Annotated in this window: 50 protein-coding genes and 1 tRNA gene (1 of these 51 only partly in view); 21 read left to right on the forward strand and 30 right to left on the reverse strand. The window is 61.0% G+C overall.

Going from position 1 to position 57,671, the window contains the following annotated elements:
- Window positions 1-1,723, reverse strand: the 5' portion of a protein-coding gene (gene oadA, locus JH15_RS16335) for a sodium-extruding oxaloacetate decarboxylase subunit alpha (RefSeq protein WP_043532263.1). 86 nt of this gene lie to the left of the window's left edge; only the first 1,723 of its 1,809 coding nucleotides appear in the window; it begins with the start codon at window positions 1,721-1,723; the stop codon falls past the left edge of the window.
- A 51-nt stretch (window positions 1,724-1,774) separates the two neighbouring features.
- Window positions 1,775-3,190: an acetyl-CoA carboxylase biotin carboxylase subunit gene (locus tag JH15_RS16340; RefSeq protein ID WP_043532265.1), complete on the reverse strand. Its 1,416-nt coding sequence runs from the start codon at window positions 3,188-3,190 to the stop codon at window positions 1,775-1,777.
- A gap of 77 nt (window positions 3,191-3,267) precedes the next feature.
- Here JH15_RS16340 and JH15_RS16345 point away from each other — a divergent pair, with 77 nt between their 5' ends.
- Both JH15_RS16345 and lipA read left to right on the forward strand, forming a co-directional pair.
- Window positions 3,268-4,263: a LysR family transcriptional regulator gene (locus JH15_RS16345; protein WP_043532267.1), complete on the forward strand. Its 996-nt coding sequence runs from the start codon at window positions 3,268-3,270 to the stop codon at window positions 4,261-4,263.
- A gap of 103 nt (window positions 4,264-4,366) precedes the next feature.
- Entirely contained in the window at window positions 4,367-5,428 is a 1,062-nt protein-coding gene (lipA, locus tag JH15_RS16350) for a lipoyl synthase (RefSeq protein ID WP_043532268.1), read from the forward strand.
- Here lipA and lipB read toward each other — a convergent pair.
- The 11 genes from lipB to JH15_RS16405 all read right to left on the reverse strand — a co-directional run bounded on the left by lipB (window position 5,415) and on the right by JH15_RS16405 (window position 15,820).
- Window positions 5,415-6,095, reverse strand: coding sequence for a lipoyl(octanoyl) transferase LipB (gene lipB, locus JH15_RS16355; protein WP_052384191.1), 681 nt, complete (start codon window positions 6,093-6,095; stop codon window positions 5,415-5,417). The genes lipA and lipB overlap by 14 nt on opposite strands.
- A 12-nt stretch (window positions 6,096-6,107) precedes the next feature.
- On the reverse strand, window positions 6,108-6,383 hold the full coding sequence (locus JH15_RS16360; protein ID WP_043532270.1) for an HP0495 family protein: 276 nt from the start codon (window positions 6,381-6,383) through the stop codon (window positions 6,108-6,110).
- Window positions 6,384-6,449: 66 nt separating this feature from the next.
- The gene (locus tag JH15_RS16365; protein ID WP_081949087.1) at window positions 6,450-7,652 is read right to left on the reverse strand and encodes a D-alanyl-D-alanine carboxypeptidase family protein; all 1,203 of its coding nucleotides are present in this window, start codon (window positions 7,650-7,652) and stop codon (window positions 6,450-6,452) included.
- A 68-nt stretch (window positions 7,653-7,720) separates the two neighbouring features.
- The gene (locus JH15_RS16370; RefSeq protein WP_043532272.1) at window positions 7,721-8,722 is read right to left on the reverse strand and encodes a septal ring lytic transglycosylase RlpA family protein; all 1,002 of its coding nucleotides are present in this window, start codon (window positions 8,720-8,722) and stop codon (window positions 7,721-7,723) included.
- On the reverse strand, window positions 8,719-9,750 hold the full coding sequence (gene mltB / locus JH15_RS16375; protein WP_043532274.1) for a lytic murein transglycosylase B: 1,032 nt from the start codon (window positions 9,748-9,750) through the stop codon (window positions 8,719-8,721). Before mltB ends, JH15_RS16370 begins: the two co-directional genes overlap by 4 nt.
- Window positions 9,751-9,775: 25 nt before the next feature.
- On the reverse strand, window positions 9,776-10,936 hold the full coding sequence (gene rodA, locus JH15_RS16380) for a rod shape-determining protein RodA (RefSeq protein WP_043532276.1): 1,161 nt from the start codon (window positions 10,934-10,936) through the stop codon (window positions 9,776-9,778).
- Between the two features lie 3 nt (window positions 10,937-10,939).
- The gene (mrdA, locus tag JH15_RS16385) at window positions 10,940-12,826 is read right to left on the reverse strand and encodes a penicillin-binding protein 2 (protein WP_043532278.1); all 1,887 of its coding nucleotides are present in this window, start codon (window positions 12,824-12,826) and stop codon (window positions 10,940-10,942) included.
- A 55-nt stretch (window positions 12,827-12,881) separates the two neighbouring features.
- Entirely contained in the window at window positions 12,882-13,349 is a 468-nt protein-coding gene (rlmH, locus tag JH15_RS16390) for a 23S rRNA (pseudouridine(1915)-N(3))-methyltransferase RlmH (protein ID WP_043532280.1), read from the reverse strand.
- On the reverse strand, window positions 13,346-13,711 hold the full coding sequence (rsfS, locus tag JH15_RS16395) for a ribosome silencing factor (RefSeq protein ID WP_043532282.1): 366 nt from the start codon (window positions 13,709-13,711) through the stop codon (window positions 13,346-13,348). Before rsfS ends, rlmH begins: the two co-directional genes overlap by 4 nt.
- 125 nt (window positions 13,712-13,836) lie before the next feature.
- Window positions 13,837-14,517, reverse strand: coding sequence for a nicotinate-nucleotide adenylyltransferase (gene nadD / locus JH15_RS16400; RefSeq protein ID WP_043532284.1), 681 nt, complete (start codon window positions 14,515-14,517; stop codon window positions 13,837-13,839).
- A complete protein-coding gene (locus JH15_RS16405; protein ID WP_043532286.1) occupies window positions 14,504-15,820 on the reverse strand; it encodes a glutamate-5-semialdehyde dehydrogenase in 1,317 nt (438 codons plus the stop codon). Before JH15_RS16405 ends, nadD begins: the two co-directional genes overlap by 14 nt.
- 73 nt (window positions 15,821-15,893) lie before the next feature.
- On the opposite strand from JH15_RS16405, the gene JH15_RS16410 reads away from it, so the two are divergent.
- From JH15_RS16410 to JH15_RS16420, 3 genes are read left to right on the forward strand one after another with little or no spacing between them, the layout of a single operon-like run.
- Complete coding sequence (locus tag JH15_RS16410; protein ID WP_043532288.1) at window positions 15,894-16,766, forward strand: hypothetical protein; 873 nt, start codon at window positions 15,894-15,896, stop codon at window positions 16,764-16,766.
- A complete protein-coding gene (locus JH15_RS16415; protein WP_043532290.1) occupies window positions 16,759-17,700 on the forward strand; it encodes a diguanylate cyclase domain-containing protein in 942 nt (313 codons plus the stop codon). Before JH15_RS16410 ends, JH15_RS16415 begins: the two co-directional genes overlap by 8 nt.
- A complete protein-coding gene (locus JH15_RS16420) occupies window positions 17,697-19,103 on the forward strand; it encodes a bifunctional DedA family/phosphatase PAP2 family protein (RefSeq protein WP_043532292.1) in 1,407 nt (468 codons plus the stop codon). Before JH15_RS16415 ends, JH15_RS16420 begins: the two co-directional genes overlap by 4 nt.
- Before the next feature lie 14 nt (window positions 19,104-19,117).
- Here JH15_RS16420 and JH15_RS16425 read toward each other — a convergent pair whose 3' ends face one another.
- The 3 genes from JH15_RS16425 to mpl are packed head-to-tail and all read right to left on the reverse strand — an operon-like array spanning window position 19,118 to window position 21,748.
- A complete protein-coding gene (locus JH15_RS16425) occupies window positions 19,118-19,741 on the reverse strand; it encodes a LysE family translocator (protein ID WP_197053352.1) in 624 nt (207 codons plus the stop codon).
- Window positions 19,738-20,376 carry a flavin prenyltransferase UbiX gene (locus JH15_RS16430; RefSeq protein WP_043532294.1) on the reverse strand — a complete coding sequence of 213 codons (639 nt, stop codon included), beginning with the start codon at window positions 20,374-20,376 and terminating at the stop codon, window positions 19,738-19,740. Before JH15_RS16430 ends, JH15_RS16425 begins: the two co-directional genes overlap by 4 nt.
- Window positions 20,363-21,748, reverse strand: coding sequence for a UDP-N-acetylmuramate:L-alanyl-gamma-D-glutamyl-meso-diaminopimelate ligase (mpl, locus tag JH15_RS16435; RefSeq protein WP_043532296.1), 1,386 nt, complete (start codon window positions 21,746-21,748; stop codon window positions 20,363-20,365). The genes JH15_RS16430 and mpl overlap by 14 nt, the downstream gene beginning before the upstream one ends.
- A gap of 246 nt (window positions 21,749-21,994) precedes the next feature.
- Between mpl and JH15_RS16440 the strand changes: the two genes are divergently transcribed.
- The gene (locus JH15_RS16440) at window positions 21,995-23,254 is read left to right on the forward strand and encodes a 6-phosphofructokinase (protein ID WP_043532298.1); all 1,260 of its coding nucleotides are present in this window, start codon (window positions 21,995-21,997) and stop codon (window positions 23,252-23,254) included.
- 95 nt (window positions 23,255-23,349) lie between these two features.
- Here the strand turns inward: JH15_RS16440 and JH15_RS16445 are convergent, their stop codons facing one another.
- The gene (locus tag JH15_RS16445; RefSeq protein ID WP_043532606.1) at window positions 23,350-25,071 is read right to left on the reverse strand and encodes a bifunctional protein-serine/threonine kinase/phosphatase; all 1,722 of its coding nucleotides are present in this window, start codon (window positions 25,069-25,071) and stop codon (window positions 23,350-23,352) included.
- A gap of 216 nt (window positions 25,072-25,287) precedes the next feature.
- On the opposite strand from JH15_RS16445, the gene ppa reads away from it, so the two are divergent.
- Window positions 25,288-25,818 carry an inorganic diphosphatase gene (gene ppa / locus JH15_RS16450; protein ID WP_043532300.1) on the forward strand — a complete coding sequence of 177 codons (531 nt, stop codon included), beginning with the start codon at window positions 25,288-25,290 and terminating at the stop codon, window positions 25,816-25,818.
- Window positions 25,819-25,922: 104 nt separating this feature from the next.
- Here ppa and JH15_RS16455 read toward each other — a convergent pair whose 3' ends face one another.
- A complete protein-coding gene (locus JH15_RS16455) occupies window positions 25,923-27,152 on the reverse strand; it encodes a DUF2333 family protein (RefSeq protein WP_081949088.1) in 1,230 nt (409 codons plus the stop codon).
- A 145-nt stretch (window positions 27,153-27,297) separates the two neighbouring features.
- On the opposite strand from JH15_RS16455, the gene dsbD reads away from it, so the two are divergent.
- The 7 genes from dsbD (at window position 27,298) to purH (ending at window position 35,465) form a co-directional block, all read left to right on the forward strand.
- Entirely contained in the window at window positions 27,298-29,232 is a 1,935-nt protein-coding gene (gene dsbD, locus JH15_RS16460; RefSeq protein WP_081949104.1) for a protein-disulfide reductase DsbD, read from the forward strand.
- Window positions 29,233-29,441: 209 nt separating this feature from the next.
- The gene (gene accB, locus JH15_RS16465) at window positions 29,442-29,930 is read left to right on the forward strand and encodes an acetyl-CoA carboxylase biotin carboxyl carrier protein (RefSeq protein WP_043532302.1); all 489 of its coding nucleotides are present in this window, start codon (window positions 29,442-29,444) and stop codon (window positions 29,928-29,930) included.
- A 25-nt stretch (window positions 29,931-29,955) separates the two neighbouring features.
- Window positions 29,956-31,296 (forward strand): acetyl-CoA carboxylase biotin carboxylase subunit, encoded by a 1,341-nt coding sequence (gene accC / locus JH15_RS16470; RefSeq protein WP_043532612.1) that lies wholly within the window; start codon window positions 29,956-29,958, stop codon window positions 31,294-31,296.
- A gap of 83 nt (window positions 31,297-31,379) precedes the next feature.
- The gene (prmA, locus tag JH15_RS16475; protein WP_043532303.1) at window positions 31,380-32,294 is read left to right on the forward strand and encodes a 50S ribosomal protein L11 methyltransferase; all 915 of its coding nucleotides are present in this window, start codon (window positions 31,380-31,382) and stop codon (window positions 32,292-32,294) included.
- Window positions 32,295-32,395: 101 nt separating this feature from the next.
- A complete protein-coding gene (dusB, locus tag JH15_RS16480; RefSeq protein WP_043532305.1) occupies window positions 32,396-33,445 on the forward strand; it encodes a tRNA dihydrouridine synthase DusB in 1,050 nt (349 codons plus the stop codon).
- Window positions 33,442-33,783 carry a DNA-binding transcriptional regulator Fis gene (gene fis / locus JH15_RS16485; protein ID WP_081949089.1) on the forward strand — a complete coding sequence of 114 codons (342 nt, stop codon included), beginning with the start codon at window positions 33,442-33,444 and terminating at the stop codon, window positions 33,781-33,783. Before dusB ends, fis begins: the two co-directional genes overlap by 4 nt.
- Window positions 33,784-33,872: 89 nt before the next feature.
- Window positions 33,873-35,465: a bifunctional phosphoribosylaminoimidazolecarboxamide formyltransferase/IMP cyclohydrolase gene (gene purH, locus JH15_RS16490; protein ID WP_043532307.1), complete on the forward strand. Its 1,593-nt coding sequence runs from the start codon at window positions 33,873-33,875 to the stop codon at window positions 35,463-35,465.
- A 10-nt stretch (window positions 35,466-35,475) separates the two neighbouring features.
- Here the strand turns inward: purH and JH15_RS16495 are convergent, their stop codons facing one another.
- The 5 genes from JH15_RS16495 to folE all read right to left on the reverse strand — a co-directional run bounded on the left by JH15_RS16495 (window position 35,476) and on the right by folE (window position 41,788).
- A complete protein-coding gene (locus JH15_RS16495; RefSeq protein ID WP_043532309.1) occupies window positions 35,476-37,377 on the reverse strand; it encodes an ABC transporter ATP-binding protein in 1,902 nt (633 codons plus the stop codon).
- A 92-nt stretch (window positions 37,378-37,469) separates the two neighbouring features.
- On the reverse strand, window positions 37,470-39,113 hold the full coding sequence (locus tag JH15_RS17635; protein WP_052384192.1) for a sensor domain-containing diguanylate cyclase: 1,644 nt from the start codon (window positions 39,111-39,113) through the stop codon (window positions 37,470-37,472).
- 124 nt (window positions 39,114-39,237) lie between these two features.
- The gene (locus JH15_RS16505; protein WP_043532311.1) at window positions 39,238-40,701 is read right to left on the reverse strand and encodes an NAD-dependent succinate-semialdehyde dehydrogenase; all 1,464 of its coding nucleotides are present in this window, start codon (window positions 40,699-40,701) and stop codon (window positions 39,238-39,240) included.
- A gap of 96 nt (window positions 40,702-40,797) precedes the next feature.
- A complete protein-coding gene (folX, locus tag JH15_RS16510; protein WP_043532313.1) occupies window positions 40,798-41,202 on the reverse strand; it encodes a dihydroneopterin triphosphate 2'-epimerase in 405 nt (134 codons plus the stop codon).
- 28 nt (window positions 41,203-41,230) lie between these two features.
- The gene (gene folE / locus JH15_RS16515; RefSeq protein ID WP_043532315.1) at window positions 41,231-41,788 is read right to left on the reverse strand and encodes a GTP cyclohydrolase I FolE; all 558 of its coding nucleotides are present in this window, start codon (window positions 41,786-41,788) and stop codon (window positions 41,231-41,233) included.
- A 211-nt stretch (window positions 41,789-41,999) separates the two neighbouring features.
- Between folE and JH15_RS16520 the strand changes: the two genes are divergently transcribed.
- Entirely contained in the window at window positions 42,000-42,566 is a 567-nt protein-coding gene (locus JH15_RS16520) for a TraB/TrbI/VirB10 family type IV secretion system protein (protein WP_156105353.1), read from the forward strand.
- A 76-nt stretch (window positions 42,567-42,642) separates the two neighbouring features.
- Here the strand turns inward: JH15_RS16520 and JH15_RS16525 are convergent, their stop codons facing one another.
- Window positions 42,643-43,647, reverse strand: a complete 1,005-nt coding sequence (locus JH15_RS16525; protein ID WP_043532320.1) for a serine/threonine protein kinase — start codon at window positions 43,645-43,647, stop codon at window positions 42,643-42,645.
- A gap of 43 nt (window positions 43,648-43,690) precedes the next feature.
- Window positions 43,691-44,416, reverse strand: coding sequence for a ComF family protein (locus JH15_RS16530; RefSeq protein ID WP_043532322.1), 726 nt, complete (start codon window positions 44,414-44,416; stop codon window positions 43,691-43,693).
- 119 nt (window positions 44,417-44,535) lie between these two features.
- Here JH15_RS16530 and JH15_RS16535 point away from each other — a divergent pair.
- A tRNA-Leu gene (locus tag JH15_RS16535) sits at window positions 44,536-44,620 on the forward strand.
- A 501-nt stretch (window positions 44,621-45,121) separates the two neighbouring features.
- On the opposite strand, the gene JH15_RS16540 is transcribed toward JH15_RS16535, so the two are convergent.
- A complete protein-coding gene (locus JH15_RS16540) occupies window positions 45,122-46,867 on the reverse strand; it encodes a methyl-accepting chemotaxis protein (RefSeq protein ID WP_231566461.1) in 1,746 nt (581 codons plus the stop codon).
- Window positions 46,868-47,373: 506 nt separating this feature from the next.
- Here JH15_RS16540 and JH15_RS16545 point away from each other — a divergent pair.
- Together JH15_RS16545 and JH15_RS16550 are read left to right on the forward strand one after the other, a co-directional pair.
- Complete coding sequence (locus JH15_RS16545) at window positions 47,374-47,700, forward strand: hypothetical protein (RefSeq protein WP_043532326.1); 327 nt, start codon at window positions 47,374-47,376, stop codon at window positions 47,698-47,700.
- A 79-nt stretch (window positions 47,701-47,779) separates the two neighbouring features.
- Complete coding sequence (locus tag JH15_RS16550) at window positions 47,780-47,965, forward strand: hypothetical protein (RefSeq protein WP_043532328.1); 186 nt, start codon at window positions 47,780-47,782, stop codon at window positions 47,963-47,965.
- 12 nt (window positions 47,966-47,977) lie between these two features.
- Here JH15_RS16550 and JH15_RS16555 read toward each other — a convergent pair whose 3' ends face one another.
- From JH15_RS16555 to JH15_RS16565, 3 genes are all read right to left on the reverse strand, one after another.
- Entirely contained in the window at window positions 47,978-48,790 is an 813-nt protein-coding gene (locus JH15_RS16555) for a DUF1206 domain-containing protein (RefSeq protein WP_052384193.1), read from the reverse strand.
- Window positions 48,791-48,961: 171 nt separating this feature from the next.
- Window positions 48,962-49,504 (reverse strand): hypothetical protein, encoded by a 543-nt coding sequence (locus tag JH15_RS16560; RefSeq protein ID WP_043532330.1) that lies wholly within the window; start codon window positions 49,502-49,504, stop codon window positions 48,962-48,964.
- 249 nt (window positions 49,505-49,753) lie between these two features.
- Complete coding sequence (locus JH15_RS16565) at window positions 49,754-50,890, reverse strand: hypothetical protein (protein WP_043532332.1); 1,137 nt, start codon at window positions 50,888-50,890, stop codon at window positions 49,754-49,756.
- A 232-nt stretch (window positions 50,891-51,122) separates the two neighbouring features.
- On the opposite strand from JH15_RS16565, the gene JH15_RS16570 reads away from it, so the two are divergent.
- The 3 genes from JH15_RS16570 to JH15_RS18265 all read left to right on the forward strand — a co-directional run bounded on the left by JH15_RS16570 (window position 51,123) and on the right by JH15_RS18265 (window position 54,976).
- Complete coding sequence (locus tag JH15_RS16570; RefSeq protein ID WP_052384194.1) at window positions 51,123-54,368, forward strand: EAL domain-containing protein; 3,246 nt, start codon at window positions 51,123-51,125, stop codon at window positions 54,366-54,368.
- A 139-nt stretch (window positions 54,369-54,507) separates the two neighbouring features.
- Entirely contained in the window at window positions 54,508-54,663 is a 156-nt protein-coding gene (locus JH15_RS18260; protein ID WP_197053353.1) for a hypothetical protein, read from the forward strand.
- Window positions 54,620-54,976, forward strand: coding sequence for a GGDEF domain-containing protein (locus JH15_RS18265; RefSeq protein ID WP_197053354.1), 357 nt, complete (start codon window positions 54,620-54,622; stop codon window positions 54,974-54,976). Before JH15_RS18260 ends, JH15_RS18265 begins: the two co-directional genes overlap by 44 nt.
- A gap of 42 nt (window positions 54,977-55,018) precedes the next feature.
- On the opposite strand, the gene JH15_RS16575 is transcribed toward JH15_RS18265, so the two are convergent.
- Window positions 55,019-57,487 (reverse strand): bifunctional diguanylate cyclase/phosphodiesterase, encoded by a 2,469-nt coding sequence (locus tag JH15_RS16575; protein WP_043532334.1) that lies wholly within the window; start codon window positions 57,485-57,487, stop codon window positions 55,019-55,021.
- Window positions 57,488-57,671: the final 184 nt, after the last annotated feature.

Raw genomic sequence — 57,671 nt, forward strand, 5'->3', positions numbered from 1 at the left:
CATGCAATTCGGTTTCCATCTTCATGGCTTCTGTGATCAATATGGGCTGTCCTGCCTCGACCGAGTCCCCCTCACCGACCAGCACGTCAACGATGGTGCCTGGCATGGCCGTCGTGACATGCCCCGCCAGCGTGGCCCGGGCACGCCCGGGGAGCGGAGGGGCCAGGTAGGCGTCGCGAGGTTCGAAGACCACCGCCTCGGGAATCCCATCCAGAGTGAGATAGACCTGCCGCTTGCCGCCGGTATCCCGCCCGACCCCCGTAATCTGGACCTCGTAGGACTCGCCATGAACGTCGATGACGAACTCGGTGGGCGTGCCTTCGCTGGCGGGCCGGTCGGTGTCCTGCTTAACGTCCAAGGGCTCGGGTACTAACGTGCCGTCACGACGCCCTTCGAGGAATTCCCGACCGATATCCGGGAACATGGCATAGGTCAGCACATCATTCTCATTGTCGGCCAGTGCACCGATTTCTTCAGTGTAGCGGGCCATTTCGGGGGCCAGATGATCGGCGGGACGGTCTTCGTTGACAGGCTGGTCGCCGATGGCCAGGCGCCGGACCGCTTCATCGACAGGCGCAGGCGGCTGGCCATAGCCCCCCAATAGGTAGCGCTTGACCTCGTTGGTGACCGCTCGATACCGCTCGCCGGTAAGCACGTTCATCACTGCCTGGGTGCCAATGATCTGCGAGGTCGGCGTGACCAGCGGCGGATAGCCGAGTTCGCCACGTACCCGTGTGATCTCGTCGAAGACGTCGTGAATGCGCCCCAGGGCATTCTGCTCTTTCAACTGATTGGCCAGGTTGGACATCATGCCGCCCGGAATCTGGCTGATCTGGACGCCGATGTCTTCCCGCGTGAACTCGCTTTCGAACGCCACATAGCGGCGCCGCACCTCCCGCAGGCGATCGCCGACCGCCTTGATGGCTTCCAGGTCCAGGCCGCTATCGTATGGCGTGCCCTGGAAGGCAGCGACCATCACCTCGCTGGCAGGATGGCTGGTGCCCCCCGCGAAGGCCGAATTGCAGGTATCGATATGACGACAACCCGCTTCGACTGCCTTGAGGTGGCATTGCCCGGCCAGCCCCGAGGTGGCATGCGTATGCAGATGAACGGGTACGTCCACTGCCTCCACCAGCGCCGAGACCAGGGTGTGCGTGGTATATGGCGTGAGTAATCCCGCCATGTCCTTGATGGCGATGGAATCGGCGCCCATGTCGACCAGGCGACGCGCATCGTTCACAAACATGTCGTGGGTATGCACGGGGCTCACCGTGTAGCAAAGTGCCGCCTGGGCGTGCTTGCCGCTGGCCTTGACGGCGGCAATGGCCGCCTTGAGGTTACGCAGGTCGTTGAGTGCATCGAAGACGCGAAAGATATCGATGCCCTCTTGAGCGGCGCGCTCAACGAAGCGAGTGACGACATCGTCGGCGTAATGACGATAGCCAACCAGGTTCTGCCCCCGTAGGAGCATCATCAGCGGCGTGCGCGGCAGCGCCTTGCGCAGCGCCGTCAGGCGTGCCCAGGGATCCTCCTTGAGAAAGCGCACGCAAGCATCGAAGGTCGCCCCGCCCCAGACTTCCAGGGCGTGAAAACCGATGGCATCGAGCGCCTCGCAGACCGGCAGCATGTCTTCGGTGCGCAAGCGGGTCGCGATCAATGACTGGTGCCCATCCCGGAGCACCACATCGGTCAGGTGGACGCGGGATGGCGAAATGTCGGGCATAATAAGCAATTCCTTGTTCGGCTACACCTTGCAGGATGATCCCATGAACCCCTACAGGCCGGCATGCGCCGCGATGGCCGCAGCAATGACCAAGGCCACTTCCTCGGGGTGACGCTTTACCGAATAGTTCATCAGCTCGGGGTGGGTGGCGATGAAGCTGGTATCGAAGATGCCGCTACGAAACGAGGGCTGGGCGAGTATCGCCTCGAACAGTCCGGCATTGGTCTTGACGCCTTGCAGGCGCATGTCGTTCAGAGACCGCGTGCCTCGATTGAGGGCTTCCTCCCATGTCATGCCCCAGACGATCAACTTGAGGCACAACACCCCGAAATGCGGCGGAAACCGATAGCCGGTATAGATGGCGGTATCGGTGCGCACCCCCGGGCCGCCCGGCGCATAGTAGCGAGTGATACGACCGAAGGAAGGCAGGAAGTCGTTGCGCGGGTCTTCGGCATTGATGCGAAACTGGATAGCGTAACCATGGTGGCGGATGTCCTCCTGGCGAAACGCCAACTTGAGCCCGGCGGCGATACGGATCTGCTCGCGAACGATATCCACCCCCGTGATCGCTTCGCTGACGGTATGCTCGACCTGAATCCGCGGGTTCATTTCCATAAAATAGATTTCGTTGTCGCGGATCAGGAACTCCACGGTTCCAGCGTTCTCGTAGCCCACCACCTGGGCCGCTCGCACCGCCAGGCGGCCCAGGTAGGCCCGTTGTTCCGGCGTCAGGTGCGGGCACGGTGCCACCTCGAGCAATTTGCGGTTATGGCGCTGGATCGAGCAATCGCGCTCGAAGAGATGGATAGTTCCCGCATGGCTATCGGCCAGAATCTGCACTTCGACATGTTGGGCGCAATGGATGCAGCGCTCGAGGTAGACCTTGGCCGACCCGAAGCGCGTCGAGGCCTCATTGACGACACGCTCCCAGGCGGCCTGCAGCTGTTCAGGCGACTCGCAACGACGGATGCCGCGACCACCGGCACCGTTGGCTGCCTTGAGCATGACCGGGTAGCCAAGCTGCTCGGCCTGCTGCAATGCGGCTTCACAGTTATCGATATCGCTCGAAACGCCGGGAATCACAGGTATCCCCGCCTCGCGCATGCGTCGCCGAGTGCCGGGCTTGTTATTGAGTTGCTCGATGACCCGCGCATGCGGCCCGATGAAGGCAATGCCGGCATCCGCGCACAGGTCAGCGAAGGTGGCGTTCTCGGCGATGAAACCGTAGCCGGGATGGATGGCATCGCAGCCCGTTTCGCGGGCCAGGTCGACCAGCCGCCGGGCATCCAGGTAGCCGTCGAGGGGGTCGTCGCCAATGAAGTAGGCTTCATCGGCACGCTTGACGTGCAGCGCGAAGCGATCCGGCTCGGTGTATACGGCGACCGAACGAATCCCCATTTCGGCGCACGCCCGCTCGATGCGCACGGCAATCTCGCCTCGATTGGCAATCAGCAGCTTGCGAAACACAGGGCGCCTCCGGTCATAGTCAAAACGTCGCTTTTTTGCCAAGCTATAAGGCCGAACTTATACCTAGCGGAAACTCGATGTCGCGCCCCAGCCTGCTCAATCGCTTGACCTTTCGTCAGCTCCAGGTCTTTCAGGCCGTGCATCGCCAGCAATCCTATTCGCGGGCGGCGGAACAGCTCGGCCTGACCCAGCCGGCCGTCAGCGCTCAAATCCGCCAGCTCGAACAGGCGCTCGAGCAACCGCTGTTCAAGTATGCCGGAAAGATGCTGCACGTGCTGCCTGCCGCGGATGCGCTGGCCGCTTCGGTCCAATCGATCTTCGGTCAGGTCTCCAGCCTGCAGATGGAGCTCTCGGAGCTTGCCGGCACCATCCGTGGCGAGCTCAACCTGGCTGCGGTCTCTACCGCCCAATACGTGGTGCCGCATATCCTGGCCCGGTTCCGCGCTCGCTATCCCGAGGTTCAGATACGCCTGCGGGTATGCAACCGCAGCCAGGCGCTGGAACGCCTTGCCGAGCGGCGCGACGACCTGGTGATCATGGGCATGGTGCCCGAGGATGCCAACCTTTCGTTCATGCCGATTCTCGACAACGAGATGATCCCCGTAGTGTGGCCCGGCCATCCGCTTCTGACCGCGCAGGCCCCGACGCTCGAGGATTTCGCTCGCCATTACGTGCTGATGCGCGAGCCCGGGTCGGGCACGCGCACCGCCTTCGAAGAGTTCGTCTCCCGCGAGCGGGTCTCGCTGCTGCATACTATCGAAATGGGCACCAATGAAGCCATAAAGCAGGGAGTGATGGCCCATCTTGGCGTCGCGGTCCTGCCCCGCCTGGCGGTGCAGCTGGAACTCGCCTCGGGGCTGCTCGCCTCACCCAGCCTGCCCGGCTTTCCGTTACGACGCTCGTGGTGCACCGTGCATCCCCTCGATCGCCACCCTTCGCCCGTGACCGAGTTATTCCTGCGCTTCGTGCGCGAACTGCTGCCCGAGCTCAATGCGCATTTCCGCTCGCCGCTGGAACCGATGCCGGGACATGGGGTCGTCTGCCTGCCCCTGTCGACCCCTCACGACGGCTGAACGCAAGGCAAGGTTGTGGTAGATTGGAAGTATCGCTGCGCCGAGCATGCCAATCACGGCGCATCACGCCGAATGAGGCCGATCGAGAGAGCCACGAGACGATATGAGCAATAAGTCCTCGCAGTCCGTTTCAAGCGGAGAAAAATACCGCAACGAACACGGCATGACCGTAATCAAGGACGGCATGAAGCAGCGCAGGCAGGCCGAACAGGCTGAAGCGAGTGCCGCCACCGGCCGCAAGCCACCCTGGCTGCGCATTCAGGTTGCCGGTGGCGAGCGCTTCGATGCCGTCAGGCGCAACGTCAACGAGCATCGCCTGAGCACCGTCTGCGCCGAATCCCACTGCCCCAACATGGGCGAATGCTGGAGTAATGGTACCGCCACCATCATGCTGATGGGCTCGGTGTGTACCCGCGCGTGTCGTTTTTGCGCCGTGGATACCGGCAATCCCCGGGGATGGCTCGATCTCGAGGAGCCCGAGAATACTGCCAAGTCGGTCGAGCTCATGGGACTGCGCTACATCGTCCTTACCTCGGTCGACCGGGACGACCTGGACGATGGCGGGGCCGGCCACTACGCCGCCTGCATTCGAGCCATCAAGGCACGCACGCCCGAGGTGGTGGTTGAAGCCCTGACCCCGGATTTCGATGGCCGTGAGCATGACGTCGAAGCCGTGGTCGACTCCGGGCTGGAAGTGTTCGCCCAGAATGTCGAAACCGTGGAACGACTCACCTCGCGCGTTCGGGACCCCCGGGCCGGCTATCGCAAGACCTTGGATGTACTGGCCCATGCCAAGCAGCACCGTCCCGGCGTGCTGACCAAGACCAGCCTGATGCTGGGGCTCGGTGAAACCGAGGAAGAGATTCTCGCCACGTTCGACGACTTGCGGGCCATCGGAGTGGATATCGTGACCTTGGGACAATACCTGCGCCCCACCAAGAATCATCTGGCTGTCGAGCGCTGGGTCACGCCGGTGGAGTTCGAGAAATACCGTCAGTGGGGTCTCGAAAAAGGCTTCATGGAGGTGGCATCGGGACCCCTCGTGCGCTCTAGCTACCGGGCCGACAGGGTCTTCGAAAAGAATAACCTGGGCTTGGCCGCCCCCGCTGCCATCCCGGGCCAGGAACCCGACCCGGACATCATTCCCGCCATCAACGTGGGCTGAGCGTGATGCCCTGCTCCCGGCAGGGCATCGGTAGCCCTTCCTGCCTCTCGATATCCCGCGACAGTAACCCAGCCAGACGTGCCACGAGCCGATCGGCCGTGGCATCGAGGCTCGTATCTTCAGCGACCCAATCGCTGAGCCGAGTCATCGACATACCGGCATAGCCACAGGGATTGATCCGGTCGAATGGGGCGAGATCGGCGTCGATATTGAGCGCCACCCCATGAAAACTGCCGCCACGGCGAATCCGCAGCCCCAACGAGGCAATCTTGGCCTCGCCGACGTAGACCCCCGGCGCATCGGGGCGTGCATGGGCCTCGACATCGTGTTCGGCCAGAACCCCGATCACTGCCTGCTCCAGTGCAGTAACCAGTTCACGCACCCCCCACTTGCCGCGTTTGACGTCAAGAAGCGGATAGAGCACCAGTTGCCCTGGGCCGTGGTAGGTCACCTGACCGCCACGATCGGTCTGGATGACCGGAATATCCCCCGGCATCAGGATATGCTCCGCCTTGCCCGCCTGGCCCTGGGTGAACACCGGCTCGTGCTCGACGACCCAGAATTGATCGGGGGTATCGGCATCGCGGCTATCGGTAAGCGAACGCATCGCCTGCCAGACCGGCTGATAGGGCTGGCGACCAAGATGGTAGACCTGGATCGGTGACATCGATTCTCTCTTCTAGAGCACCATGTGCACGCGACCCGTGGCCTTCAGCGAGGTGAACAGCGCACTGAGTTGCGACTCACCGGTGGCAGTGATGGTGATGCGTATCGATTGGAAGCGCCCGTTACGGCTATCGACGACTTTTACATGGCGCCGATCGACACCAGGGGCATGGGTTTCGACGACGTCGATCACCACATCACGAAAGTCGTCGGCGGCGTCGCCGACGACTTTCAGTGAATAATCGCAGGGGAATTCGATCTTGGGGGCGTCGGTCGGTGTCTGAGTCATGACGTTACTCGGCAATAGGCGTTTTCGTCATTTTACGCGACACCGCCCGCCGCCACCAAACGGGGCTCAGTCAAACAGCCCCATGAAGAACTGGCGGATAGTATCGAACAGGCGCTTGAAGATACCGCCCTCCTCGACGTTTTCCAGCGCGACCAACGGGAACTCACCCAGCGTCTCGTCATCGATACGAACCTCCAGGGTCCCGACCCGCTCGCCCGCCTGGATCGGCGCTTCGATGGAGTTCTGAAGATTGAGTCGTGCCGTCAGCTCTTCGCTGCGCCCACGGGGCACGGTCATGTGCACGTTGCGATCCACCCCGACACGCAGTTGGTCCTTCTCGCCCTTCCAGATCCGTGGCGTATTGAGCACGGCGCCCTGATCGTAAAGCTTGAGCGTTTCGAAATAGCGGAAGCCATAGCTAAGCAGCTTCTGGGTTTCCTGGACGCGGGCTTCCTCGGAGGACGTGCCCATGACGACCGAGATCAACCGCATGTCATCACGCTTGGCTGATGCAACCAGGCAATAACCCGCCGCCTCGGTATGGCCGGTCTTCAGGCCGTCGACACTGGGGTCGCGCCACAACAGGTTGTTGCGGTTGGGCTGGCGAATGCCGTTGTAGGTGAAGTAACGCTCGGCGTAGATGGCGTAGTGCTCGGGATATTCGTTGATGATGTTTTGCGACAGAATCGCCAGATCGTGGGCCGACGAGTAGTGTTCACTATCGGGCAGCCCGGTCGCATTGACGAAATTGGTGTTGTTCATGCCCAGGCGTGACGCATGTTGATTCATCAGGTCGGCAAAGGGGCGCTCTCCCCCCGCGAGATGCTCGGCGACTGCGACACTGGCGTCATTGCCTGACTGGATGATGATGCCGTACAGCAGATCCTGAATCGAAACCTGCGTCCCCACCTCGACGAACATCTTCGAGCCACCGGTGCGCCAGGCCTTTTCGCTGATATTGACCATATCGCCCATGGCGATGTTGCCCTGGTTGAGCTCGCGCTCGACCAGATAGGCCGTCATCAACTTGGTCAAGCTGGCCGGCGGCAGCCGCTCCTGGGAGTTATGCTCGACCAACACCTCACCGGTGTCAGCATCCATCAGTATCCATGACGAGGCCGCCAACTGCGGAGGAGAAGGGATCATCGTCTGCGGGATGACCGGCTGCGGCGACGGCTGTGACATCGCCGGCAAACTGAACACGGCCATGCACACCATGACCAGGGTGAGCAGACACTGACGGCCGAAGGAAGCAAAAACAACTCTCATGACACCGGATCTCGTCTTAAGGGCACTGAAGGGGATGGACTGCATAACGGGCATTGGTTTCGTTGGTTTCATGGTGCGGCGTTGACGACGAACGCCTGCTGGTAACCGGCTCGGCGCAATTCGTCCCGCACCGGCTCGACTTGCTCGGGACCCGCGAGCGGGCCGACCTGGACGCGATGTACGCCGGCCTCGCTGTTTACCCTCACCGGCTGGGAAATCTCATCCTTGAGCCGCGCCTGCAAGGCCTGGGCATTGCTCATCGAACCCAGCGCAGCCACCTGAAGGAACATGCCATTGGCAGGTGCCGGTGCCGGCGTGCTGCTGGCGGCATCGGTACGCTCGGTGGCATCCGCCGAGGCGACCTCTCGCGTTTCGGGTGCCAAGGCTACGCTCTGTTGGCGCGGTGGCGCTGATGAACTTGCCACCCGAATCCCGGACGACTGCTGTCCGGCTGCCTGTCGACTATTGCCCTGCTGGGCCTGCCACGCCACCGGATCGATAACTTCCACGCTCACCCTGCCCGTTCCACGGCCGAGGATATCCAGGCGTGCCGCCGCTGCATAGGAAAGATCGATTTCGCGGTCGTCATGAAAAGGTCCTCGATCGTTGACCTTGACGATCACCGAGCGACCGTTATCGGTATTCGTGACTCGAGCATACGTCGGCAACGGCAACGATTTGTGGGCGGCCGACATCTTGTACATGTCGTAGATCTCACCGCTGGCGGTGGTATAGCCGTGGAATTTCTCGCCATACCAGGAAGCGATCCCCTGTTTACGGTAACCGGTCGGATCAGCCAGGACGTGATAGGTCTTGCCCCATACCTCGTAGCGATCACGATTGCCACTGGCAGATCGGGGCTCATTGCGCGGCACGGCATCGGGCACGTTGGAGACGTCGGGCGGGAGATCGGGATAGGCATCGCTGGCCATAGCATAGCGACCCGTCGATGTCGACGTCACGGCCGTGTTCGGCGATCCGCTCGCTGTCTCCTGGCGAGCGCCCCCACCACTCCCTGCGCAACCGCTTAGCACTAGCGTCAGCGCCACGATACCCACCAGAGGCTTCATGGCTGCTCCTCCCGGGAGGCCTGGATCGCTTCGGCCAATTCGGTAACGGCCATGGCATACAAATGGCTGTGATTGTAGCGGGTGATCACGTAGAAGTTGTCATGCCCCAATCGATAGCGGTACTGACCGTCGACATGATCGAGAGCCAGGGGAATGACGCTCTGCTCGTCCTGCATGGCGTCGTCGGCATCCGGCTCGATGCCCACCTCGCTCAGGCTCGCCAGCGTGGTATAGGGCGGTTGGGTCTTGTTGAAACTGACTGTATTAGGCAGTTCATCCGGTCCCTGGGCTTCGCTGTAAATCGGCGCATCGGCCACCCAGCCATGCTCGGCGAAATAATTACCGACACTGCCGATGGCATCGACAGGATTTTCCCATAGATCACGCTTGCCATCGCTGTCGAAATCCACGGCATAAGCGCGGTAACTCGTCGGAATGAACTGCGGATAGCCCATTGCACCAGCATACGAGCCGTTCAACGAGCCAGGGTCGACGCCCTGTTCACGTGTGATTTCCAGGAAGGCCAGCAGCTCGCCACGGAAGAAATCGCCCCGACTCGGATGGTGGAATGCCAGCGTCGACAACGAATCGAGCACGCGATGCCGCCCGGTAAACCTGCCGTAGCTGGTCTCCACCCCAATGATCGCGGCGATGACCGGCGCGGGCACACCGTATTCCGCTTCAGCGCGCTCGAACGCGTCACGATGCGCCTCGATGAACTCGACACCGCGCTCGATACGTTCAGGCTGGAGGAAGATATCTCGATATTCGTCCCAGCGCAGCCGACGTTCGGCGGCCCCGGCCATCGCATCGAGGACGCCTTGCTGGAACTTAGCATCGCGCATGGCCTCGATGAGCCATTCCCGCTCGACACCACGCGCTTCCAGTTCCTGAACCAGGGCCGCGACATCCTCGCGCTGATCGGGATCGAAATCCAGCGCGGCGAAGGCCGATACGGGCGCTATCACAAGCCATAATCCAGCGGCCATGTAGCGCATTGACCTTCCATGAAAGCGAGGTGCCGTCATGTTGCAAATCTCCTGAGCAGCAAGCCTATCGCGGCAGTAAACGGCGGTGGGCCTGAATCGACATGAGAATACCGAAACCGGCCATCAGGGTCACGCTGGAAGTGCCCCCGTAACTGACCAGAGGCAACGGCACCCCGACCACCGGCAAAATACCGCTGACCATGCCGACATTGACGAAAACGTAGATGAAGAACGTCAGCACGATGCTACCGGCCAGCAATCGCCCGAACGTGTCCTGTGCCGTATTGGCAAGCCACAATCCGCGGCTGACGATAAGCAGGTAGAGAACCAGGACAACGACCATGCCGAGCAGCCCGAATTCCTCGCCCAACACGGCTACGATGAAGTCCGTATGCCGTTCGGGCAGAAACTCCAGCTGCGACTGGGTTCCCTGGAGCCAGCCCTTGCCCAGGAGCCCGCCGCTGCCGATCGCCGTGGTCGACTGAATGATATTCCATCCCGACCCCAGCGGATCGCTCTCGGGGTTGAGGAACGTCAGCACGCGCTGGCGCTGATAGTTATGCATGTTTAGCCACAGCACCGGCAAGGCAGCAGCAGCAATAACCGCCAGCAACCCGACGAAGCGCCATGACAGCCCCGCCAGCAACACCACGAAGACTGCCGCACATATCACCAACAATGAGGTGCCAAGATCCGGCTGCTTGGCGATCAATACCACCGGCACGGCCATGAGAGCGGCACATACGACCAGGTCACGCCAACGGGGCGGCAGTTCACGCCGGCTCAGGTACGCCGCGAGCATCATCGGCATGGCCAACTTCATCAGTTCGGAGGGCTGGAACCGGATCACCCCGGGAATTTCCAGCCAGCGCTGAGCCCCCATTCCCATGTCGCCCATGATCTCCACGGCCACCAGCATCAATACCGTTATGCCATAGAGCACCGGAGACCAGCGCACGAAGGTGGTCGGCGAGAATTGTGCCAGGACGATCATTGCGACCAGGGCAATGCCAAATCGGGTCGCTTGCGCCATGACCACGGGCAGCCGCTGCCCACTCGCGCTATAGAGCACTAGCAGCCCGGCCCCCATGAGGATCACTAAAAGCAGCAGCAGCCAGGGATCGATATGTATCCGCAGCCAGAAACTCCGGCGCCGTGTCATGCCGCTTTGGGGAGGACGCACCGGGTGGCCGCGCATGCCCCGGGTCAGATCGACAAACGCCATGTACTACTCCTCGGCTTCCAGCAGGGCTTCGACGTCCCGCTCGTTCTCTTCGGGTTCGAGCAACCAGGCATCCGTCATGGCCCGTGCCAGGTGCGCCGCGTGTGTGCTGCCACCGCCCGCATTCTCGACGATCACGGATACGGCGATCTGCGGATCCTCGATCGGTGCGAAGGCCATGAACAATGCGTGGTCGCGCAGGCGTTCTGCCAGTTCGGCCGCGTTATACTTCTGGTCCTGCCCCAGCGAGAACACCTGGGCCGTACCCGATTTGCCCCCCATGCGGTATTGCAGGTCGACCCCGGTTCGGCGCGCCGTGCCTTCCGTCCCCGAAATGACCTTCTCCATTCCCGAGTAGATGCGATCCCACCATTCGGGCGTGGCAAGTTCGATATCTTCCTTGGTTCCCGGCAGGTCCGCTGGCATGGGGTCATCACCAATGCGCTGTGCGATACGCGGCATGACCCATTTTCCACGATTGGCAAGTACCGAGGTTGCCGTGGCGAGTTGCAGCGGCGTGACCATCCAGTATCCCTGGCCAATACCCACCGACAAGGTTTCGCCGGGATACCAGGACTGATTGAAACGCGCGCGTTTCCAGTCGCGATTGGGCATCAAGGCAGTACTCTCGCCGAAGATGTCGTAGGTCACTCGCTCACCGAAACCGAAATCGTGCATGCGCTCCGAGATTCGGTCGATACCCAACGCATGAGCCAGGGTGTAATAGTAGGTGTTGTTGGAGACGGCAATCGAACGCTCCATGTCGACCCGTCCATGACCCCAACGCAGCCAGTTGCGATAGCGTCGCGAGTCGTTGGGCAACTGGAAGTAGCCGGGGTCATAAATGGTCTTGTTAGGCGTTATCTCCCCCTCGACCAGCCCAGCCAGGGCCATGAACGGCTTGATGGTGGACCCTGGGGGGTATTGGCCGCGTATCGCCCGGTTGAATAGCGGAAGATCGATATTTTCCTGCAATGCCCGGTACGAAGCCTGATCGATGCCAGTGACGAAGCGATTGCTGTCGAAGCCGGGTGACGACACCATGGCGAGGATCTCGCCGGTGCCCGGCTGGATCGCAACGATGGACCCACGCCGGCCCTCGAGCAATTCGTGACCCAGGGTCTGCAGTTGCTTGTCGAGCGTCAGGGTGATGTCCTGGCCGGGAACGGGATCGCTGCGTCCTAGCTCCCGGAGCACACGGCCCCGGGCATTAGTTTCCACCTTGCGAAAACCGGCTTGGCCGTGCAGTTGATCTTCATAGAAGCGCTCGACCCCGGTCTTGCCGATGAAGTGGGTCCCGGCATAGTTACCGACATCCAGCGTTTCCATCTCTTCGGCATTGATGCGCCCCACGAACCCCAGGGCATGGGCAACGATTTCCGCATCGGGATAGTAACGCAGAAGCTGGGCCTCGATCTCGACGCCGGGTAGACGATGCCGGTTGACGGCCAATCGAGCAATTTGTTGCTCGTTCAAGTCGCTCATCAACAATGCCGGCTGGAAGGGGCGCTGACGCTGGCGGGAACGTTGACGGAATGCCTCGACGTCCCCTTCGGGGAGCTCCAGCAAGTCGACCAGCAAGCCCAGGGTCGCCTCGACGTCGTCGACCCGCTCGCGCACCATCATCAAGTTGTAGGTGGGCCGGTTTTCGGCAAGCAATTCACCGTTGCGATCGTAAATCAGCCCCCGGGTGGGAGGCAGGGGCTCGACACGTACCCGGTTATTCTCCGAGCGCGTGATGTAAACCTCATGCTTGACGACCTGAAGGTAGGCCAGGCGCCCTGTGAGCAGCCCCAACAGGCCCACCACGACCAGCAGGGCAAGCAGCGAGCGAAGTCGAAAAATGCGGACTTCCTGCTGTGCGTTCTTCAACGCGGGACGAGGCTTACGCATGAATGGGGCTCGGATCGATCATGGGGGGTTGGCAACAGGCCACGCTTGGTCGCGATCAGCGGTGATAAGGGTGACCTACGAGGAGTGTCCAGGCACGATAAAGCTGCTCGGCAAGCAGAATTCTGACCAGGGGATGCGGCAATGTCAGCGGAGACAGCGACCAGCGTTGCTCGGCTTGAGCCGACAGGCCCGGTTCCAGTCCCTCGGGCCCCCCCACCAGTAGCGCGACATCGCGGCCCTCGTGTCGCCAGCCATCGGCTTCCTCAGCCAACTGCTCGGTACTCCAGGCGCGCCCACCCACTTCGAGTGCGACACAGCGCTCGTTTCCACGCAGCCGTTCGCGCATACGCTGCCCCTCGAGCGCCACGGCACGTGCCACATCGGCATTCTTGCCACGGGCACCGGGAGGTATCTCGTGAATTTCCAGCATGAAATCCCGTGGCAACCGCTTGCGGTATTCCTCGACCCCCTGCTCTACCCAGGCGGGCATGCGCGTGCCCACAGCCAGCAGCTTGAGCTTCACACCCCTCCTCCACCTCGGGCATCTTGCTCGGCATCACTGGGCAGGTCGGACCACAACCGCTCGAGATCGTAGAGGCTGCGCGTCTCGGGGACCATCACATGAACTACCACGTCACCCAGGTCGACGAGCACCCACTCCGAGCCGGCACGGCCTTCGACACCCAACGGCTGGATTCCGTTTTCCTTGGCTCTTTCGATGACATTATTGGCCAGCGCCGTGACATGCCGCGTAGAGGTACCGCTGGCGACAAGCATCAGGTCAGTCACGTCGGTCAGGTTGGCAACATCCAGGGAGACGATATCACGCCCCTTGAGTTCTTCCAGGGCGTCCATCGCCAAGGTCTTGAGTGCAGTGTTGTGCATAGCCCCTCTTCGTTATGATACGTCTCTCGTGCCTTATTCTACCCTTTTGCAACGCTCTCGACAGCGACAAAAGGCCCAGTCGCGGGGGTCTATTCGTTTCCGAGGGTTACATGCCACACAGCGTGTCAGGGGTCCTGGTAAAGTCCCTGTCGCTGGATATAGTCTTCGACGGCCCCGGGCAGCAGGTAACGAACACTGCTGCCCTCTTTCAGGCGTTGGCGGATCGCCGTCGCCGAGATGGCCAGGCGGGTCGGCAAGCCGATACGCAACAAGCCCCCTGCTGGTGAGTCGAACAAGGCGTGCGGCGTAGAGACCTCACGCTGCCCTATCAGTTCCCTCAGGGACGCGGACATGGCTGCCTCATGGCCGGGACGGTCGATGACCACGACGTGAGCCAGCTCGAATACCCGTTCGGGACGATGCCATGAATCCAATTTCAGGAAGGCATCATGGCCGATCACCATGACCAGCCTCGCATCGCCACCGTACGCCTCGCGTAACGAGGCCAGACTATCTGCCGAGTAGGAAGGCCCTTCACGCTGCAGTTCCCGGTCGTCGACGATGAGCCCGGGGGTATCGCCCACGCCGGCCGCCAGCATGGCCAAGCGCTGCTCAGCACAGACACCGGGCGCCTGACGGTGGGGCGGAACATGCGCGGGCACCAGGTGAACCCGGTCGAGCGATAGCATCTCGAGCAGCTCCACTGCGCTGCGCAAGTGGCCGAGGTGGACCGGATCGAACGTTCCTCCCAGCATGGCGATGCGCGCCGGGACCGCTCCGTTCTGGCTGGTGTTATTGACGGACATGACCCTCGCCGAACACGATGTACTTGCGCGTGGTCAAGCCTTCCAGCCCGACCGGACCTCGGGCGTGCAGCTTGTCGGTGGAGATGCCGATCTCCGCGCCCAAGCCGTACTCGAAACCGTCGGCAAAGCGTGTGGAAGCATTGACCATGACCGAGCTTGAGTCGACTTCCGCCATGAAACGCCGCGCCAGGCTGTAATTCTCGGTGACGACGGCGTCGGTGTGGTGGGAGCCATAGCGATCGATATGCGCCATGGCCTCGTCGATACCATCGACGACACGAATCGACAGTACCGGCGCCAGGTATTCAGTCGCCCAATCCTCCTCGGTCGCCGCCGTGGCGTCCGGTAATAGCCCCAGTGAGCGCGGGCAGCCGCGCAGCGCTACGCCATGTTCTGCATAGGCACTTGCCAGGCGCGGCAACAGCGACTCGGCCAGTGGGGCATCCACCAGCAATGTCTCCATGGTGTTGCAGGTACCGTAGCGGTGCGTCTTGGCATTCACGGCGATGGCGTAGGCCTTGTCGAGGTCCGCTGTGGCATCGACATAGACATGACAGATCCCATCCAGGTGCTTGATCACGGGCACCCTGGCTTCACGGGAGATACGCTCGATGAGCGACTTTCCGCCTCGCGGAATGATCACATCAACGAATTCGGGCATGGCGATCAAGCGGCCCACGGCGGCTCGGTCTGTCGTCGCTACGACCTGTACCGCGGCCGGCGGCAGCCCGGCTTCTTCCAGCCCGGCGGTAATGCAGGCGGCAATCGCTGCATTGCTGTCCCGCGCTTCGGAACCGCCGCGCAGGATGCAGGCATTACCCGCCTTGAGACAAAGGCTGGCGGCTTCTACGGTGACATTAGGGCGCGACTCGTAGATTATACCTATCACGCCTAATGGAACGCGCATATGGCCCACCTGGATTCCGCTGGGACGATAGCGCAAGCCATCGACTTCACCCACGGGATCGGGCAAGACGGCGACCTGGCGAAGGCCCTCGATCATGCCATCGATACGGCGATCGTCCAGCGCCAGGCGATCGAGGAGCGCCGCGTCCAGGCCGGATTCCCGGCCCCGGGCCATGTCGCTCGAGTTAGCCTCGAGCAGGCCGGGCCGGGATTGCTCGAGTTGGCGCGCCATGGCCAGTAGCGCGGCATTCTTGCTCGCCGAGGTCTGGCGACGCATCTGAGCACTGGCCTCGCGTGCCGCCTGGCCCAGCGAGGCCATGTAAGCGTCGATATCCAGGCTCGCGCCGGCCGTATTGGCGAGAGTATCGTTTTGGCTAGAGGATGCGTGACGTGACATGCCGTAGAGTGTCTCCTGCAGGGAACCACGGCGTCTGCCGACCGTGGAAGAGAAGGAAGTATCTTAAGGCACCATGGATAGCAAGTACAAAACAGGCCTGTTCCGCTTCATCCTGATGCTGGGCGCCGTCGTCATGGCGCTCCTGGCATCCCAGGCCGACAACCGGACAGTCCAGGCCCTGCTATGGATCGGCGCGCTGTGGCTGCTGGCAAGCGCCACCCTCCACGAGCTCAGTCAGCGCTGGCCTGCCCGGGCGCCTTGGCAGCTCGTGCCGACCCTGCTACTGGCCAGCCTGGTCTGGCTGGAACCGTTGCAATTCGCCACGTGGCTCTGGGCCTATGCCATCCTGCTCATGCTGCCCCAGCCACGCTGGGTGGTGGTGCTGAATGTGCTTCTAGCCATCTCGAGCTGGTGGCAGGTCCAGGCCCACTTGAGCACGGAGCAAGGTGTTTTGAGCGCCTTGGTGCTGGCCTCGCTCATGTTGCTCGGCCTGGCCCGTGTCCAGCATTATCGTCCATTATGGCGAGGTGTGAGCGATCGTGTGCGACTGATTCCGGGCGCTCGCCTGTGGACCGTCTCGCAACTGCTCGACGATATTCCCCGCGAGAGTGCGCGCAGCGACCGGGAAGGCACTTATGCCGAACTCGTTCTATTGCGTACGCGTCATCGTCATTGCTGGGCCTTGTCACAGACATTGAGCGAGGCCATCCAACCCTTCGAACACTGCTACCGAATCGACGGCAGAACCTTGGCCACTCTTCTCACCAGCCGCAATCGGGAGCATGCCCGTCAACGACGCGAAGCCCTGCTTGCAAAGCTGCGTCACTTGCATCAGAGCCGTGTCGTCCCGCTCGATTATCCACTGACACTGGCCGCCGAATGCCAGGCCTTGGCGAGGCAGGACGCGCCCGTGGTCATCATCGAACGGGAGGTGGCCCATGCATGAAGGAAAGGCATGGCCCCCCCGTCTCTTTGCCATGACCTATGCGGCAGGCGCCCTGCTGATGTTCGGCTATGCCCTGTGGCATTACCTGATGGGAGATTTTGCCAGGATTCTGCTACCTGCGGTGATGGCCCTGCTCCTGGCGTGTGCGACCGTGCTGCGTCTGGTCGGCCATCGCTACAAGCGCATGGCTGCCTACCTGGTCCTGATCAGTTGTTATCTGGTACTGGGCGTCGAACTCAGCCAGGCAACGCAGAGCGCGACACTTTGGCTTGGCCTGCCGCCGCTACTCTCCTTGCTGCTGCTGCCCCTGGGCCCCGCCCTGCTCATCAACCTGATACTGACGCCGTTCTGGCTGCTTCTACCCGCCAATGTCGAGGTATCGAGCAACGAGACCTTTGCCTATCTATCCATCCTTATACTGGGCATGCTGGCGCCACTCGAACAGTACCGTCAGCGCAGCCTGCTCGATGCCACCGATCCCCTGGATCGCGAATGCCAGGCGTTGAACGACGAAGCCATCCACGAGCAGCTCGATAGCGAATTTGCGCGCGCCAGCCTGTTGCAACGTCGACTCAGCGTATTGGTCATCCACCTCCCCCAATTGGAAATGGCTCACGAACAGTTCGGTACGCGTCTTCGCCGGGAATTGCTTCAGCAGTTCAGTCATTCGGCACAACAGACCTGCCGGGTCAATGATAGCCTGGGCCGGGTAAAGACCTCGCTGTTCTGGCTGGTGCTGACCGACACGGGGGAAACAGGGGCGCTGATGGTACGGCATCGCCTGCTGACCGCACTGGGCAGTACCGTGCTCAGCGAGACCGGGCCTATCGCCTCGCGTATCGCAGTATGCTCACCGCACCGTGAAGAAACCTGGAGCTCATTCGAACAGCGCCTGCAAATCAAGGGCCATGCCCTGATGGAGTCGACGCATTGAATCTGGCCGACTGGCTTTACCAGCTGACGCCCTCTCCCGCCCTGCTACTCTTGATCATACTGGTGATTGCGCTTGTCGAGAGCCTCGCCCTGGTCGGCATCGCCGTTCCCGGCGTGGTGCTCATCACGGCCGCCGCCTCGCTCGCAGGTCATCAGGAATTGTCGTTGTGGTTGGTACTGCCTGCCGCTTGCCTGGGGGCCGTCATCGGCGATGGGGTGAGCTTTATCCTTGGCTACACGCAGCGTGAACGCATTCCGCACCTGTGGCCCTTCGATCGACACCCGGAATGGCTCTCCCGGGGCGCCCGCTTCTTTCAACGCCACGGGGCCCTATCAGTCTTGCTCGCGCGGTTCGTGGGCCCGGTACGCCCGATCGTACCCATGATTGCGGGCATGCTGCATATGTCCCCCTGGGCCTTTACCTGGGCCAACGTGGCCTCGGCGCTACTATGGGCCCCTGCCTACATACTTCCCGGCTACCTGCTGGGCCGCAATTGGGAACAACTCCTGGAGGTATCCGCTGGCATGCCGTACTGGTCAATGACGCTACTCACCGTCATCGGGCTGCTCGGAGTGACCTTTTCCCTGTTGCGCCATCAGCTCGCCCGGGAGGGGCGTGCCTATCGCATGATGGCCCGGTTCGCCCGTGGCAAGCGCTGGCGCCGCCGCGTATGGCTGATACTGAGCAACCATCAACCACGTAGCGAGTTTCCGCTGGCATCGCTGACCCTGCTGATACTGAGCCTGGTGGCGCTCTGCCTGTGGACCCTGATGGTTCTCGAGGCCCAAGGACCTCTGGCCATGGACCTGCAGATTCAGTCGTTGTTCGCCACGTTCGACTGGCTCACACTGTTGGCCATCGGCCAGTTTCTGGCCAAGATGGGCGATGCCTACGGTGTTCTCGCGCTGATTCTGCCATGGGGCATCTGGTTGCTCCGGGCACGGCACTTCGTCGCGTTCACCCATTTCGCTGGCGCCCTGATCGGCATTGCCATTGCCAATACCTTATTCAAGCAATTCGCAGCACGCGCCCGTCCCGACGTTCCGGATTACCTCGTGGGATCGATGTCCTACCCCAGTGCGCATGCCTCGACAGCCGTTGTGCTGTACGGGTTGGCGGCCGCCTTCATCGCCCAGGAACTGCCCATGAAGTGGCGGTTCTGGGCATACTGGGTAGCCATCGCCATCTGTGTGCCGATGGCCCTGTCACGCCTGATCATCGGTGTCCACTGGGCGAGCGATATCGTTGGCGGCGCCTTGCTCGGCCTGATGGTCTGCGCCCTGGTACGGATCAGCTACCATCGCTTCGCCCCACGCCCGCTGATCCCCGCTCCCTGGGGCTGGCTGACAGCGGCATCGCTGGTGCTATTGTCAGCGCGCATTGCGCTGCTGCCGCATGCCTGATGGCGCTGGGCATATCAGCCCAGCGCCAGCCACACGCCGACGCCCACCATCAGCGTACCTGCGATGCGATTGAGCAGCCTGACGTTCTGGCTTTCTCCCAGGAGCTTGCGTGCCGTGCGCCCGCCCCCGGCATAGAGAACCAGGCACACGAACTCGATCGTCAGGATGATCGCAACCAGTACGAGCAATTGCGTGGCCAGCGGCATCGAGGCATCCAGAAATGGCGGCAAGAGTGCCACGAAAAACGCCCAGCCCTTGGGGTTGGCGATGGCCGTGACGAACCCCTGCAACGCCAGTTGCCGGCGCGAGGCGCGAGGCGCGTCCCGGCTTTCGAGCGGAATCGCCATGCGCCCCCGGGAGCGCCACATCATCACCCCGAGATACGCAAGATAGGCACCCCCCACCCACTTGAAGATGGCGAACCATTCCGGGTAACGCAGCATCAGCGCCGCCACGCCGGCCCCGGCGGCAATGGCCACCAATGCCACACCCGCCAGCTCACCCAACATCATCCATAAGGTACGCTTCACCCCTTGGGTCATGCCCAGCACCATGGCCAGGGTCATGCACATGCCCGGGGTCAGCGACACCAGAAAGAACGTCGGAATGAAGACCGACAGGATCGACAGGTTGATCACGTGGGCGTCTCTCCCCAGCGAGGAACCAACGTATGCTCGATGCCGAGCTGGTTGAGGATACGTGCGACGATGAAATCGATCATGTCGTCGACACGTTGCGGTCGATGATAGAAGCCGGGAGCCGCCGGCAGTATGACCGCCCCCATCCGCGTCAGGGTCAGCATATGCTCGAGGTGAATGGCAGAAAACGGGGTCTCGCGCGGCACCATGATCAACCGCCGGCGCTCCTTGAGCGCAACATCGGCGGCGCGCTCGATCAGGTTGTTGCTCGCCCCGGTGGCCACTGCGGATAGCGTTCCCGTCGAACAGGGACAGATCACCATCGAGGCCGGCGCCCCCGAGCCCGAGGCCACCGGCGCCATCCAGTCCTCCCGGGCGAAACAGCGGATCTGGCCATCGGCGGCCCCACTATGCGCTTGCAGCGCCTCCGCCAGTCGACGTGGTTGGGCCGGTAACAACACATCAGTCTCGGTATCGACGACCATGTGCGCGGCCTTGGAGATCATGACCCACACCTCATGCCCCGACGCCACCAGGCACTGAATGAGCCGTAGTCCATATTGCGCCCCCGAGGCCCCAGTCAACGCCACCGTAACGGGCGGCAGGAAGGGGGAACCGGGATCAACGCTCGCCATGCGCCGACTCCAGAGCCGTTAACAACTTGGCATGAATCCCGCCGAATCCACCGTTGGACATCACCACGATTCTATCCAGCGGTTTGGCCTCGCTGACCACGGCCGCCACGAGCTCGTCGAGCACACTGACCGTTTCGCTCGGAACCACGCTCATGGCCACCATTTCGTCCAATGACCAATCCAGTTCAGGCGGCTGATACCACCACACGCGATTGGCCTCGGCCGTGCTCTGGGCCAATCGCTCGCGCAGCGTCCCCAGACGCATGGTATTGGAGCGCGGCTCGATCACCGCCAGCAGCCGCCCCTTGGGGGTCGCCGCTCTCAAGCCATGCAGCGTTGCGGCTATTGCCGTAGGGTGATGCGCGAAATCGTCTATCACCTGGATCCCGGCGATCTCGCCCCGCACTTCCTGTCGGCGCCTGGGTGTCTCGAAGCGGGCCAATGCAGCGCAACCTCGCGCCAGGTCGACCCCGCATTCATGGGCGGCACCTAACGCGGCCAGGGCATTGCGCGCGTTGTATTCGCCGGTGAGTGCCCAATCGACGATGGCATCTTCACTCATCGAGTCGGTCTCATGCACCACGCGAAAGCGGCTGGCATCGTCACGCTCGAGTGCGAGACGCCATTCACTCCCAGAAGCGTGACCAAACTTTGATATACGACTCCAGCAACCTTGCTCGATGACACGCTCAAGTGCTGCCTCGCCATCGGCAACCAGCAGGCGGCCGCTACCCGGTACGGTACGCACCAAGTGATGGAACTGGCGTTCGATGGCTGCCAGATCCGGAAAGATATCGGCATGATCGAACTCCAGGTTACCCAGAATGGCAACATCAGGCCGGTAGTGGACGAATTTGGAGCGCTTGTCGAAAAATGCCGTGTCGTACTCGTCCGCCTCGACGACGAAGGGCGCGCTTGGATCGCCTAGTCTCGCCGAGAGGCCAAAATTGCGGGGTACGCCACCAATCAAAAAGCCCGGCGACAGGCCCGCGCTTTCGAGCAGCCAGGCCACTAGACTCGCGGTGGTGGTCTTGCCATGCGTACCTGCTACGGCAATCACCTTGCGCCCCGGCAGGACATGCTCAGCGAGCCACTCCGGGCCGGATTGATAAGGCAGGTGCAGGTCGAGCACGGCCTCGACCTCGGGATTGCCTCGCGACAGGGCGTTGCCGACCACGACCCGATCCGGACGCGGCTCGAGATTGTCCGCCGAATAGCCCTCGAGCAAGGTAATGCCGGCTTCCTGAAGCTGGGTGCTCATGGGCGGATAGACGTTGGCATCGGAGCCGCTGACGCGAAAGCCAAGTTCCCGGGCCAATAGCGCCAGGCTCCCCATGAAAGTGCCGCAGATCCCGAGGATATGAACGTGCATCGATAACTCCTGAAAGAACGGCTCCTGAGTAATGGCAGCGAGACTAGCACGGCACCTGACGGGCCACCACAGGCAGGCCAGGGCTGCCAACGAAGCGCGGATGCGTCGGACACCACTTTCGGCTAAGATGGAGACGCTTACATCCCGAAACCGACTAGCATCCCGAACCCATAGGGCTTATGCGAAAGCGTGCTTTCATATATGCCCTGACCACAACAGACCCTTCCAAGGAGCGGAACAGCCCCTATGGCTCAGTACAACGCCTTCTATGCCCAGTCCGGCGGCGTGACCGCCGTGATCAATGCCAGTGCCTGCGGCGTGATCGAGACCTGCCGCCGTGAATCCGACCGTATCGGCAAGGTCTACGCCGGTCACAACGGCATCATCGGCGCCCTGACCGAGGACCTGATCGACGTTTCTCAGGAGTCCGACGAGAGCATTGCCGCGCTGCGTCATACGCCGGGCGGGGCCTTTGGCTCGTGCCGTTACAAGCTCAAGGATATCGAGTCGCATCGTGCCCAGTACGAGCGCCTGATCGAAGTCTTCAAGGCTCACGATATCCGGTACTTCTTCTATAACGGTGGTGGTGACAGTGCCGATACCTGCCTGAAGGTATCGCAGCTCTCCGAAAAGCTGGGTTACCCCCTGACGGCCATCCACGTGCCCAAGACGGTCGACAACGATCTACCGATCACCGACAACTCCCCGGGTTTCGGTAGCGTGGCCAAGTATATTGCGACCTCGACGCTGGAAGCCTCGCTGGATATCGCCTCGATGTGCTCCACATCGACCAAGGTGTTCGTGCTCGAGGTCATGGGTCGCCATGCCGGCTGGATTGCCGCAGCGGGTGCCTTGGCCGGCAAAGGGGAAGGCGAACCGCCCCACCTGGTCATCTTCCCCGAAATCGATTTCAACCGTGCTGCCGTCATGGCGCGCGTCGAGGAATCGGTGAAGAACTATGGCTATTGCGTGATCGTGGTCTCGGAAGGCAGCCGCTATCCCGATGGCACGTTCCTGGCAGACTCCGGAAACACCGATGCCTTCGGCCATCGTCAGCTCGGCGGCGTCGCACCGACACTGGCCGGCATGATCAAGCAGGATCTCGGCTACAAGTACCACTGGGCCGTTGCCGATTACCTGCAGCGCGCGGCACGCCATCTGGCGTCCAGGGTCGATGTCGAACAGTCCTATGCCGTGGGTCAGAAGGCCGTTGAATTGGCACTGGAAGGCAAGAACGCCATGATGCCAACCATCAAGCGCGTGAGCGACACGCCTTATGAATGGCGCATCGATGCCGCGCCGCTGTCCGAAGTGGCCAACCGCGAAAAGTTCATGCCGCGCGATTTCATTAGCGAGGATGGCTTCAGCATCACCGAGGCCTGCCGTCAGTATTTGCAACCGCTCATCCAGGGCGAGGAATTCCCCCCCTTCGAGAACGGCCTGCCCCAAGTCGCCAAGCTGAAACTGGCCAAGGTCGAGCGTAAACTGCCCGAGTTCACGCTCTAGGCCCTTCCCCGCGGTACGACCTATCGCGCAGTCAGGCTGCGCGATAGGTTTCGCCCTCCCGTTCCAGCTGTGACCGCATCCTCGTGGCTACGTGTTCAGCGCAACAGCCAGGACAGGGTCAACAACAGCAATAGCACCACGGTCAGCCCTTGCCATAATCTCACCGGCTCCCGCCACAGGCGGTGATGGGTTCGTTTAGGGCGACCTCGTCCCTGAGCATTACGCAAGGCGTAGAGAAACTCGGAGAGACGACGGAAACGCAACGCTCTCTGGGGGTCGAGGGCGCGGCGCAATGCTTCGTCTAGCTCGTCACCCACTTCCGGATTGAAATCGCGAGCGCTGCGATAGGTGAGCTGTTCGAGATCGGTATGGCTACGCAGTTGATGGGGGGCAAAGGCATATGGCTGCTCCCCGGTCAGCAACCAATAGATGGTCGAGGCCAGTGCGTACTGATCACTGCGGCGCCCAACGTCATCGTCCAGTGCGTATTCCGGTGCACTGTGCTCGGTCAGGCCCAGTTCGCGGGCCAGCTCCCGTGAGCGTTTATGACCATCGCCTTCACGCAGGCGACAGGCACTGAAGTCGGTGAGCACTACCTGGCCGTGCGTATCGATCATGATGTTGTCGGGATGGATCTGCTGGTGGAGCAGGTCGCGACGATGCAAGGCCTGCACGGCCTTGCCGAGTTGGAGCGCAATGTCCAGCCGCTGCGGGATACTCGCCTGGGGATGGCGTTGCACCCAGTCGCTGAGCCGCTCGCCCTCGACATAGGCCATCATGTAATAGAGGTAGCGGCGCGGCCGGGAAGGCTCCATGACCTTGGCCACGAATGGCGAATTGACGCGCTCGACGACCCATTTCTGCAACATGAAGTGCTCGAGGTAGGCGTTACGTGTCGAGAGCTCGGGGCTCGGTGCCTTGAGTACCATCTCGCGCTGTAACCTGGGTTCGCGCACCCGATAGACGCGAGATTGCGCATTACGCGAAAGCACCTCTAACACCTCCAGACCATCCAGCCGATCACCGGGCGAGAGCTCGGGTGGAACAGGAAGGTCGCCGTAAAGCTTGCCTGGCTGATCCTTCTCTTCCTCCGGCAAGTGATCGATACGCACCAATTGGAAGCAGAACTGTTCACCACCATAACCGCGTTCCTGCGCCCGAGCCTGGGCCGTGTCCGCCAGGCGTTCGCAGGCGGCGTTGAGGTCGCTGGCGTCCTGCCGGATCAGCTGCACGTAATCGGAAGGCATCAATGTGCCGCGCACGGCCTGGGTAGTGAACAGGAAGATATCGCCTTGCTTGAGCGGTAGCTCCACGTAGTCGATGTCGATGTTGCCATCGAGCCCCAATGCCCGCGAGGGGTAGCGGTAGCCGCCCAGGTCGGTGACATGGTCACGGCTGAGCTGCTCGAATTCAGCGCCTCGCAGGCGGAAAACCAACGTATCGCCCATATGGAACAGGTGGGCCAGGCGTCCCTGATAGACCATGGCCGAGCACGAGGTGATGTAACTGCCACCGCGCACCTGGCCACTTTGACTGTAACACCAGCTATTGAGCGCACGTAGTACGCGGGTCGCTGAGGTCTTGACGTCCCAATGGTCCGGCGTTGAGAAATAGTCGGTCAGAAAGCCCCTCACGCTCAAGTCGCCGGCCTGCTTGGCGAGGGCGTTACGTGAAGTGGAGTCGCTGATCAAGGCACTGGCGCCCTTGATCCGAAGCAATTGCCCCTCCGGAATCCTGACCGACATTGAACTACGATGGTGACGACGCTCGGGGGCGACGAACGCTTGCCCCACGCTCAGCGACAACTCGGATTCCATCGGTGCCTGCTCCATACTGGGCGATCGTTTCTGGGTTCGGCGTCCATGATACACGTCCCCGCGTTCCTCAACGTGACGAACATCGCGGTTTTCGAGGGCGATATCTCGGAATGCCAGACGAGACACCGGCCTTCGTCGCATTGGTAATCCCGCGGACGTGTTCGTATAATTCGACGGATTTCGGTCTCCACATCCCGTCATATCAAGGAAAGTAAAATGAGTTTCGACAAGATCCCCGCTGGCAAGGACCTTCCCAACGACATTTACGTCGCAATCGAGATTCCTGCCAACCATGCGCCGATCAAGTACGAGATCGACAAGGACATGGACGCCCTGCTGGTCGACCGTTTCATGGCTACGCCGATGTTCTACCCGGCGAACTACGGCTACATCCCCAACACCCTGGCGGATGACGGCGACGCTCTCGATGCCCTCGTTGTCACCCCTTATCCCGTGCAGCCGGGCAGCGTCATTCGTGCACGCCCGGTCGGTGTCCTCAACATGACCGACGAAGCGGGCGAAGACGCCAAGCTGGTCTGCGTCCCCCATCCCAAGCTGACCGCGCTCTACGACGATGTTCAGGAAGTGACCGACCTGCCGGAACTGCTGCGCCAGCAGATCGCGCATTTCTTCGAGAACTACAAGGATCTCGAAAAGGGCAAGTGGGTCAAGGTGGAGTCCTGGGACAATGCCGAAGCGGCCCGCAAGGCGATCGAGAAGGCCGTCGCGGCCTACGATAAGGCCTGATCTGTCGTGAAGTGATCTGTCGCACTGCCAGCTGAAGCGCTGGCGGTCCTGCAGTTGCTCGAAATGGGCGCCCACCTCGGCTGGGCGCCCATTGTTTTTGGCGGTCAGCCTGCCTGCCCCTCGCTATCTTCGGGATTGTTTTCCTCGCTTTCCATGCCGTTGGCGGAGCGCTGCTCAGGCTCACCGGACTCTTTATCCTGTCCGTCCTGTCCATCCCCGCCCTGATTTTCCGGCGCCTCGCCGCTCTCGGCTTCATCGACGGGCTGCGTCGCAGGCTGAGTCGTCGTGTCTACATTTTCGACCTGCACCCCATCGAGTTGACGAACCAACTGGTGGGCAAGCTCGCGCGCACGGGCGGTGTAGTTGGCCATGACCAGGGAATGATTGGCGAACAGCCCGAAGCCCGAGCCATTGAGAATGACGGGGCTCCATACCCGGCGCTGGGTGAGCTTCAATTCGGCAATCAGCTGCTGCCAATTGGAGGTTGCGCCCGCTGCATCAATCACGTCGGCAAGGTCATGTTCCACGGCCTCGAGAAGATGAATCAAGGCCCAGCCGGTGCCCCGGGCTTCAAAGAAGACGTTATCGATCTTGTACCAGGGTGTCTGGCTCGGTGCCTCGCCCGTCTCGATATCGATCAGGTCACGCAGCGCTTCGCGCTCGGCCACGCTGGCTGACAGCCGGTGCGTCAGCGAGTCCAGCCGCTGCTCTACGCGAGACAGCCAGCGCGATACCCCATCGCCATTAGTGGCAAAACCGGCACCTTGCTCGCCGGACAACGAACGCAGATAGCCTTCAAGTGCTTCCAGCGCCTGTTCATAGCGACGCTCCGCCGAGGGATACAGCCAATCCTTACTATTCGCCGAGAGCCGTTCGTGAGCCTCGGCGAAGGCCGCCTCATCCCCTTCGGACAACGCCGGCAAGCTCTGGGTCAGATCGCGCGCCTGGCGTAGCACGCCGTATTCCCAATTAGGCATGTTATCCAGCCACACCCCGGGAGGCATCTTGTCATTGCGAAGATAGCCGCCGGGCTTTTCGAGCAGGGTACCCACTGTGGTCATCAGGGTCGCGGTCGTCACCGCGCCCCTAGAGGCTGTCGTAGTAGCGGCCTGGGTCGTAGCTTCCGCGGCGTCGCCACGCTGGGCGGCGGTGGCCTGCTCGACATCGAAGGTCGAAGGCGGCTGACTCCACCAGATCCCCAGAATGATCGTAACCAACAGGTACAGAACCAGCAGAGCCAGCAGGGGTTTCCAGATCCAGCCGTAATCGGGGCGTTCGAGCACATCCGTGTTGCGCTTGGGATCACCGGCCTTGCGCTTGCCGAAGAGTGCCATGGGCGACTTCCTTGAGCGGTTGAAAAGATTGAAGACTCAACCTCGCCATCGTTACCGCGACAACCTGTCCATGCCGAGCGGCAACACATCGCGAAGCGATTGCGTTATCCTAGCACGCACCATATCACTCGACCGTCCGTGCCGCATGGCCGGCCGCGTCTTCGAGATCCGTCAACGCTGGGCGAGAGGCGAGACCTTGAGATACCGGTTCATCATCCTGCTGTTCGGCCTGATTCTGCTGCTTCCCGCTTCCGCCCAGGCCCAATGGTTTGGTGGAAACGCTGAGGAACCGGCTTTCCTCCCGGTTCGCGAAGCATTCCAGGCCCGTGCCTGGCACGACGATGACACGCTATATATCGGCTTCGAAAATGCCGAAGGCTACTATCTTTACCGCCATCGATTCAGCCTCGAGAGCCTGAGCGATGAGGTCACGCTGGGCGAGTTGCAACTGCCCCCCGGTGAATTCAAGCGCGATGAGTTTCTTGGTGACGTCTACGTCTTCTATGACCGTGTCGTACTCGAGGCCCCTTTCGAGGGCAGCCCGGAAGGAACACTACCGGTTGCCGTCACCTTTCAGGGATGTGCCGATGCCGGCCTTTGTTATCCACCCGAGCGCCTGACGCTTGACGCTCTGCCCGGCTCGGCGCCGGCCGTCTTTGCCGATATCGAACCGCAGCAGTCAACCTCGAGTGCGCAGCAAACGGCTACCGGGGCCGAGGCCTCACCCGCGTCGACCGCCGAGGCGCCTCGCCTGCAATCCGAGGACAGCCGCTTCTTCGATCTACTTCAGGGTGCCGATCCCTGGCTGGTGCTCGGCCTGTTCTTCCTGGCCGGCCTGGGCCTGACGTTCACCCCGTGCGTGCTGCCCATGATTCCGATCCTGTCCTCGATCATCGTGGGGCAGAATCCCAGCCGGAAGCGCGCCTTCGGCCTCTCCGCCAGTTATGTGGCGGGCATGGCCGTCACCTATGCCGCCGTCGGTGTGCTGATGGGCCTGTTCGGGGCCGGCCTCAATTTGCAGGCCCGCCTACAGTCCCCCTGGGTGCTGAGTGTCTTCAGCCTGCTCTTCGCTCTGTTCGCCCTGGCCATGTTCGGGATTTTCAACCTGCGCCTTTCGCCGGCCGTGGCGGCACGCGTCGATGCCTGGCAATCCCGGGCTCAGCATAGCGGGCCGCCAGGTCTGGCGTTGGCGGGCGCCTTGTCGGTACTGGTCGTTTCACCCTGCGTTTCGGCACCGCTGGCCGGGGCGCTCGTATTCCTCTCCACGACAGGCAATGCCGCCATGGGCGGATTGGCCCTGTTCGCTCTCGCACTCGGCATGGGCGTGCCGTTACTGCTGGTGGGTACCTACGGCACCACGCTACTGCCGCGTAGCGGCCCATGGATGAACGGCGTTAAGAACGCCTTCGGTGTGCTGTTACTGGGCGTGGCCATCTGGTTGGTCGAGCGTCTGCTCCCCCCCTCGCTGGTACTGCTTCTGTGGGCGGCCCTTGCCGTAGGTAGCGGGGTCGCACTAGGCGCCCTACAACGCGATACCGCACAAGGCTGGCCCCGCCTTTGGCAGGCAGCGGGCCTGCTTCTTCTGATTTGGGGCTTTGCCCTCACGCTGGGGGCTGCCGCAGGCGCCCAGGATCCGCTTCGCCCCTTGGCGCCCCTCGCCGATAAACGCGATTCACGCCAGACCCTACCCGTAAGCAACGAACCCGATGTGATCGTGACGCGACTCGAAACGCTGCGTACCGAACTGGCAAAGGCCTCCGCCGCAGGACGGCCGGTGTTTGCCGATGTCACGGCCGACTGGTGCATTTCGTGCAAGCAGATGGCGCGACAGGTCTACCCCGATCCCGAGGTGGCGCAGGCCCTGTCGGCCTTTACCCGCATTCAGATCGACGTGACCGCGACCGATACGGATAGCCGGATATTGCTCGAACACTTCAATCTCTTCGGCCCGCCGAGTCTATTATTCTTCGATCACAGTGAAGAGATTCGCAGCGCCCGTATTCAGGGGGTGGTCGACGCACCTAGCTTTGCTGCTCACCTCGAGCAGCTCCTCGGCTGGCTGGGCTCGCGTCCCAGCTAACGCGATCTGGGCGTAAAACGGTCGTTTAATATCGCTGCACGTCTCGAAACGTCGCGAACTGGACAATAGCTGCGATTTTGTTCACACTCCGCGCAAACGATTTTCATGCAATTGATGACGGCAAAGTGCAGGATATCGCCGTGATCTGAGCAAATATTGAGCAGGTTAACTGCGTCTTTTCACACCCCTCTTTTGATCGAGACAGACCCATGGATATCCGTAAGGTCAAGAAGCTGATCGAGCTGCTGGAAGAATCCAATATCAGCGAAATCGAAATCCAGGAAGGCGAGGAGTCGGTTCGCATCAGTCGTCATCCCAACGGCTCGAGCTATCCGGCACCGTCCATGCCGCAACCCTATTATCAGGGCCAAGGCCAGGGATACGGACCTGGCCCGGGACATGCGACCGCCTCGTCGAGTCCGTCACCAGCCTCGGATACCACGCCAGCCCCCGCCGAGCCCCAGGGACACGCTGTCGCTTCGCCCATGGTCGGTACCTTCTATCGTGCCTCTGCCCCGGGCGCCAAGCCCTTCGTTGAAGTCGGGCAGAGCGTCAAGAAAGGCGATCCGGTCTGCATCGTCGAAGCCATGAAGATGATGAACCAGATCGAAGCGGATCATGACGGTGTGGTCGAAGCCATACTGGTCGAGGATGGTGAGCCGGTCGAGTTCGACCAACCCATGCTGATCATCGGCTAACGGGGACGTTATGGGCAATACGACTATGTTGGACAAGGTGCTCATCGCCAACCGCGGCGAAATTGCCCTGCGCGTGCTGCGGGCCTGCAAGGAACTGGGCATCCGCACCGTGGCAGTGCACTCCAAGGCCGATCGCGAACTGATGCATGTCCGTCTGGCCGACGAAGCCGTGTGTATCGGCCCGGCACCTTCGGCTCAGTCCTATCTCAATATTCCGGCACTGATCAGTGCGGCCGAAGTTACCGATGCCAGCGCTATCCACCCGGGATACGGCTTTCTCTCGGAGAACGCCAACTTTGCCGAGCAGGTGGAGCGCTCGGGCTTCGTCTTCGTCGGTCCCCGTGCCGAGACCATCCGGCTGATGGGTGACAAGGTCAGCGCCATCAATGCCATGAAGAAGGCCGGTGTGCCTACCGTGCCGGGTTCCGACGGACCGCTGCCGGACGACGAGCACGAAGTGCTGCGTATCGCCAAGCGCATCGGCTATCCGGTGATCATCAAGGCCGCTTCCGGCGGCGGCGGGCGTGGCATGCGCGTGGTGCACAACGAAGCCAGCCTGCTCTCCTCCATCAGCATCACTCAGAACGAAGCCAACGCCGCGTTCGGCGATGGCACGGTCTATATGGAGAAGTTCCTCGAGCAGCCGCGTCATGTCGAGGTGCAGGTACTCGCCGACGGCCAGGGCAATGCCATACACCTTTACGATCGCGACTGCTCGCTACAGCGCCGTCATCAGAAGGTACTCGAGGAGGCCCCGGCCCCTCATCTCGACCCCGAAGCACGAGCCCGCGTGCTCAAGGCGTGTACCGATGCCTGCCTTGAAATCAACTACCGCGGTGCGGGAACCTTCGAGTTCCTTTACGAGAACGGCCAGTTCTTCTTCATCGAGATGAACACCCGCGTTCAGGTCGAGCATCCTGTCACCGAGATGGTTACGGGTGTCGATATCGTCAAGGAGCAGTTGCGTATCGCCTCGGGCATGCCGCTGTCGATTCGCCAGGAAGATGTGAAGCTCAATGGGCACGCGTTCGAATGTCGTATCAACGCCGAGGATTCTCGCACCTTCATGCCCTCTCCCGGCAAGGTCACGCTCTATCATCCGCCAGGGGGCCTGGGCGTTCGCATGGACTCTCACTTGTATACCGGCTACACGGTACCGCCCCACTATGACTCGCTGATCGGCAAGCTGATCACCTGGGCCGCGGATCGTGAAGGCGCCCTGACCCGGATGCGTAGTGCGCTCGACGAGCTGGTGGTGGAAGGCATCAAGACCAATACCGATCTGCAGAAGGACCTGGTCCGTGACGCCAACTTCCAGCGCGGCGGCGTCAACATCCACTACCTCGAGAAACGTCTCGGCCTCTGAGCCGGACGCATTCTGCCTATGACGGGGTGGCATTGGCCGCCCCGTCCTTGTTTCCGTCATGCTTACCGTTGTAGGAGAAAGCCATGCCCTGGCTTCAACTCAAGGCCCACATCGCGCCCGAACAGGCCGATCGACTCGAGGAGTTGCTGCTGGCTGAAGGGGCTTCAGCCATCACGCTGGAAGATGCCCACGACGATCCCGTGTTCGAGCCGGAGCGCGGCACCACACCGTTATGGCAGGATACCGTGCTGACGGGCCTTTACGATGATCTGGAAGGCATCGAGGCCATGCTCGACCGGGTACGCCAGGCCTGGGCGATGGAAGTCGGCGACGAACCCTGCCCGGAGATCGAATTCGAGCTACTCGCCGACCGTGACTGGGAACGCGAGTGGATGGAGGGCTTCCAGCCACTGCGCATGGGGCAACGATTATGGATCGTACCCAGCTGGCACGAGGCGCCCGACCCTGAGGCGGTTAATCTGCTGCTCGATCCGGGGCTGGCATTCGGTACCGGCACCCACCCCACTACGGCACTTTGCCTGGAGTGGCTCGACGGTCTCGCCAGTGCCGGCATGCTCGAAGGCCAAAAAGTCCTCGACGTGGGCTGCGGGTCGGGCATTCTTGCCATCGCCGCCCTGAAGCTCGGCGCCGGCCATGCGGTAGGCACCGATATCGATCCTCAAGCCCTGCTGGCCAGCCGTGACAACGCCGAGCGCAACGGTATCGACGATGCGCGTTTCTCGCTCGCCTATCCCGAGGAGCACGCGTCGCGCCCCTTTCCCGTGGTGATTGCCAATATCCTCGCCGGGCCACTCGTCGAGCTTTCGGCAATGATCGCAGGCCAGGTCGCGCCGGGAGGACGAATCGCCCTGTCGGGCATACTCGCCCCTCAGGCCGATGAGGTCCTCGAGGCCTACCGCGCCCAGGGACTTCGCATGGAGGAACCGAGCGAGCGGGAAGGATGGGTGCGACTGACAGGGCACCGACCCAACAAATAAGACACGTTGAGACACTGCGACACAATTCCACCTTCACCGCGGCAGCGTCGATGGGTATCATAGCGCACCCTCAGCCACCGATAACCCAGCGACCTGTGACAATGCCACAGCAGCAGCCGGATCTGCCCAGTATTGGGCCGTACACCCTTGCCAATCGAGTGATTCTGGCCCCCATGGCCGGCGTCACCGATCGCCCGTTCCGCCAGCTCTGCCGGCGCCTGGGTGCCGGCCTGGTGGTTTCGGAGATGGTCACCTCGGACCCCAGCCTGTGGCATACGCGCAAATCGCGGCTACGGCTCGATCACAGTGGCGAACCGGGCCCCCGCTCGGTTCAGATCGCAGGCGGCGACGCCAATATGCTGGCCCAGGCAGCACGACTTAACGCCGAGCAAGGCGCCCAGATCATCGACATCAACATGGGCTGTCCTGCAAAGAAGGTCTGCAACAAGGCCGCGGGCTCGGCGTTGCTTCGTGATGAGCCACTCGTGGCCGACATTCTCAACGCCGTGGTGAGTGCCGTCGAGGTGCCGGTCACGCTCAAGATTCGTACCGGCTGGTGCCCGCAAAGCATCAATGCGGTGCGGATCGCACGTATGGCCGAAGACGCGGGGATCGCCGCGCTGGCCGTGCATGGCCGCACCCGCGACCAGCGCTATGCCGGTCAGGCCGAGTACGACACCATTGCGCAGGTCAAGGCTGCCGTGAAGATCCCGGTGTTCGCCAATGGCGATATCGATTCTCCTCTCAAGGCTGCCGACGTCCTCGACTATACTGGGGCGGATGCGGTGATGATCGGGCGCGGCGCCCAGGGCAACCCCTGGATATTCCGTGAGATCGACCATTATCTCGTGCATGGCCGCGTCATGACGGCCCCGTCCCTGGAGGAGCAAGCTGGGGTCATGCGGGCGCACCTGGAAGCGTTGCATGGCTTCTATGGGCACACGATGGGTGTTCGCATTGCGCGCAAGCATCTGGGGTGGTACCTGAGCAACCGATTGAAGGCCTCTCCGCAGCAGGCAAAGGCGAGACGGACCGTGTTCAACGCGCTGAAACACCCGCGGGACCAATTACTTTTCGTGGACGAACTGTTCAGCCAGGCCTCGCCCACTGGCGATGCGCCATGGGCAACCGATGGAATCAGTGCAGCATGACCAGCAGGCAAGCAACTCCCGATCACGCCTTGAGTGCGTCCCCGGAAACGCTGGAATTCACCAGCCCCGCAGCACTCTCCCTCGAACCGGCCCACTCGGTCCCGGCCGAGGAAAGGCCCTTGCGTGAAGCCGTCGATGCGGCCATGCGACGCTATTTCACCCATCTCGATGGCGAGTCGACCACCGACCTCTACGCCATGGTGCTCGCTGAAGTCGAGGCCCCGCTCCTCGCATCGGTGATGGCCCACGTGAATGGAAACCAGACCCGGGCCGCCGAAATCCTGGGCCTGAATCGCGGAACCTTGCGCAAGAAGCTCAAGCAGTACGCGCTGATCTAACCCCGGGGAGCCACTTTCGGCTCCCCTTTTCGTGCGCCCTGACGCGCCACGATGCCGATTTCCCCCTAGCCTCAAAAGAGTCGAAGCGAATGGCCAATCAAGCGACCTCCCCTGCCCCGCAACCTATCCGCCGCGCGCTGATCAGCGTGTCCGACAAGCGCGGTATCGTCGAGTTCGCCAAGGCGCTGGCGGCGCAGGGTGTCGAGCTGCTCTCCACCGGCGGCACCTTCCGCCTGCTCAGCGACAACGGCATCACCGTCAAGGAAGTCAGCGAGCATACCGGTTTTCCTGAAATCATGGATGGCCGGGTCAAGACCCTGCATCCGACCATTCATGGCGGGATCCTGGGTCGCCGGGGCACGGATGATACGGTGATGAAAGAGCACGACATCGCCCCCATCGATATGGTCGTGGTCAATCTCTACCCCTTCGCTGCGACCGTGGCGCGTCCCGACTGTACGCCCGAGGACGCCATCGAGAATATCGATATCGGTGGCCCCACCATGGTGCGTGCCTGCGCCAAGAACCATGCCCATACCACGATCGTCGTCGATAGCGACGACTATGGCCGAGTACTCGAGGAAATGCGCACCCACGCCGGCAGCATCAGCGATGCCGCGCGCTTCGATCTTGCCGTCAAAGCCTTCGAGCACACGGCGGGCTACGATGCCGCCATTGCCGACTACCTCGGCCAGCGCGTGCCGGGGGGTGAAGACGGGTTTCCGCGCACCTACAACCTGCAGTTCAGAAAGAAGCAGGCCATGCGCTACGGGGAGAATCCCCATCAGCAGGCGGCGTTCTATGTCGAGGACAACGCCACGGAAGCCAGCGTGGCCACTGCCGTGCAATGGCAGGGCAAGGCGCTGTCATTCAACAATGTTGCCGATACCGATGCCGCCTTCGAATGCGTCAAGGCCTTTACCGACACCGCTTGCGTGATCGTCAAGCACGCCAATCCGTGTGGCGTGGCGCTCGGCAAGTCACCGCGCGAGGCCTACGACAAGGCGTTCGCCACCGATCCCACCAGCGCCTTCGGTGGCATCATCGCCTTCAACGCCCCGCTGGATGCCGACACGGCACGCGCCATCATCGAGCGGCAATTCGTCGAGGTGATCATTGCCCCGGGGGTGAGCGACGAAGCCCGTGAAATCATCGCCGCGAAGCAGAACGTGCGCTTGCTCGATACCGGCGCGAACTGGCCCGGAACGCGCGAACACGCCCATGACTTCAAGCGCGTGACGGGGGGGCTGCTGGTTCAGGATCGCGATCTCGGTATGGTCGGCCGCGACGAACTCACTGTGGTCAGCGAGCGTGCCCCCAGCGAGCAAGAGCTACGTGACCTGGCCTTCGCCTGGAAGGTGGCCAAGTACGTCAAATCCAATGCCATTGTCTACGCCAAGCATGGGCAGACCGTCGGCGTAGGTGCCGGCCAGATGAGCCGGGTCTACTCCGCCAGGATCGCCGGTATCAAGGCCGCCGACGAAGGCTTCGAGGTCCCCGGCTCGGTGATGGCGAGCGACGCCTTCTTCCCCTTCCGGGACGGTATCGATGCCGCAGCCGCTGCCGGGATTACCGCCGTCATTCAGCCGGGCGGCTCGATGCGCGACCAGGAAGTGATCGATGCCGCCAATGAAGCCGGGCTGGCCATGGTCTTTACCGGCATGCGCCACTTCCGCCACTGATACCTGCCGGTCAGTTGGATACGTCGAGGGCGGCCCTGTCGTCCTCGATATCCTCCGCCAGGAATCCACCCGATTGACGATGCCAGAGTGAGGCGTATAGCCCACCTTGGCGCAACAGTTCATCGTGAGTTCCCGTTTCGACGATCCGTCCCTGATCCATGACCACGAGCCGATCGAGCATGGCGATGGTCGACAGCCGATGGGCAATCGCCACCACCGTCTTGCCCTGCATCAGTTCATCGAGCTGCTCCTGGATTGCGGCTTCGACTTCAGAATCCAGCGCCGAGGTCGCTTCGTCGAGCACCAGGATCGGGGCGTTCTTGAGCAGTACCCGGGCTATGGCAATCCGCTGTCGTTGCCCGCCCGAGAGTTTGACACCGCGTTCGCCCACGTGGGCATCAAGTCCTTTGCGGCCCTGGGGGTCACTCAGGGTATCGAGGAACGTGTCCGCATGAGCGCGTCGAGCTGCCTCCCACACAGCCTCATCGCTGGCTTCGGGGCTTCCGTAGCGGATATTGTCGCGAATCGAGCGGTGAAGCAGCGAGGTATCCTGCGTCACCATCCCGATATGCTGACGTAACGATTCCTGTGTGACGTCGGCGATGTCCTGGCCGTCGATCAGGATGCTCCCCTGCTCCAAGTCGTAGAAGCGAAGCAGCAGGTTGGCCAGCGTCGACTTGCCGGCCCCGGAACGGCCGATCAGGCCGACTTTCTCACCGGCGCGTATCGTCAGCGAAAGGTCCTCGATCACCCGTGCCTGGCGCGCATTGAGCGACTGGCCATAGTGAAAGTGCACCTCCTCGAAGCGAATCTCGCCCTCCGGCACGCTGAGCGCCTTGGCCTCGGGCCGATCGGCCACCGCCGGTTCGCGCGCAATGGTATTGATGCCGTCCTGTACGGTACCGATATTCTCGAATAAACCGGCCACTTCCCAGAGGATCCAGTCGGACATGAAGCGAATTCGCATGACCAATGCGATCGCCACCGCAATGGCTCCCAGCGAGATCATCTCGAGGTACCAGGACGAAATCGTCAAGACCGCCACCGAGGTCAGCAAGAGCGCATTGAGCAAGGTCAAGGTGAACGTCAAGAGCGTCACGAGCCGCATCTGACGATGCACGGTCGACATGAAGTCATCCATGGCTTCGCGGGCATAGGCCTGTTCACGGTGGGTGTCGGCAAACAGCTTGATGGTTTGGATATTGGTGTAGCTGTCGACGATGCGTCCCGTCATCATGGCGCGGGCATCGGCCTGGGACATCGAGACCCTGCGCAAACGTGGCACGAAAACCCACATGATGGCGATGTATCCAACCAACCATAGCCCCAGCGGCAGCATCAGCCAGGGGTCGGCACGGCCCACCAGAAACATCGCCCCCGTGAAGTAGACCACCACATAGACCAGCAGACCGGTAAGCTTGGTGACGGTCTCTCGTATGGCCAGGGCGGTTTGCATGACCTTCTGCGACACGCGCCCGGAAAACTCATCCTGGAAGAAAGCCAGGCTCTGGCGCAGCATGTGCCGGTGCGCCAGCCAGCGCCCCAGCATGGGGTAATTGCCGAAGATGGTCTGATGCGTGACCAGCGACTGCATGAGCACCAACAGCGGGAAGCCGATCAGCGCCAGCAGCGCCATGCCCACCAGGCCCGCTCCCCGGTCGGTAAAGACGGTGGCCCGGTCGGCATCGGCCAGCCAGTCGACCAGGTTGCCCATGAAACCGAAGAACACCAGTTCGACGGCAGACACCAGTGCCGTAAACAACGACATCAGCCCCAGCCATGGCAGCACGGGCCGTGAATAATGGTAGAGAAACGCCAGCAGGCCCCGAGGCGGGGTCTTAGGCTCCCCCGCAGGATACGGATCGATGCGGGTCTCGAACGAACGAAACAGGGGCTGCAGAAAGCGGAACATGAGTGACGACTCCCTTCGTGTCAGCCCCACATCGTAGCAGCCTGCGAAGAAAAATGACGCACCGCGCCATCCCGTCTGGCTCTCCTCGGAAATCAGGCCTGCGGCGGTGTTGCTACCACGACCTGATTGCGCCCGTTTCGCTTGGCCTGATACAGCGCCTCATCCGCAAGACGTTGTACCGTTTCCCACTCCGGTCCATGCTCAGGATAGGCGGCCACACCCAGCGATGCAGTGATCGAAGGCAGACGTTGTCCCTGGTACTCGAGCTCTAGCGACACCATATTCTGCCTCAGCGCTTCGGCACGCTCACGGCATTGCTCGAGCGTTGCGCCTGGCATGACCAGCATAAACTCCTCGCCTCCGTAGCGGCACACGATGTCATCGCCGCGCACGTACTGTTTAAGGAAGATAGCCAGTTCCTTGAGTAGCAAATCGCCGGCCTGATGGCCGTAATTGTCGTTGAAGCGTTTGAAGTGATCGACATCGAGCATGATCAGGGCAAAGCCGGTCTTGTTGCGCCGAGCACGTATCTGCTCTCGCTCCATGGTTTCTTCAAGGTAACGCCGGTTATACAGGTTGGTCAGAGGATCGCGCACGCTTTGCTGATGCAGCGCCTCGCGCAGCAGGATACCGGCCATGGCCGCTGCCGCATGGGTAGCCAGCAGCTCAGCACGTCGCCGGATCTCGCCAAGCTGTGCTGGGGCTCGCGTCTGCAAGTGCAGCATCCCGACGATTTCGCCCTGGGCCATCAACGGCAGGCAGATATAGCCATGCTCGCTGTCAGGCCAGTGCTTGCAGGTGAGTTCCCTGCTCGGTGAACTGACCGCGTGCGTATGGCCAAGACGTAACGCCCAACAGCTCTGGGGTTCGATAGGATCTACCAGGTGGTCCGCTTCGTCCCCCCAACTGGTGGCCAACTGGAGCAAGTTGCGAGAATCGCGCATCAGGTAGAGGCCGCCGGTCATACCTGGAAATAGCGACTCCATGTAGTGCTGCAATACGGCCGTCGTATCATCCCGGGATTCACACGATTGAAGGCCGCTGCTGAGCTTGTTGATCAACGTCACTTCTTCCGTGCTTTGGCGCAGTTGAAGCACCAACCGCTCGCTACGCCGTGATTCACGGTGGATCAGCAAAAACGCGCCCAACAGCAGCAGTACATTCAGTAACGCGCCGAGAATGACCAACCAGATCAATTGAGATGAATGCCGCTCCGACGCCTCGACACGCCGGTTGAGACGATTGCGCTCAAGGGTAGCGAGACGCGCGCCAGTTTCCTGGGCGCGGTCCATGATGCGCTTGCCCTGGTAGGAACTGATCTTGTCTGCCGCTGCGGAAGTTCCCTGCTCCTGCCGCGTAGCGATCAGATCGTCCATGATGACGAGCCGCTGGGCGACCAGCGACTTCAGTTGCTCGAATAGGGCAAGATCGGCCTCGTCAGCCATGAGCATTGCCGCCAGGCGATCGAGATGACTGGCAAGATCGCGGCGCTGAATGGCGTGTTCCTCGAGAAACAGCGAATCGCCGCTCAGTGCGAAGGCACGATGGCTGGATTCCGTTTCGAACAGGATCGCGCGTACATCCTCGAGGATCAACAGGCGCTCACTGCTTTCACGCGCCAGCAAATTATTGCGCCTCTCCTCCGCTGCATTCAACACCACGAAGGTCCCCATCAGCACGATAATAAGGACGGCGAGGCTGAACAGGATCAGCAGGTTACGTTGTAGGCTTCGCATGAGTGAGTATGGTCGGATTCACAAAAATGTCATACGTTAATGTCGGCTGTCCGGCAGACAACTTTATGTATTATCAAAAAAAGAACCCGCCGCAGCGGGTTCCTGGTGGAAAACTTGACTCAGGTCATGCTTGCCCCAGATCGATGCAGAGGTACTTGGTTTCGACAAACTCCTCCAGGCCCTGACGCCCGCCTTCACGCCCCAGCCCGGACGCCTTGACCCCACCGAACGGCGCTGCCGCGTTCGAGATCAAACCGGTATTGATCCCAACCATGCCGTATTCCAGGCTCTCTGCCACCCGCCAGACACGCGCCAAGTCCCGAGAGTAAAAATACGAGGCCAGGCCAAACTGCGTGTCGTTGGCCATGGCCACGGCATCTTCTTCATCGTCGAACGGGAACACCGCTGCCAATGGGCCAAACGTCTCTTCCTGGGCCACCAGCATGTCAGCGTTGGCGCCATTGACCAGGGTCGGCGTAAAGAAGTTGCCCCCTAGCGGGTGCGGGTTACCGCCCAGCAACAGCTCGGCCCCCTTGTCGACCGCGTCATGCACATGCGCACTGACCTTCTCGACCCCATCGGCGTCGATCAATGGGCCTATATTAACATCATCTTTCAAGCCGTCACCGACACGCAGCTCACTGTTCATGGCCACGGCGAGTTTCTCGCAAAAGGCATTGACCACGCTGGACTGTACCAGGAAGCGATTGGTACAAACGCAGGTCTGCCCCCCATTGCGGAACTTGGCGGCCATGGCGCCATCGACCGCTGCATCCAGGTCCGCATCCTCGAATACGATGAACGGCGCGTTGCCGCCCAGTTCGAGGGAGATCTTCTGGATATGCTGAGAGGCCTGGGACATGAGTTGGCGCCCCACTTCGGTGGAGCCGGTGAAGGTGATCTTGCGAACCTCCGGCGACTCGGTCAGCGCAGCGGCGATCTCCCTGGCGCTACCCGTTACCACATTGAATACGCCCCGCGGCACGCCGGCACGTTCGGCAAGCAGGGCAAGCGCCGTGGCTGAAAAGGGCGTCTGGCTCGCCGGCTTGACCACGATCGGGCACCCGGCGGCCAGGGCGGCGCCGACCTTGCGTGTAATCATCGCCGCCGGGAAATTCCAGGGAGTAATGGCTCCCACCACCCCGACCGGCTGTTTAGTGATCACGATACGCTGGTTGGGCTTGGCAGCGGGGATCGTCTCGCCGTACATCCGCCGCGCCTCCTCGGCAAACCAGCGCAGGAAGCTCGCCGCGTAGGCAATCTCACCTGCCGCTTCCTTGAGCGGCTTACCCTGCTCAAGGGTCATGATGGTGGCCAGCTCTTCCTGGTGCTCGTGCATCAGGTCGTGCCACTTCATGAGGATATCGGCCCGCTCCTGGGCGGTGTGGGCGCGCCAGGCCGGAAACGCCGCATCGGCAGCGGTGATAGCACGTTCGGTTTCGGCTCTACCCAGCCGCGGAACACGACCGATGACCTCGCCATTGGCGGGATTGAAGACATCGATCTGCTCACCGCTGTCAGCAGCCACCCAGCTGCCATCGATATAAGCAAAGGGACGAAACAGGGCACTGTCTTGCAGGGATTCCATGGGTTTCTCCTTCCCGAATTTAGACAGGGTTCACGCTCGCGTATCACCTCATGCTAAGACGAATCCGATCCCTACACCAACCTTGGCGAGCGGCCTTCAACCATTCTCCTGACGCGAATCCGACAAGGTGATCGATACCGAATCGGCAAACCGCAGGGCGTGGGGCTTGTCGATCTCGACCTGCGCGGTAAGCACCTGCTCGTAGGACATGATGATGTCCAGCACTTCACGCGTCATACGCTCGAGCAACTGGAAGCGATGCTCTTCAATATGGGCGATGACATGTTTGGTGATGGTTCGGTAGTTCAAGGCCTGATCGATACGGTTGAACTGGACGGCGCGTGCGGCCCGGTAGCGAATCACGGCATTGACGATCACGTCCTGGCGGTTCTGGATCTCATCGTCCTTGATACCAATGTAGGTGCGTAGACGCAGGTTCTTGATGCGTATCGTGGCAAGGTCATGGTCGAGATGCTCATCATTGAGGGCGTGCAACGGCATTGCGGGCTCTCCAATCGGGTAGCGCCGCTCAGCGGCCGTGAACCAAGGTCAGGAACTCCTGGCGAGTGCTCTGCTTCTCGCGGAACGCGCCCAGCATGACCGAGGTCGTCATGCTCGAGTTCTGCTTCTCGACGCCACGCATCATCATGCACATGTGCTGAGCCTCGATGACCACCGCAACACCGCCGGCCTCGGTGACCTCGAGCACCGCCTCGGCGATCTGGCGGGTCAGGTTTTCCTGAATCTGCATGCGTCGCGCGTACATGTCCACGATGCGTGCGAACTTGGATAACCCCAGCACCTTCCCGTTGGGCATATAGGCGATGTGGCACTTGCCGATGAAAGGCAGTAGATGGTGTTCGCACATCGAGTAGAGTTCGATGTTCTTGACCAGCACCATCTCGTCGGTCTCGGACTCGAAAACGGCCCCGTTGACCAGCGTTTCCAGCGACTGGGAATAGCCGTGGGTCAGGAACTGCATGGCCTGAGCGGCCCGTTTTGGCGTATCGCGGAGGCCTTCGCGCTCCGGGTCTTCCCCCAGACCGGCGATGATCTGGCGATAGTGGTGGGTGAGTTCTTCGGTCATGGGGTTGCCTGTAATTCGAACATGTCGCGATTTTAACGTAACCGACACGAGAACGCAGTCACTGCCCGGGACGCGACAACCTGTCTCCTGTCCCCGAGGCGGCGCTGTGCTAGACTCAAACCCTTGATTCTCATTGGATGGCCGGCGTCATCGACAGAACGTGGATGATGCCAAGCCAGGTATAATTCGTGATATCGCAAGGGTCTGGACCATGATGAAACGCTGCTGGATTCCCCTGTTGGTCGGCCTGGCGCTGCCCGTTACGGCGTGGGGAGAGACATTACAACTTCCCGCCGATGCCACACTCGACGTTCACGTCATCGAGCGCCATGAGCTGACGCGGGAGTCTGCCGATATTACCGACATCCTGCTGCAACCCATCAATACCCCACAGGCGTCTCATCAGCTCCCCGAGCACTGCCTGATCACCGCCGACGCCACCCTCAATGCCGATCGCGTGCGGCTGCGCGCCAAGACGTTGACCTGTGTCGATGCGCAGAATGGTGAAAGCGTCATTTTCAGCGACCAGCTCTCGGCCTCGGCCAGCGAGAGCGATGGTAGCTATGGCGTCGATGCATGCCGTAGCAATGCAGATGGCCAATGTTCGCGCGCGCTGCTGACACCGGATCATGTGTTCCAGTTGCGCCTGGGCGAAGCAGTGTCGATCGAGCGCCAGGACAACCCGGCCGCCAGGATCAACGAGACACGCCGGCAAGCCAATGGCGAAGGCCGCGACAACCCTGTTCCCCGCGAGGAGTCCGACCCCGAGCGGCCCTGAACGGTTATACCGAGCCCTCATCGGCCGGGCAGCACATGCCCGGCCTTGCAGTGCCCTGCTACAAGAAGCCTACCTCTTAGAAGCCGGTATCTAACCCCGCTATCCAGCGAGGCGCTTGCTCCAGGGCGTGGCGCTGCTGTTCCAGCGTACGGATATGATCGTCCCAGTACCCCTCCTCCGCGACCCAGGGAAAGGCCCTGGGGAAGGCAGGATCATCCCAGCGTGCAGCCAACCAGGCACTGTGACGAACCAGGCGCAGACTGCGCAACGGTTCCACCCACTCGAGCTGGCGGCGATCGAAATCGAGATGCTGCTCGTAGCCTTCGATGATTTCGGCCAGTTGCATATGCGCTTCGGGATCGCTCTGCGCCGTCAATAACATCCATAGGTCTTGCACGGCCGGCGCCATGACGCTGTCATCGAAGTCCACGAGGCTAAACCGCTCATCACGCCCCAGGATATTGCCGATGTGGCAGTCGCCATGCACCCGCAGATTCCATGATTGCGGCCAGCCCCGCTGCCTAAGCGCCTCATGCAGTTCCTGGCTGATCCGCTCATAGGCGCGTCGTTGACGTGCGTTCATCCATCGACTGCCAAGTACCTGCGTGCGGCTCTCCTGGACCATGGCATCGGGATCCAGCGTACGGCGGTAGCGAAAGTCGCGCTGTTTCCCCACCGCGTGTACCTGTCCCAGCACCTCGCCAAGGGCAAACAGGTCAGCCGGCTTTTCCAGTTCCGGTGCCTGGCCCACCACCTGGGCGAACAGCGCAAAGCGAAACCCTTCGGTGTGATGAAGACTATCGCCTGTTTCAGAGCGCCAAGGCACCCCGACCGATACACCGGCTTCGTCGAGCTCGAACAGGAAGTCGTGCTCCTCCTGGATCTGCGCGTCCGTCCAACGCTCCGGGCGGTAGAACTTCACTACCCAGCGTCGACGCTCATCGTCGCTGACCATGAACACACGATTCTCGTAACTGTTGAGCGTAAACGGCTCACCTGGCAGCCACATGCCCAATGATTCGACGGCCTCGACGATACGTTGGGGGCTGAGTCGCTCGAAGGGGTGAACATTGGCTGACATCGTGACAAATCCTGGCGGCGGAGAGATCGTCAGCCTAACAGAATCAGCCCATCGGCGTACGCGCCAAAGCCCATACGTGCACCTCCTCCGCCCCCGCCTCGTGGCATGCCGCCGCTAGCGCTTCGAAGGTCGCACCGGTCGTCATGACATCGTCGACAAGGGCGACACAAGGCGGCAGCGGGGCTTTGATGGTAAAGGCGTGCTTGAGGTTCTCCAACCGCGCCTGTCGCTTCAGGCCACGCTGGCTAGGTGTCTCGCGCAGCCGCTTCGCAGTCAGGCAAGGCAATCCGAGCCGGTGCCCCAACCGCTTCGCCAACCAGTGGGCCTGGTCGAAACCGCGCTCCCTGGCGCGAGTGGGATGTAACGGCACACTGATCAAGGCCTGTGGACGCTGCGTCGTTATCTGCCTCTCAAAAGCGGGTGGAAGCGAATGCTGAAAGAGTCGTAGCAGGAGATGCCCAGCACGGGGCGAGGCGAAAAACTTGAACTGCTGAATGAGGCGCGTCATGTCATCTTCGTAGCGTAGCGGCACATGCGCATGACGGAACGAAAGTGGCGTTACCATGCAGCGCCCGCAGCGAGAGGGCTGCTCGGAAACCGTTCCTGGCAAAGGCTCGGCACAGTTCGCACAGGCCAGGCGGTTCCAGGGCAGCGCCTCGAGACACGCCTCGCACCACGATTCCCCGGGGACCGGTCGGCCTAGACAGAATGCGCAGTCACCGGGCAAGCCGAGGCGCAGGTGCGTATCGATTAGTGAGGCGCATCTCATGTCAGTGGCACTCTTTGCAGTCATGTCGCGTACCCTACCCCGCCAGACGCGCTTGTGCCACGCAGATTATGTCGTTGACTTGCCTTGAAGCATCCGTAGAATATGGCCGGCCGGAGTGAGCGGATGTGGTGGAATTGGTAGACACGCTGGATTTAGGTTCCAGTGCCTCACGGCGTGGGAGTTCGAGTCTCCCCATCCGCACCATTCTGATATCTAAGCGTTTTCCTGCCTTTTAGCCTCCCCAAGTAGATGCAGTGGATTATTCGCTGTGCCTGGATTGTGACTTAGCCGATTCACAGCCTCCCGCACTCGATGCGGTGCCAGGTGCGCATATCGCTCGGTCATCGTAATGCTTGAGTTACCCAAAGCTCCTTGCTACTTGAGGAGCGTCCGCACGCGATACTTGATCGCCTCCCCGCCAGGCATAAAAAAGCCGCCCCTGTGGACGGCTCGTTAATTGATTGCCTCATGGCGTGTAGATTCTGAAATTTCGCGTATCCACGTATTCATTGCGCGTTGCAGCCCAGGAACGATCGCCACCCCCGGAAAACACGGTGTGCATCATGCCTTCGATCAGCACGCTATCCCTGGTGCGCAGCCGTAAATCGGCTAAACGAAGGAGGAATCAAAATGGCAGCATCCTACGGTCTCGTCGCCATCGGTACCGGCACCGCCGCTAAAGTGGTAGTCAGTGTGGCCAGTATGTTAGAAATCAGCCCACTCCTTCTCAGCGGCCTCTATTTGCGAACTCGAGGTCGATTTAGCTGATGCCCCTTTTGAAGGGGTGGGCAAGGTGAATTGTTTCGCCGGTGCGCCAGCCGTCCTGGTCGAAGCGGCTTGTGCAGGCGCATGGCTGGTGGCGGCCAGCTGGTCATTTACCCGGAACGTGGCAATTATCTCGGCTAGATGTTTGGCCTGGTCTTCCAAAGAGGTGGCAGCTGCACTCGTCTGCTCGACAAGCGCCGCATTCTGCTGGGTTACCGAATCCATCTGGGTCACAGCCACATTGATTTGCTCGATACCGCCGTTTTGCTCGCGCGTAGCCGATGATATCTCGTTCATTAGCGCCGATACCTGACGAATCGATTCCACAGTCTCGTTAATGGTCTGACCACTACGCTCGACCTGCTCAGTGCCTTTGGCAATACGTGAAGTGGTCTCCTGAATCATGGCACGAATTTCCTTGGCAGATTCCGCGCTACGGCTTGCCAACGAACGCACTTCACTGGCAACTACTGCGAAGCCACGGCCCTGCTCTCCTGCACGCGCTGCTTCTACCGAGGCGTTCAGTGCCAGGATATTTGTCTGGAAGGCAATCGAGTCGATAACACCAATCACCTCATTGATCTTGCGCGAGCTATTTGCGACTTCACGCATCAACAGGACAGTACGTTCGACCTCCTGCCCGCCCGCCTCAGCCGTTTGTGAAGCAGTGGTAGCGAGCCGGTCGGCTTCGATGGCCGAGTCGGTATTCTGGCGCACGGTAGATGCCATCTGTTCCATGCTGGAGGCTGTCTCCTGGAGGGCAGCAGCCTGTTCCTCGGTGCGCGACGACAGATCGTGACTGCCCGAGGCGATCTCACTCGCCCCGGTGAAAACGCTATCGCTACTACTACGTAGGGAAAGGACCAGATCACTCAACTTCGCCTGCATATTCTTCATCGCGCTGAACAGCTTGCCGATCTCATTGGTGCCTCGGTCCTCGATCCGCGCCGTCAGGTCACCCTTGGCGATACTATCAAAGTGTTCGATGGCCTCCTGAAGGGGCTTCACCACAATACGCATCATCCCGGTACGCACGATAAGCGCGGCAATCAATGCCAGGACGAGTAACGCGATAGCGCCCGCTTCGACGATCCGGCTCGTAGCGGCATTTTCAGCAACCCGTTCATCGGCGCGCTGCTCGGCATAATGAATGAACTCGCGCACCGCTGTGTCGAAGGCGGCAAAGCCCGCACCGAATTTCTCCCGCTGAGCGAAGATTGCCTCCATGTCAGCGCGATTCACGGCACCGAGGAAGGCCTCATCCAGCGTTTGCCGATAGGCTTTCTCGATGGCATCGATATAAGGAAGCCCGCTACTGCCCTCCGGAAGCTCTATGGCCATGAATTCGGCAAAGCGCTCCTGGGATCTTGCAAAGGCTTCGCGGGTCTTGGCTATCTCGCGATCGGCCTTGTCATCCATGCCTTGGCGAACGAATTCTCCAAAGCGAATGATATTACTGCGACCATCTGCCAAGTTGAGCTGCGCGCGATTAATCGCATTCATCTGGCGAACATTGTTCTTAGCGAGCTCATCGATTGCGCTCGTGCTAATGCTGTTGGCATAGAATCCCAAGGCACTGATCGCAGCGATCATTGCCACCAATATCCCCAGCGCCCAGCTCAGGCTGTGCTTGATTGATAGATTTTTCATTCTTTCCCCTGCAATTATTAATTTATTGATGTGCAATGAGACTATCTACGGCATGCCCCTCGCCACCCAGCGAGAGACAAAGCTCATGACTCGCGAGATTGGCCGTTCCGAGATCGGACTGCTCTTACGAATTATTGGTCCGTGTGGTAGCGGTCATCATGGAGTAGCTCCTGAAGGGTTTTTCTAATGGCAAGCGATGCACCGTTCACCTGGCTGGGATAAAGCGGGCCGCCGACCATCTCCCTTCGCCAATCTGCTCTCAACGCTAAGCAACGCTACGGAACTAGGAAGACGCTAGGCACCCTCGTGATTATGATTCTTCTCCCATTATCAACGGAGCGAAGAGGTCATCCCTGCTTGAGTCCGTATCGGCGATAGTGCTGCGAGCTTTAGTCGAGAAAGAAAAAATGGCTACCACCAGCAGGCCACGCCGTGCTCTGCACAAGACAGCCTGATGCCAGCGTGACCCAAGAAAATTGTAACCGCACTGTACATTTGCGCGATATTTATTACGATGGGTAACGGAGCATCAGGAGAAAGCCATGAAACGTCTCGTCATTATTACAACATTGCTCGTTACACCTATTGGCGCGCAGGCCTACGCTACGAAAATCAGCCCTGCCGAAGCCTGTATGGGTTATTCGGAAGCGGCCGAGGAGTTATTGAATGCACGGCATGGGGGGGCCACTAAGGACGATCTGCTGGAGCGCGCGGACGACGAAGCGTATCTTGCCATGGTCGAGGAGGTCTTCGATTTGCCACGGCTCGAGGATCCCGCTGAGCAAGCCTTGGCGCGGGTAGCCTACGGCGACGAGACACTTACGGCTTGCCTCGATCATTACGCCGAAGCCAGTAACGAAAAGAAATAATAGCTTACTCGGGCGACACCACACTAAATCCAGGCGGAGTTCGGTCGATAACATGACTAACGTCCCTTGGAGAGTGTCCATGTCCGAGCATCGGTATGTCGTGAAAAGCGTTGTCGTCGATATCAATGCCTGCCGACGCGTCTATGTCTGTGTCGATACCCAGACTGGCAGAATCGTCGGCAACCGCTTCGCGGATATACAACAAGCGGAAGTGTATGCAGTGCGCCTCAACACCTCTGCAGTAGAGGCCGTACCGACGCTCTGATCACCGATGCTTTCAGTCCAGCCCCATCTTCCGGTAACCGGCATTGATCAGGCAATAAAGCCCATAACCGAACAGGCCCAGGGCTACGGCGCCCAGCAGCCATACCCCGTAAGGCTGCCGGGCCAACGCATCGAGCGCCCCGCCCAAGCCCTGCGCCTCACTGGGGTCGGCTCGCCAGGCCGAAATCCCCAGAAAGAGGCCAATGATCATGAACACCACGCCCCGTGATGTAAGCCCCCAGCGGGTAATGGCTTCAGCTCCGCGACGCTGGGCTGCGCTCATGTGTTGCCAGTGCCAGTTCTTGAGGTAAGAGCGACGCACGGCACGCCAGACCTGACGAAGACCCACCCCCACGAAGACCAGGCTAACCGCATACAGCACATAGATGCCCCCTTGGTGGCTCATCAGCATGGCTGTTCGGTCCTGGGTCTCGCTGTCTCCCGATGATTGCGCCACACGGCGCAACAGGTCGATACAGTAAATACCCAGGCTACCGTAGATCAGTCCACTGATAGCAAAACCCACGCGCGTTGCCACGCCCTTGATATCCTTCCCACACTCCTCGGTATCGAGCAGTGCCTGGATTTCTCGCCACAGCGCATAGGCAAACAGGCCTACCGCCAACACCAGGATCATGGCATCGCCCAAGGGTTTGGTGAGCAGCTCACGGATCGCTTCCTTGGTGCCGACATTGTCACCACCTAGCCCTGCCGACGCCATGAAGGCCAATCCGCCGATAAGCAAATAAACGATGCCCTTGGCGATATAGCCCACGCGGGCAATGATGGCGACGGCGGGTTTCAGGTGAGTATCGGTGTCGGGCATGTATTCCTCGTTCCTTGTGGTTCCGGCGTGCTCAATGAATGACGGTCGTGACCGCCAATACAGCACATGCCATTAAAGATAGGGGCTAGGTGCGTACGCGACAAAGTCGCTACGTGCCCGGCAAGAACGCGTTGCGCTGATAAAGGGTTTCAGGAAGGCACACGACTACGTCTAGGTTGCTTCACCCGCTGGCTCAGGATCGGGCGATGAGGGGGGCGTGATCTGCTCGAACTGGGCGCGCAGATCGCTTTCCTGGGTATGGACATACGAGGTCATTCGCTTACCGGAACGCGATACCCATTCGATTTCGTTCCTGCCTCGTACCATGAGGTTATTGGCCGCTTCGGCCGAGTCGGGCACTTCCCCGTTGATGGTATGAATGATTCCACGCTCGAGGCCAAAACCGCGCAGGGGGCTGCTGCTTGCCAGACGCAGTACCCGTAATCCGCCGACGCTCAGGTGCACTTCCGCCATCGCCTCTTCGGAGAGCGGCTCATCCTCGCCTGAGGCCTGACGCTCGATCTCCTCGTTCAAGGAGCTGTTGATCTTGGTACACAGCATGGCAGCGATAAACAGCAGCGCATTCAGGACCGGAGCACCCAGGAAAAGCAGGTCGCCATATTTGATCAGCATGAATGTCGAATAGGGCGTCAGTACCGCGGCGACCGCCCATATCATGTATTCGAGAATCTTGCGCTGCTGGCGCTGGAACATGTTTCACCCCTGCTCTTTTTTAATTATCCCTCTGCGCACCTCGCGAAACGCCTTCCCCCTCCTTCGTCAATCGTCGTCAACATGTACCACAAACGACAAGACCAAGCGCGGTGCCTAGCGTGGGGTTTAGCTCAGGTTTGCTTGTATTTCTTTTTGTTATAACGAGTCTCGAATGCAAAGTCATGTAATTAAATAATACCCCATGCTACCGCCAAACCGACACCACGCACAATGGAAGGGGTTAAACGGCTACCTGAAAAGGTACCGCCGCGAACGCCCCCTACGCTCCAGTATCACCAGCAGATACGCGGCCCCCCGCAGGATCCGTATCGCAAGGGGAAGCACTGCCTTGACCATCCAGGAGACCAGGTAGAGCAGAGGAATCAAGAGCAAGCACCATCCCAGGAATTGGATCAGCCATACCGGATATCCCAGGATGTCTGCCACGGTGGCTAACGTGTCATGAATCAGCGCGGGATGGCGCACCAGCATGTATCCTCCCGCCATTATCGCCGGCCACTTGGCGTATCGCCCGACGGTCATCAAGTGACTGACCCCTGCGGACCGTGTCACCAAGCCGGCACGCCCCGAGTTCGCCACTCGGCCGGAAACGCCAACCATGCGCCCCGCTCGCAAGACCTTGACGGCACTGACCATGACCGCACCATCGAGCAAGGCCCAGCCGATGTCGCCGGCCCCGATGGACTCGCCATTCTGCCAGCGGGTCTCGAGCTGACGGATGCCGTCGGCGAACAGACGGTTGCCTGCCTCGAGCCAACGCTCGCTCTGGATCCAGGTAACGTTCCCAGACGTATCGGCACTGAACTGGCCCAGGAAACCGTGGCCTTGCTGGGCTATCAGGTGGACGGCATGCCATCCCCGCTCATGCGGCGTCAGCTCGTTAGCGCCCTCGCCTTCCTCTGTTGCTTGGCTCGTATCCCCTACAACCGCTTCCTCGGCGGACCACCACTCGCGAGTGCGGGTCTTCAAGTTACGCCACTGGTCCTGCATCTCGGTCTGCCAAGCCAGAGAACGAATGTCGTGCTGAATGAAATAATCGATCGGTGCTAGAACGGAGGAGCCATGATAGCGAAGGATGGCCTGGAATTCGGGCTCGGTACCGTAACGCATCAGTACCTCTCGGGCCCTCGTGGGGTATTCCACCAAGGCGGCTTCGGCCTTGAGACGAAGAATGGGGTCGTCGTGGTAATCGACCATCAGCGCCTGGATGTGGAGGGGTTCAGCGTCTAGATGTGCGTGATCTGGATACAACTGTGCAACGTGGAGCCTGACCAGACGCTCCTCGATGGCCTGGGACGGCAAGGCTACGGTCAGCACTAGCGCTGTCAGTACCGCCACCCCCGCCGTGAGAGTCAACTTTTTCATGGTTCTCTCCTCGTTGCGGCATGCTTGTTGTCGCCTCGCTGTTTCTCCGCTTGAAGCAACTATTCATCTTGATCCAGCTATCGGCCTGATTCGCGATAACTTGATGACACGCAGCCGGCCTCGCCAATTCAGCGCTCAATGTTTCCTTCCGCTTGCCGATAACGGTTCAAGAGCCTACCGCCATTTCCGGCTCGACGCCTGGACGAAGGACGCACACGAGGGAGCCGTAATCATGAAGCACACGACCGCTCAGCACGCGTTCAAATCGTTGGCGGATTGCCTGGCGCTCGACGCGGACGATCTATTTTTCTCACGGCTGGCCGAGCGGCTGGCCGCCATTCTCGGTGTCGATCATCTCTTCGTGTCGCGTCTGCTGCCAGTCGGTACCGAGTCGATCACCCTGGCCCTTTGGTCGAATGGTGCCCTCCGGGAAAACCTCACCTATACCCTGGCGGGTACGCCGTGTGCGCATGTCACGCAGCGCACGGCCTGCTACTACGCGCAAGGGGTATGTCATACGTTTCCCGACGACGTCCAACTGGCGACGATGGGTGTCGATGCCTATCTGGGCGTGCCCATCGTCGCGTCTGATGGCACCTTCCTGGGCGTGATCGCCGCGATGCACAGCCACCCCCTGGGGGACGCAGCATTGGCCGAGGAGATCCTGCGTATTGCGGCCTCGCGTGTAGGGGCCGAATTGATGCGTCTGGAAACGGCGCGTGCCCTCAATGAAAGCGAGCTCCGCCTTCAAAACCTGATGAGCCATCTTCCAGGCATGGTCTATCGCTGCCACAACGATGAATACTGGACCATGGAGTTCGTCAGCGACGGTGCACTCGAGCTGACGGGTTACCCCGCCGAAGATTTCATCGGTAACCACCGCCGCACCTTTGGCGAGCTGGTGCATCCCGACGACCGCCTTCGACTCGTCGATGAAGTACAAAAGAGTCTAGCCTCGGGCACGGCCTATACCCTCACCTACCGTATCACCACCGCCTCGGGCGAAACGCGTTGGCTGTGGGAGCAGGGCAAGGCCGTGCAAGATCACCCCGGACGGCTTCTGGACGGTTTCATCTGCGATATTACCGCTGATGTGCAGGCCGACCAGACGCGAGAATTGCATGAGCGGCAACTCACTACCGCTAACCGTGCCCTGGCGCTGCTAAGCCAGTGCAACGAACGCCTGGTGCACGCCGACGATGAAACCGTCTTGCTCCAGGACATTTGTCAGCTGGCAGTCGAAGTCGGTGGCTACCGCATGGCCTGGGTGGGTTATGCCCAAGATGATGCCAAGCGCTCCATTCGGCTTCAGGCCAGCGCCGGTGAAACGGCCGGTTACCTTGAAGAATTCCAGCTCAGCTGGTCGGCAGATGATGCCCTCGGATACGGCCCGTCAGGGCGTGCCCTGCGTAGCGGCACGCTGCAGATCGTCAATGACATCGCCAACGATCCGAATTGTGCGCCATGGCGAGCCATCGCCCAGAAGACGGGCTACCAGAGCATCATTTCACTGCCCCTAAAAAATAGTTCGGGTCCTTTTGGAGTGCTGGTGCTTTATCAGGCGGACACCACACCGTTTTCGGAGGAAGAGCAACGCCTGCTATGCGATCTTGCCGACGACTTGGCATTCGGCATCGAGGCGCTGCAAACTCGGCAGCGCCAGGCGCGAATACAGCATGCGGTGCTACAGATTGCTACCGCCGTCTCCTCGCGCTCTGGCGAGGCCTATTTTCAACAGTTGGCCCAGCACATGGCCAGCGCCCTGGGGGCCTCCGCCGGCGTCATCGCACGCACACTTCCCACGACTTCGATCGAACTGGAGACACTGGCCGCTTACATAGAAGGCAGATGGATCGAGCCCGTGCGCTATGCCCTGCCTGACACTCCCTGCCACAAAGTCATGCTGGAGGGGGAATACCTCTCTAATAATTGTATCGCCGAGCAGATGGCAGCGGCCGCCCAGGAGGCCATGCCGTGGATCAAAGCCTATGCCGGCAAACGCCTGGACAATACCGCTGGTAAGCCGGTCGGCTTGCTCTTCGTTGCCTTTCGCGAGCCGATCGTAGATCCCGGATTCGTTCACTCGATATTGAAGATCTTCGCGGCGGGCGCCGCGGCCGAACTCGAGCGCCTCGAAGACGAAACCCGGATTCGCCGGTTGGCTTATATCGATGGTGCCACCGAGTTGCCCAATCGCACCGCGTTTCGTGAGCATCTCGACACCGTCCTGAAACGTCGCTCTCCGCGGTTATCGTTACTGTTCCTCGATCTCAACCGCTTCAAGGAGATCAACGATATCCACGGTCATGACATGGGCGACTATATCCTGGCAGCGGCAGCCATCCGTTTCCGTCAGGCACTGAGCGGCAACGAGTTTCTGGCTCGCCTGGGCGGCGACGAATTCGTCGTGATGCTCGAGCATGCCGAAACCCAGGATGCCATGGAGTGTGCACGACGCCTCCAGAGCGCGTTGGATGCCCCGTTCCTGGCCATGGACCAGAGCTTTCAACTGGAGGTGAGCATTGGTATCGCAAACTACCCGGATCATGCCACCTCGGCGCGGGAACTGCTCCAGCATGCCGATATCGCCATGTACCAGGCCAAGCAACAGGCCACACGATATTGTGTCTACCAGGCGTCCATGGGCCAGGTAATGGCAGCGCGACTGGAGATGGCCAAACGTCTAGCCCATGCTATCGAACATGATCGGCTTCAGTTGTATTACCAGGCCCAGGTCAATATCGCCGATGGACGACTCATCGGGGCTGAAGCGTTGTGCCGTTGGCAGGATGAAGAATTGGGTTGGGTCAGCCCGGGCGAATTCATCCCCCTGGCGGAAGCCCGAGGCATGATCAAACCGCTAGGCGACTGGGTCATCGAGACGGCCTGCCGGCAACTGGCTGCCTGGCGAGAGCAACGGGCACAACTACCGGGACAACTTGCCGTCAACGTGGCGTCACAACAACTCGACGATACACGCCTGACCCAGAAACTCGATACGATTCGCCAACGTCATGACATCGAGCCCCAGGCGCTGTCACTGGAGCTGACCGAAAGCAGTTTCATGAGCGATCCCGAGCAAGCCATTGCCATGGCGAATGCGCTCAAGGCCTTGGGCTATGGCCTTGCCATCGACGACTTCGGCACCGGCTATTCCTCACTGGCCCATCTCAAGCGCTTCCCGGCCGACAAGATCAAGATCGATATCTCGTTCATTCGCGACATGCTGTCCGACAATAACGACTTCACGATCGTCAAGACCATCATCGCCATGGCACGTAGCCTGGGGCTCGACACGATTGCCGAAGGGATCGAATCGCCGGATCAGGCCGAGGCCCTGCTGGCGCTCGGCTGTGAACAGGCCCAAGGCTTCCTGTATGCCCGCCCCCTACCGGCTGATGAATTTCGAGATACCTGGCTACGGGAATCCGCAATCCTTGATGCACATCAAGAAAGCGGCACCCGTAACACGAAATAATCTCTGCGACTCGAACACGACACGGCAATACACACTGGCCCATCCCGGCCCTGATGGCCCTTACGGGACATCGGCTGGATGGCATGCGTGGGCGCTTCGGCCAGACGCCTGCCGTGATCCGGATTCCACCTACCGTGAAATGTGGGCCTCACTGCACGCCGGCCGTGTCTGGAAGGGGGAGTTGCTCAATCGAAAGGAAGGCGGCGAACTCTACTGGGAAGCGGAAACCACCACGCCCGTGCGTGACGCGCATGGCGCTATCGTCCATCTGGCAGTCGATCACCGCGGTGCGTGACGTTGATGGCGAGGTGCGGAATTTCGTCGCGGTGTTTCACGACATTGCCGAACGCAAACGTATCGAACAGGAGCTGGAACGCAAGGCGACCCGCGATCATCTCACCGGCCTTCACAATCGCCGCGCCTTCGATGAAGCCATGTGCCTGGTCATCAGCCCGGCGATACCGCGTACACGCTCATGCTGCGAGCCGACGCCGCGCTCTACCGGGCCAAACGCGCTGGGCGCAACCGCGCCGAAACCGACATCAATGTGTGTTCACCCAGCGACGCACCCTACGATTGCTAGAAAACCATTAACTAGCCACAACTAGCCACCCCTGGCACTTCGTCTCGTTCAGGGCGTGCTGAACAACCTAGGAGGCCTTGGAACGCGCCGAACGCATCAACGAGGCGGCCGGAGTGGGCCGCCCGAACAGGAAGCCTTGGTAATAACCGCAGCCGAGCTGCTCCAGCACTTCGCGCTGCGCCGGGGTTTCCACGCCTTCGGCCACCACATCGAGATCGAGGCTCTCGGCCAGGGCGATGATCGTCCTGGCGATGGTCACCGCATTGGGGCTTGCCGGCAGGTCGCACACGAATGCCACGTCGATCTTCAGCTCATCCAGCGGCAACCGTCTCAGATAGGCCAACGACGAATAGCCCGTGCCGAAATCGTCCAGCGAGAAGCGTATACCGTGGGCCTTGAGCTGGGACATCTTGGCGATGACATCCTCGACATCGGTCAAAAGCAGGCTTTCCGTCAGTTCCAGCGTAAGCCGTTCAGCCGGCGCGCCTTGTCGCGCCAGGGCGGCGAGCACCGAGGCTACGAAATCGGGTTGCTGGAATTCCCTGACACTGACATTGACCGATAGCCGCATCCGCGCCCGCTCGGGATCGTGCTGCCACTCGGCTAGCAATGCCGCGGCACGGTCCAGCACATAACGCCCCAAGGGCACGACCAGGCCAGTCTCCTCCGCCAAGGGGATGAACGCGCCGGGAGAGACGAAGCCTCGCTCGGGATGATTCCAGCGCACCAACGCCTCGGCGCCTATCCAGTGCCCACGGGGGTCGACTTGAGGCTGCAGGTAAAGCTCGAGCTGATCGTTTTCAAGGGCATGGCGCAAGTCGGCTTCCAGTTGCAGACGCTCATCCAGGCGTCGTTCCATTTCAGGATCGAACAGGCAGGGCTGCTGGTCGCCGAGTTGCTTGGCGTGCAGCAAGGCCATACCGGTCTTGCGGAACAGCGCGTCCCGGTCGTCCTGGTCGCCCTGGAAAACATGGACCCCCGCGCTGATGCGACAGGTATAACCGTGGCCATCCAGGTCATAAGTGGTATTGAGGTCCTGCAGGATATGATTGGCCCGCTTCGTGGCGATGCGTGCCGCGAGCTCGGCATCGGCCGGGAACCCGCATAGGATCAGGGCGAATTCGTTGCCATCCAGGCGTGCCAGATCCTCGAGTTGCGGCACATGTCGCTGCAGGCGCTCGGCCAGGTTGAGCAACATACGATCGCCCATGGCCTGCCCCAACGCATCGTTGAGCAACTTGAACTTGTCGATATCGATCAGCATCAACATGACGTGGGCGCCGGTCTTCTCGCTCTGGCGCTGACAGATCGACAAACGCTCGATCAGGGCCGGGCGATTGGGCAGGTCGGTCAGCGGGTCATGATAGGCCAGGTGGTGAATCTTCTCCTGGGCGACCTTCTGTTCGGTCATATCGCTCAGCGTGGCCACGTAGTGGCTGGTACCGTGTGCGTTGTAATCGACCCGGCTGATGGTCAAGCGGGCCGGATATTGCCGTCCGCTGCGATGCTGCGCCTGCACCTCGCCCTGCCAGCTTTCGTGTTCACGCAGGTACTCCTGGATTCGCCAGTTGAGCTCCCGCGCCCCTTGGGCGTATTCGATACGTGTCGCCGGCTGGCCGGCAAGCTCCTCGTCGGTATAGCCGGTGAGCTTGCCGAAGGCGCGATTGAACATCAGCACCCGAGCCTGCCGGTCGAGTACCAGCACCCCATCACGCATCGAAGCGATCACTTCATAGAGCTGCCGACGCGACATGTAGCGTTCGCGTTCGCTCTGCTGCAGGCGCCTGTCGACCAGTACCGCCCCGAGTGCCGCCAACGCGGTCAATACTGCGCCCACACTCACCACGTAGATCAGCCAGGTGCCATGGGAGTGCTCGAGCTGCTCGACGCTGGCATGGGGCACGAAATAGGCGCTTGAGAGCGACACGAAGTACATGCCGCTCGTCGCCCAGACCAGCATGGCCGCCACCGGTACATGGCCCAGCAGGGTCGATAATCGTCGGGCCAGGCGAACACATGCATGGCTGGCATACAAGGCAAGGATGCCCAAGGCCATGGTAATCGCCAGGGAGAGCATGAAGCCGCCCGCGGCATAGTGCAGCTGAGCCGGTATATGCATGCCGGCCAGGCCGGTGTAGTGCATTACGCTGATGCCCAGCCCCAACAAGCTGCCCGCCAGCAAGTAGCGTGAATGCAGAAAATGCGGTTCGGTCAGCGTGTGCAGCGCATAGAACCCGCCCAGTATCGCTGGCAGGACCGATATCAGCGTCACCGCGAAGTGCGGCATCATCGGAAACGGCAATTTCAGGGCCAGCAGGCCGATGAAATGCAGGCTCCACAGCCCACTCCCCAATAGCGTCGCCCCCAACGCCAACCACGCCCAGTGCCGTGCCGTCGTAGATGCCGCTCTGCCCCGCTCGCCCACCACCAGGCCCGCATAGGCGCCTAAAAAAGCGACCAGGTAACCCAGGAGCAACAACCCGGCCTGGTGGTTGCCTCGGATGATCAGTTCCGTAGATGCCTCGACACTCGACATAACCCGCTCCTCGTAAATCTCGTGGACCTGAACCCATAAAGGGCCTGGAGCGATGCCCAGTTTGTACGTAGGAAGCTATCGGCCTGAAGGGGCGAATCTTGAGCGTGGCGGGCGGGGAACCCGACGTACGGTGCAAGGAGAGTAGTGACCATGGAAAGGAAAATAAAAACCCTCAGGGGCCCGC

The organism is Litchfieldella xinjiangensis (assembly GCF_000759345.1).
Lineage (GTDB): Bacteria > Pseudomonadota > Gammaproteobacteria > Pseudomonadales > Halomonadaceae > Litchfieldella_A > Litchfieldella_A xinjiangensis.

Bases quoted from the DNA above. Each gene is read 5' to 3' on its own strand.
- folE (WP_043532315.1), bottom strand. From the start codon at position 41,788: ATGACCGAAGAACTCACCCACCACTATCGCCAGATCATCGCCGGTCTG.
- JH15_RS16445 (WP_043532606.1), bottom strand. From the start codon at position 25,071: ATGGAATCCGAGTTGTCGCTGAGCGTGGGGCAAGCGTTCGTCGCCCCC.
- JH15_RS18260 (WP_197053353.1), top strand. From the start codon at position 54,508: ATGTGGGCCTCACTGCACGCCGGCCGTGTCTGGAAGGGGGAGTTGCTC.
- JH15_RS16520 (WP_156105353.1), top strand. From the start codon at position 42,000: ATGATGAAACGCTGCTGGATTCCCCTGTTGGTCGGCCTGGCGCTGCCC.
- JH15_RS16525 (WP_043532320.1), bottom strand. From the start codon at position 43,647: ATGTCAGCCAATGTTCACCCCTTCGAGCGACTCAGCCCCCAACGTATC.
- lipB (WP_052384191.1), bottom strand. From the start codon at position 6,095: ATGTCACCGATCCAGGTCTACCATCTTGGTCGCCAGCCCTATCAGCCG.
- nadD (WP_043532284.1), bottom strand. From the start codon at position 14,517: ATGTCCGTCAATAACACCAGCCAGAACGGAGCGGTCCCGGCGCGCATC.
- dusB (WP_043532305.1), top strand. From the start codon at position 32,396: ATGCCACAGCAGCAGCCGGATCTGCCCAGTATTGGGCCGTACACCCTT.
- mrdA (WP_043532278.1), bottom strand. From the start codon at position 12,826: ATGCGTAAGCCTCGTCCCGCGTTGAAGAACGCACAGCAGGAAGTCCGC.
- prmA (WP_043532303.1), top strand. From the start codon at position 31,380: ATGCCCTGGCTTCAACTCAAGGCCCACATCGCGCCCGAACAGGCCGAT.
- mpl (WP_043532296.1), bottom strand. From the start codon at position 21,748: ATGCACGTTCATATCCTCGGGATCTGCGGCACTTTCATGGGGAGCCTG.
- JH15_RS16410 (WP_043532288.1), top strand. From the start codon at position 15,894: ATGGATAGCAAGTACAAAACAGGCCTGTTCCGCTTCATCCTGATGCTG.
- JH15_RS16575 (WP_043532334.1), bottom strand. From the start codon at position 57,487: ATGTCGAGTGTCGAGGCATCTACGGAACTGATCATCCGAGGCAACCAC.
- JH15_RS16545 (WP_043532326.1), top strand. From the start codon at position 47,374: ATGAAACGTCTCGTCATTATTACAACATTGCTCGTTACACCTATTGGC.
- JH15_RS16345 (WP_043532267.1), top strand. From the start codon at position 3,268: ATGTCGCGCCCCAGCCTGCTCAATCGCTTGACCTTTCGTCAGCTCCAG.
- JH15_RS16415 (WP_043532290.1), top strand. From the start codon at position 16,759: ATGCATGAAGGAAAGGCATGGCCCCCCCGTCTCTTTGCCATGACCTAT.
- lipA (WP_043532268.1), top strand. From the start codon at position 4,367: ATGAGCAATAAGTCCTCGCAGTCCGTTTCAAGCGGAGAAAAATACCGC.
- dsbD (WP_081949104.1), top strand. From the start codon at position 27,298: ATGGCCGGCCGCGTCTTCGAGATCCGTCAACGCTGGGCGAGAGGCGAG.
- rodA (WP_043532276.1), bottom strand. From the start codon at position 10,936: ATGGCGTTTGTCGATCTGACCCGGGGCATGCGCGGCCACCCGGTGCGT.
- JH15_RS16495 (WP_043532309.1), bottom strand. From the start codon at position 37,377: ATGTTCCGCTTTCTGCAGCCCCTGTTTCGTTCGTTCGAGACCCGCATC.
- JH15_RS17635 (WP_052384192.1), bottom strand. From the start codon at position 39,113: ATGCGAAGCCTACAACGTAACCTGCTGATCCTGTTCAGCCTCGCCGTC.
- folX (WP_043532313.1), bottom strand. From the start codon at position 41,202: ATGCCGTTGCACGCCCTCAATGATGAGCATCTCGACCATGACCTTGCC.
- JH15_RS16430 (WP_043532294.1), bottom strand. From the start codon at position 20,376: ATGGCGAGCGTTGATCCCGGTTCCCCCTTCCTGCCGCCCGTTACGGTG.
- JH15_RS16550 (WP_043532328.1), top strand. From the start codon at position 47,780: ATGTCCGAGCATCGGTATGTCGTGAAAAGCGTTGTCGTCGATATCAAT.
- purH (WP_043532307.1), top strand. From the start codon at position 33,873: ATGGCCAATCAAGCGACCTCCCCTGCCCCGCAACCTATCCGCCGCGCG.
- JH15_RS18265 (WP_197053354.1), top strand. From the start codon at position 54,620: ATGGCGCTATCGTCCATCTGGCAGTCGATCACCGCGGTGCGTGACGTT.
- JH15_RS16530 (WP_043532322.1), bottom strand. From the start codon at position 44,416: ATGAGATGCGCCTCACTAATCGATACGCACCTGCGCCTCGGCTTGCCC.
- JH15_RS16455 (WP_081949088.1), bottom strand. From the start codon at position 27,152: ATGGCACTCTTCGGCAAGCGCAAGGCCGGTGATCCCAAGCGCAACACG.
- mltB (WP_043532274.1), bottom strand. From the start codon at position 9,750: ATGACGGCACCTCGCTTTCATGGAAGGTCAATGCGCTACATGGCCGCT.
- JH15_RS16505 (WP_043532311.1), bottom strand. From the start codon at position 40,701: ATGGAATCCCTGCAAGACAGTGCCCTGTTTCGTCCCTTTGCTTATATC.
- JH15_RS16440 (WP_043532298.1), top strand. From the start codon at position 21,995: ATGGCTCAGTACAACGCCTTCTATGCCCAGTCCGGCGGCGTGACCGCC.
- JH15_RS16405 (WP_043532286.1), bottom strand. From the start codon at position 15,820: ATGTCACGTCACGCATCCTCTAGCCAAAACGATACTCTCGCCAATACG.
- ppa (WP_043532300.1), top strand. From the start codon at position 25,288: ATGAGTTTCGACAAGATCCCCGCTGGCAAGGACCTTCCCAACGACATT.
- JH15_RS16560 (WP_043532330.1), bottom strand. From the start codon at position 49,504: ATGTTCCAGCGCCAGCAGCGCAAGATTCTCGAATACATGATATGGGCG.
- JH15_RS16360 (WP_043532270.1), bottom strand. From the start codon at position 6,383: ATGACTCAGACACCGACCGACGCCCCCAAGATCGAATTCCCCTGCGAT.
- JH15_RS16565 (WP_043532332.1), bottom strand. From the start codon at position 50,890: ATGAAAAAGTTGACTCTCACGGCGGGGGTGGCGGTACTGACAGCGCTA.
- JH15_RS16555 (WP_052384193.1), bottom strand. From the start codon at position 48,790: ATGCCCGACACCGATACTCACCTGAAACCCGCCGTCGCCATCATTGCC.
- JH15_RS16570 (WP_052384194.1), top strand. From the start codon at position 51,123: ATGAAGCACACGACCGCTCAGCACGCGTTCAAATCGTTGGCGGATTGC.
- rsfS (WP_043532282.1), bottom strand. From the start codon at position 13,711: ATGCACAACACTGCACTCAAGACCTTGGCGATGGACGCCCTGGAAGAA.
- JH15_RS16365 (WP_081949087.1), bottom strand. From the start codon at position 7,652: ATGAGAGTTGTTTTTGCTTCCTTCGGCCGTCAGTGTCTGCTCACCCTG.
- accB (WP_043532302.1), top strand. From the start codon at position 29,442: ATGGATATCCGTAAGGTCAAGAAGCTGATCGAGCTGCTGGAAGAATCC.
- accC (WP_043532612.1), top strand. From the start codon at position 29,956: ATGTTGGACAAGGTGCTCATCGCCAACCGCGGCGAAATTGCCCTGCGC.
- fis (WP_081949089.1), top strand. From the start codon at position 33,442: ATGACCAGCAGGCAAGCAACTCCCGATCACGCCTTGAGTGCGTCCCCG.
- JH15_RS16370 (WP_043532272.1), bottom strand. From the start codon at position 8,722: ATGAAGCCTCTGGTGGGTATCGTGGCGCTGACGCTAGTGCTAAGCGGT.